General features: G+C 58.6%; 61 protein-coding genes and 2 pseudogenes (1 of these 63 cut by a window edge). 25 read left to right on the top strand and 38 right to left on the bottom strand.

The window, feature by feature from the left end; translation table 11 throughout:
- Positions 1–576 precede the first annotated feature (576 nt).
- The 5 genes from AC1DZ8_RS28680 to AC1DZ8_RS28700 all read right to left on the bottom strand — a co-directional run bounded on the left by AC1DZ8_RS28680 (position 577) and on the right by AC1DZ8_RS28700 (position 5,311).
- Positions 577–1,593: an ABC transporter permease gene (locus AC1DZ8_RS28680; protein WP_477310695.1), complete on the bottom strand. Its 1,017-nt coding sequence runs from the start codon at positions 1,591–1,593 to the stop codon at positions 577–579.
- Positions 1,590–3,167, bottom strand: coding sequence for a sugar ABC transporter ATP-binding protein (locus AC1DZ8_RS28685; protein WP_477310693.1), 1,578 nt, complete (start codon positions 3,165–3,167; stop codon positions 1,590–1,592). The genes AC1DZ8_RS28680 and AC1DZ8_RS28685 overlap by 4 nt, the downstream gene beginning before the upstream one ends.
- A gap of 91 nt (positions 3,168–3,258) precedes the next feature.
- Complete coding sequence (locus AC1DZ8_RS28690; RefSeq protein ID WP_477310691.1) at positions 3,259–4,206, bottom strand: substrate-binding domain-containing protein; 948 nt, start codon at positions 4,204–4,206, stop codon at positions 3,259–3,261.
- A 420-nt stretch (positions 4,207–4,626) separates the two neighbouring features.
- Complete coding sequence (locus AC1DZ8_RS28695; RefSeq protein WP_477310689.1) at positions 4,627–4,848, bottom strand: EAL domain-containing protein; 222 nt, start codon at positions 4,846–4,848, stop codon at positions 4,627–4,629.
- A 226-nt stretch (positions 4,849–5,074) separates the two neighbouring features.
- Complete coding sequence (locus AC1DZ8_RS28700; RefSeq protein ID WP_477310687.1) at positions 5,075–5,311, bottom strand: EAL domain-containing protein; 237 nt, start codon at positions 5,309–5,311, stop codon at positions 5,075–5,077.
- A gap of 318 nt (positions 5,312–5,629) precedes the next feature.
- Between AC1DZ8_RS28700 and AC1DZ8_RS28705 the strand changes: the two genes are divergently transcribed.
- The 3 genes from AC1DZ8_RS28705 to AC1DZ8_RS28715 all read left to right on the top strand — a co-directional run bounded on the left by AC1DZ8_RS28705 (position 5,630) and on the right by AC1DZ8_RS28715 (position 7,026).
- Entirely contained in the window at positions 5,630–5,917 is a 288-nt protein-coding gene (locus AC1DZ8_RS28705; RefSeq protein ID WP_477310685.1) for a DUF982 domain-containing protein, read from the top strand.
- Between the two features lie 507 nt (positions 5,918–6,424).
- Positions 6,425–6,823 (top strand): DUF6894 family protein, encoded by a 399-nt coding sequence (locus AC1DZ8_RS28710; protein ID WP_477310683.1) that lies wholly within the window; start codon positions 6,425–6,427, stop codon positions 6,821–6,823.
- An 8-nt stretch (positions 6,824–6,831) separates the two neighbouring features.
- Positions 6,832–7,026: a hypothetical protein gene (locus AC1DZ8_RS28715; RefSeq protein ID WP_477310681.1), complete on the top strand. Its 195-nt coding sequence runs from the start codon at positions 6,832–6,834 to the stop codon at positions 7,024–7,026.
- A gap of 499 nt (positions 7,027–7,525) precedes the next feature.
- Here the strand turns inward: AC1DZ8_RS28715 and AC1DZ8_RS28720 are convergent, their stop codons facing one another.
- The 6 genes from AC1DZ8_RS28720 to AC1DZ8_RS28745 all read right to left on the bottom strand — a co-directional run bounded on the left by AC1DZ8_RS28720 (position 7,526) and on the right by AC1DZ8_RS28745 (position 9,824).
- Positions 7,526–7,723: a hypothetical protein gene (locus AC1DZ8_RS28720; RefSeq protein WP_477310679.1), complete on the bottom strand. Its 198-nt coding sequence runs from the start codon at positions 7,721–7,723 to the stop codon at positions 7,526–7,528.
- A gap of 26 nt (positions 7,724–7,749) precedes the next feature.
- Positions 7,750–7,983, bottom strand: coding sequence for a hypothetical protein (locus tag AC1DZ8_RS28725; protein ID WP_477401999.1), 234 nt, complete (start codon positions 7,981–7,983; stop codon positions 7,750–7,752).
- Positions 7,980–8,309, bottom strand: coding sequence for a low affinity iron permease family protein (locus tag AC1DZ8_RS28730; protein WP_477310677.1), 330 nt, complete (start codon positions 8,307–8,309; stop codon positions 7,980–7,982). The genes AC1DZ8_RS28725 and AC1DZ8_RS28730 overlap by 4 nt, the downstream gene beginning before the upstream one ends.
- Before the next feature lie 192 nt (positions 8,310–8,501).
- Positions 8,502–8,786, bottom strand: coding sequence for a hypothetical protein (locus AC1DZ8_RS28735; RefSeq protein ID WP_477310675.1), 285 nt, complete (start codon positions 8,784–8,786; stop codon positions 8,502–8,504).
- Positions 8,787–8,965: 179 nt separating this feature from the next.
- Complete coding sequence (locus AC1DZ8_RS28740) at positions 8,966–9,382, bottom strand: hypothetical protein (RefSeq protein ID WP_477310673.1); 417 nt, start codon at positions 9,380–9,382, stop codon at positions 8,966–8,968.
- Between the two features lie 10 nt (positions 9,383–9,392).
- A complete protein-coding gene (locus AC1DZ8_RS28745) occupies positions 9,393–9,824 on the bottom strand; it encodes a hypothetical protein (RefSeq protein ID WP_477310672.1) in 432 nt (143 codons plus the stop codon).
- A 120-nt stretch (positions 9,825–9,944) separates the two neighbouring features.
- On the opposite strand from AC1DZ8_RS28745, the gene AC1DZ8_RS28750 reads away from it, so the two are divergent.
- Positions 9,945–10,208: a hypothetical protein gene (locus AC1DZ8_RS28750; RefSeq protein WP_477310699.1), complete on the top strand. Its 264-nt coding sequence runs from the start codon at positions 9,945–9,947 to the stop codon at positions 10,206–10,208.
- A gap of 32 nt (positions 10,209–10,240) precedes the next feature.
- Positions 10,241–10,363: a MucR family transcriptional regulator gene (locus tag AC1DZ8_RS28755; RefSeq protein ID WP_477310697.1), complete on the top strand. Its 123-nt coding sequence runs from the start codon at positions 10,241–10,243 to the stop codon at positions 10,361–10,363.
- Positions 10,364–10,848: 485 nt separating this feature from the next.
- Here AC1DZ8_RS28755 and AC1DZ8_RS28760 read toward each other — a convergent pair whose 3' ends face one another.
- The 6 genes from AC1DZ8_RS28760 to AC1DZ8_RS28785 all read right to left on the bottom strand — a co-directional run bounded on the left by AC1DZ8_RS28760 (position 10,849) and on the right by AC1DZ8_RS28785 (position 13,385).
- On the bottom strand, positions 10,849–11,070 hold the full coding sequence (locus tag AC1DZ8_RS28760) for a DUF768 domain-containing protein (RefSeq protein WP_477310670.1): 222 nt from the start codon (positions 11,068–11,070) through the stop codon (positions 10,849–10,851).
- 352 nt (positions 11,071–11,422) lie between these two features.
- Complete coding sequence (locus AC1DZ8_RS28765; protein ID WP_477310668.1) at positions 11,423–11,695, bottom strand: DUF6894 family protein; 273 nt, start codon at positions 11,693–11,695, stop codon at positions 11,423–11,425.
- A gap of 170 nt (positions 11,696–11,865) precedes the next feature.
- Positions 11,866–12,219 (bottom strand): response regulator, encoded by a 354-nt coding sequence (locus AC1DZ8_RS28770; RefSeq protein WP_477310666.1) that lies wholly within the window; start codon positions 12,217–12,219, stop codon positions 11,866–11,868.
- Positions 12,220–12,242: 23 nt separating this feature from the next.
- Positions 12,243–12,617: a DNA ligase-like domain-containing protein gene (locus AC1DZ8_RS28775; RefSeq protein ID WP_477402002.1), complete on the bottom strand. Its 375-nt coding sequence runs from the start codon at positions 12,615–12,617 to the stop codon at positions 12,243–12,245.
- 11 nt (positions 12,618–12,628) lie between these two features.
- Positions 12,629–13,126, bottom strand: a complete 498-nt coding sequence (locus AC1DZ8_RS28780) for an ATP-dependent DNA ligase (RefSeq protein WP_477402004.1) — start codon at positions 13,124–13,126, stop codon at positions 12,629–12,631.
- A 34-nt stretch (positions 13,127–13,160) separates the two neighbouring features.
- Positions 13,161–13,385 carry a hypothetical protein gene (locus AC1DZ8_RS28785; protein ID WP_477307022.1) on the bottom strand — a complete coding sequence of 75 codons (225 nt, stop codon included), beginning with the start codon at positions 13,383–13,385 and terminating at the stop codon, positions 13,161–13,163.
- 59 nt (positions 13,386–13,444) lie between these two features.
- On the opposite strand from AC1DZ8_RS28785, the gene AC1DZ8_RS28790 reads away from it, so the two are divergent.
- The 6 genes and pseudogenes from AC1DZ8_RS28790 to AC1DZ8_RS28815 all read left to right on the top strand — a co-directional run bounded on the left by AC1DZ8_RS28790 (position 13,445) and on the right by AC1DZ8_RS28815 (position 17,771).
- Positions 13,445–13,660 (top strand): hypothetical protein, encoded by a 216-nt coding sequence (locus AC1DZ8_RS28790; RefSeq protein ID WP_477307024.1) that lies wholly within the window; start codon positions 13,445–13,447, stop codon positions 13,658–13,660.
- The gene (locus tag AC1DZ8_RS28795) at positions 13,653–13,838 is read left to right on the top strand and encodes a hypothetical protein (RefSeq protein ID WP_477307026.1); all 186 of its coding nucleotides are present in this window, start codon (positions 13,653–13,655) and stop codon (positions 13,836–13,838) included. Before AC1DZ8_RS28790 ends, AC1DZ8_RS28795 begins: the two co-directional genes overlap by 8 nt.
- Before the next feature lie 451 nt (positions 13,839–14,289).
- Positions 14,290–15,036 (top strand): Crp/Fnr family transcriptional regulator, encoded by a 747-nt coding sequence (locus tag AC1DZ8_RS28800; RefSeq protein WP_477402006.1) that lies wholly within the window; start codon positions 14,290–14,292, stop codon positions 15,034–15,036.
- Positions 15,037–15,545: 509 nt separating this feature from the next.
- Positions 15,546–15,761, top strand: a complete 216-nt coding sequence (locus AC1DZ8_RS28805) for a hypothetical protein (protein WP_477311155.1) — start codon at positions 15,546–15,548, stop codon at positions 15,759–15,761.
- 876 nt (positions 15,762–16,637) lie between these two features.
- Positions 16,638–16,874, top strand: a pseudogene (locus AC1DZ8_RS28810) (transglutaminase family protein); the annotation flags it as partial.
- A 66-nt stretch (positions 16,875–16,940) separates the two neighbouring features.
- Positions 16,941–17,771 carry a transglutaminase-like domain-containing protein gene (locus AC1DZ8_RS28815; protein WP_477311153.1) on the top strand — a complete coding sequence of 277 codons (831 nt, stop codon included), beginning with the start codon at positions 16,941–16,943 and terminating at the stop codon, positions 17,769–17,771.
- Here the strand turns inward: AC1DZ8_RS28815 and htpG are convergent.
- From htpG to AC1DZ8_RS28835, 4 genes are all read right to left on the bottom strand, one after another.
- Positions 17,766–19,673: a molecular chaperone HtpG gene (gene htpG / locus AC1DZ8_RS28820; RefSeq protein WP_477402008.1), complete on the bottom strand. Its 1,908-nt coding sequence runs from the start codon at positions 19,671–19,673 to the stop codon at positions 17,766–17,768. The two genes, AC1DZ8_RS28815 and htpG, sit on opposite strands and share 6 nt — an antisense overlap.
- A 291-nt stretch (positions 19,674–19,964) precedes the next feature.
- The gene (locus AC1DZ8_RS28825) at positions 19,965–20,189 is read right to left on the bottom strand and encodes a hypothetical protein (protein ID WP_477310634.1); all 225 of its coding nucleotides are present in this window, start codon (positions 20,187–20,189) and stop codon (positions 19,965–19,967) included.
- A gap of 65 nt (positions 20,190–20,254) precedes the next feature.
- Complete coding sequence (groL, locus tag AC1DZ8_RS28830) at positions 20,255–21,883, bottom strand: chaperonin GroEL (RefSeq protein WP_477310632.1); 1,629 nt, start codon at positions 21,881–21,883, stop codon at positions 20,255–20,257.
- Positions 21,884–21,940: 57 nt separating this feature from the next.
- Positions 21,941–22,255, bottom strand: a complete 315-nt coding sequence (locus AC1DZ8_RS28835; protein WP_477310630.1) for a co-chaperone GroES — start codon at positions 22,253–22,255, stop codon at positions 21,941–21,943.
- A gap of 1,156 nt (positions 22,256–23,411) precedes the next feature.
- Here AC1DZ8_RS28835 and AC1DZ8_RS28840 point away from each other — a divergent pair.
- The 3 genes from AC1DZ8_RS28840 to AC1DZ8_RS28850 all read left to right on the top strand — a co-directional run bounded on the left by AC1DZ8_RS28840 (position 23,412) and on the right by AC1DZ8_RS28850 (position 26,175).
- Positions 23,412–24,290, top strand: coding sequence for an ATP-dependent DNA ligase (locus AC1DZ8_RS28840; RefSeq protein WP_477310628.1), 879 nt, complete (start codon positions 23,412–23,414; stop codon positions 24,288–24,290).
- The gene (locus AC1DZ8_RS28845; protein WP_477310626.1) at positions 24,287–24,487 is read left to right on the top strand and encodes a hypothetical protein; all 201 of its coding nucleotides are present in this window, start codon (positions 24,287–24,289) and stop codon (positions 24,485–24,487) included. The genes AC1DZ8_RS28840 and AC1DZ8_RS28845 overlap by 4 nt, the downstream gene beginning before the upstream one ends.
- Before the next feature lie 743 nt (positions 24,488–25,230).
- Entirely contained in the window at positions 25,231–26,175 is a 945-nt protein-coding gene (locus AC1DZ8_RS28850; protein ID WP_477310624.1) for a DUF72 domain-containing protein, read from the top strand.
- 164 nt (positions 26,176–26,339) lie between these two features.
- Here AC1DZ8_RS28850 and AC1DZ8_RS28855 read toward each other — a convergent pair whose 3' ends face one another.
- Positions 26,340–27,362 (bottom strand): ATP-dependent DNA ligase, encoded by a 1,023-nt coding sequence (locus AC1DZ8_RS28855; protein ID WP_477310622.1) that lies wholly within the window; start codon positions 27,360–27,362, stop codon positions 26,340–26,342.
- On the bottom strand, positions 27,359–30,004 hold the full coding sequence (ligD, locus tag AC1DZ8_RS28860) for a DNA ligase D (RefSeq protein WP_477310620.1): 2,646 nt from the start codon (positions 30,002–30,004) through the stop codon (positions 27,359–27,361). The genes AC1DZ8_RS28855 and ligD overlap by 4 nt, the downstream gene beginning before the upstream one ends.
- Before the next feature lie 381 nt (positions 30,005–30,385).
- Between ligD and AC1DZ8_RS28865 the strand changes: the two genes are divergently transcribed.
- Both AC1DZ8_RS28865 and AC1DZ8_RS28870 read left to right on the top strand, forming a co-directional pair.
- Positions 30,386–30,700 (top strand): plasmid stabilization protein, encoded by a 315-nt coding sequence (locus AC1DZ8_RS28865; protein WP_477310618.1) that lies wholly within the window; start codon positions 30,386–30,388, stop codon positions 30,698–30,700.
- The gene (locus AC1DZ8_RS28870; RefSeq protein WP_477310616.1) at positions 30,690–32,012 is read left to right on the top strand and encodes a phospholipase D-like domain-containing protein; all 1,323 of its coding nucleotides are present in this window, start codon (positions 30,690–30,692) and stop codon (positions 32,010–32,012) included. Before AC1DZ8_RS28865 ends, AC1DZ8_RS28870 begins: the two co-directional genes overlap by 11 nt.
- Before the next feature lie 374 nt (positions 32,013–32,386).
- Here the strand turns inward: AC1DZ8_RS28870 and AC1DZ8_RS28875 are convergent, their stop codons facing one another.
- Positions 32,387–32,911: a hypothetical protein gene (locus tag AC1DZ8_RS28875; protein WP_477402012.1), complete on the bottom strand. Its 525-nt coding sequence runs from the start codon at positions 32,909–32,911 to the stop codon at positions 32,387–32,389.
- A gap of 353 nt (positions 32,912–33,264) precedes the next feature.
- Between AC1DZ8_RS28875 and AC1DZ8_RS28880 the strand changes: the two genes are divergently transcribed.
- The 5 genes from AC1DZ8_RS28880 to AC1DZ8_RS28900 all read left to right on the top strand — a co-directional run bounded on the left by AC1DZ8_RS28880 (position 33,265) and on the right by AC1DZ8_RS28900 (position 37,328).
- Positions 33,265–33,870, top strand: coding sequence for a hypothetical protein (locus AC1DZ8_RS28880; RefSeq protein ID WP_477311211.1), 606 nt, complete (start codon positions 33,265–33,267; stop codon positions 33,868–33,870).
- 150 nt (positions 33,871–34,020) lie between these two features.
- The gene (locus AC1DZ8_RS28885; RefSeq protein WP_477402014.1) at positions 34,021–34,875 is read left to right on the top strand and encodes an alpha/beta fold hydrolase; all 855 of its coding nucleotides are present in this window, start codon (positions 34,021–34,023) and stop codon (positions 34,873–34,875) included.
- Between the two features lie 547 nt (positions 34,876–35,422).
- Positions 35,423–35,722: a DUF1236 domain-containing protein gene (locus AC1DZ8_RS28890; RefSeq protein ID WP_477402016.1), complete on the top strand. Its 300-nt coding sequence runs from the start codon at positions 35,423–35,425 to the stop codon at positions 35,720–35,722.
- A 447-nt stretch (positions 35,723–36,169) separates the two neighbouring features.
- Positions 36,170–36,433: a hypothetical protein gene (locus tag AC1DZ8_RS28895; protein WP_477310912.1), complete on the top strand. Its 264-nt coding sequence runs from the start codon at positions 36,170–36,172 to the stop codon at positions 36,431–36,433.
- A gap of 121 nt (positions 36,434–36,554) precedes the next feature.
- Entirely contained in the window at positions 36,555–37,328 is a 774-nt protein-coding gene (locus AC1DZ8_RS28900) for a nucleoside/nucleotide kinase family protein (RefSeq protein ID WP_477310914.1), read from the top strand.
- 81 nt (positions 37,329–37,409) lie between these two features.
- Here the strand turns inward: AC1DZ8_RS28900 and AC1DZ8_RS28905 are convergent, their stop codons facing one another.
- From AC1DZ8_RS28905 to AC1DZ8_RS28930, 6 genes are all read right to left on the bottom strand, one after another.
- Positions 37,410–37,640, bottom strand: coding sequence for a hypothetical protein (locus AC1DZ8_RS28905; RefSeq protein ID WP_477310916.1), 231 nt, complete (start codon positions 37,638–37,640; stop codon positions 37,410–37,412).
- A complete protein-coding gene (locus AC1DZ8_RS28910; RefSeq protein WP_477310918.1) occupies positions 37,637–37,858 on the bottom strand; it encodes a DUF768 domain-containing protein in 222 nt (73 codons plus the stop codon). The genes AC1DZ8_RS28905 and AC1DZ8_RS28910 overlap by 4 nt, the downstream gene beginning before the upstream one ends.
- A gap of 257 nt (positions 37,859–38,115) precedes the next feature.
- A complete protein-coding gene (locus AC1DZ8_RS28915; protein ID WP_477310920.1) occupies positions 38,116–38,349 on the bottom strand; it encodes a hypothetical protein in 234 nt (77 codons plus the stop codon).
- A complete protein-coding gene (locus AC1DZ8_RS28920; protein WP_477310922.1) occupies positions 38,336–38,581 on the bottom strand; it encodes a hypothetical protein in 246 nt (81 codons plus the stop codon). The genes AC1DZ8_RS28915 and AC1DZ8_RS28920 overlap by 14 nt, the downstream gene beginning before the upstream one ends.
- A 25-nt stretch (positions 38,582–38,606) precedes the next feature.
- Entirely contained in the window at positions 38,607–38,966 is a 360-nt protein-coding gene (locus AC1DZ8_RS28925) for an ATP-dependent DNA ligase (RefSeq protein WP_477402019.1), read from the bottom strand.
- Between the two features lie 940 nt (positions 38,967–39,906).
- Positions 39,907–40,032 (bottom strand): hypothetical protein, encoded by a 126-nt coding sequence (locus AC1DZ8_RS28930; RefSeq protein WP_477310926.1) that lies wholly within the window; start codon positions 40,030–40,032, stop codon positions 39,907–39,909.
- Between the two features lie 439 nt (positions 40,033–40,471).
- On the opposite strand from AC1DZ8_RS28930, the pseudogene AC1DZ8_RS28935 reads away from it, so the two are divergent.
- Positions 40,472–40,644 (top strand): annotated as a pseudogene (locus AC1DZ8_RS28935) (DUF1236 domain-containing protein); the annotation flags it as partial.
- Between the two features lie 131 nt (positions 40,645–40,775).
- Here AC1DZ8_RS28935 and AC1DZ8_RS28940 read toward each other — a convergent pair.
- On the bottom strand, positions 40,776–42,878 hold the full coding sequence (locus AC1DZ8_RS28940; RefSeq protein WP_477310928.1) for a response regulator: 2,103 nt from the start codon (positions 42,876–42,878) through the stop codon (positions 40,776–40,778).
- 9 nt (positions 42,879–42,887) lie between these two features.
- Positions 42,888–48,605, bottom strand: a complete 5,718-nt coding sequence (locus AC1DZ8_RS28945; protein ID WP_477402021.1) for a hybrid sensor histidine kinase/response regulator — start codon at positions 48,603–48,605, stop codon at positions 42,888–42,890.
- A 221-nt stretch (positions 48,606–48,826) separates the two neighbouring features.
- On the opposite strand from AC1DZ8_RS28945, the gene AC1DZ8_RS28950 reads away from it, so the two are divergent.
- On the top strand, positions 48,827–49,030 hold the full coding sequence (locus AC1DZ8_RS28950) for a CsbD family protein (protein ID WP_112564507.1): 204 nt from the start codon (positions 48,827–48,829) through the stop codon (positions 49,028–49,030).
- Positions 49,031–49,142: 112 nt separating this feature from the next.
- On the opposite strand, the gene AC1DZ8_RS28955 is transcribed toward AC1DZ8_RS28950, so the two are convergent.
- Positions 49,143–49,295, bottom strand: coding sequence for a hypothetical protein (locus AC1DZ8_RS28955; protein ID WP_477308151.1), 153 nt, complete (start codon positions 49,293–49,295; stop codon positions 49,143–49,145).
- Between the two features lie 358 nt (positions 49,296–49,653).
- Here AC1DZ8_RS28955 and AC1DZ8_RS28960 point away from each other — a divergent pair, with 358 nt between their 5' ends.
- A complete protein-coding gene (locus AC1DZ8_RS28960; protein ID WP_477308153.1) occupies positions 49,654–49,932 on the top strand; it encodes a hypothetical protein in 279 nt (92 codons plus the stop codon).
- A gap of 50 nt (positions 49,933–49,982) precedes the next feature.
- Here the strand turns inward: AC1DZ8_RS28960 and AC1DZ8_RS28965 are convergent, their stop codons facing one another.
- The 5 genes from AC1DZ8_RS28965 to AC1DZ8_RS28985 all read right to left on the bottom strand — a co-directional run bounded on the left by AC1DZ8_RS28965 (position 49,983) and on the right by AC1DZ8_RS28985 (position 53,132).
- The gene (locus AC1DZ8_RS28965; RefSeq protein ID WP_477308154.1) at positions 49,983–50,246 is read right to left on the bottom strand and encodes a YMGG-like glycine zipper-containing protein; all 264 of its coding nucleotides are present in this window, start codon (positions 50,244–50,246) and stop codon (positions 49,983–49,985) included.
- 276 nt (positions 50,247–50,522) lie between these two features.
- Positions 50,523–51,494 (bottom strand): L,D-transpeptidase family protein, encoded by a 972-nt coding sequence (locus tag AC1DZ8_RS28970; RefSeq protein ID WP_477308156.1) that lies wholly within the window; start codon positions 51,492–51,494, stop codon positions 50,523–50,525.
- A 148-nt stretch (positions 51,495–51,642) separates the two neighbouring features.
- Complete coding sequence (locus AC1DZ8_RS28975; RefSeq protein WP_477308158.1) at positions 51,643–52,371, bottom strand: DUF1236 domain-containing protein; 729 nt, start codon at positions 52,369–52,371, stop codon at positions 51,643–51,645.
- Positions 52,372–52,416: 45 nt separating this feature from the next.
- Positions 52,417–52,782 (bottom strand): inorganic diphosphatase, encoded by a 366-nt coding sequence (locus tag AC1DZ8_RS28980; RefSeq protein ID WP_477308160.1) that lies wholly within the window; start codon positions 52,780–52,782, stop codon positions 52,417–52,419.
- Between the two features lie 32 nt (positions 52,783–52,814).
- A complete protein-coding gene (locus AC1DZ8_RS28985; protein ID WP_477308162.1) occupies positions 52,815–53,132 on the bottom strand; it encodes a plasmid stabilization protein in 318 nt (105 codons plus the stop codon).
- An 828-nt stretch (positions 53,133–53,960) separates the two neighbouring features.
- Here AC1DZ8_RS28985 and AC1DZ8_RS28990 point away from each other — a divergent pair.
- Positions 53,961–54,526, top strand: the 5' portion of a protein-coding gene (locus tag AC1DZ8_RS28990; protein ID WP_477402025.1) for a DUF899 family protein. Its footprint extends 139 nt past the window's final position; 566 of the gene's 705 nt are visible here — the first part of the coding sequence; its start codon is at positions 53,961–53,963; its stop codon lies off the right edge, out of view.

Genomic DNA, 54,526 nt, shown 5'->3' on the forward strand with positions numbered 1-54,526 from the left:
CTCAATGAAACGCCTCAGGTCGCCAGGATCAATTCGCGACTGAAGTCCGAGTTCCCGGACTTCACACCCGAAGTGTTTATCAGCACCTATCCGGTTACCAATCCTGTCGCCATTGCTGCGATCAGAGAAGGCGCCCGTCGCGCGGGTTTGGCGTAGCTTCATTACTGGTCAACTGGACGCGAGATAACTCGCTCGTGCCTAGGTCCTATATCGTTGCCACAAGCGGCGAATGTCCGCTGGTGGCGCGACTACGACCTACGGCATGGCCATCCATGACGTCTCCTTCTGGGCGGAGACAAGTTCATCTCTGCGACCGACTTGAGGCCCACTGCCGACCGGCAGCTAATGGGCCGGCAGCGGACCGACTGCTTTTAGTTTGGCGGCTGGCCATAGCTGACGTTTGTACCGCTGAGATCACACGGCGACTTCCGACCTCAATTCGACTGTTCCGCGCCAGCCGCCAGATCCCGATGCGGTCATTTGCACGCTAGAGACGCGGAGCCCTGCAGGCGTTATTTGCGCCTTACGAAAGCTGCCAAGCCTGAACGGTGACACGCGGACTAGTCCCTGATCCATTCATCTTCGGACCCTTGCCTTAAGCCAGCGGTCAAAGGCAACGGCAAGGATCAGGATCAGACCGATGACGATGCTTTGCGTATAGGAGGAAACGTTGTTGAACTGTAGTCCGTTCTGAAGCACGCCGATTAGTGCTGCGCCCACCACGGTGCCGCCGACGCTGCCAATGCCGCCGAACAACGACGTGCCGCCGATGACGACGGCGGAAATGACGGTTAGCTCGTAGCCCATGCCGGCAACGGCTTCCGATGAGTTGAGCCGGGCCGACAGCACGAAGGCGGCGAGCCCCGCAAAGAAGCCGACGATAACATAGACAGAGATCAGAATGCGGTCGACGCGCAAACCTGAAAGTCGCGCCGCTTCCGCATTGCCGCCGACGGCATAGACGGCGCGACCATAGCGTGTGTAGCGCAGCACGATGTGACAGAGAATGGCCGCGATGGCGAAGATGATTGCAGGAACCGGCACTGGCCCGAACAGCCCGTTGCCGAACCAGCGCATCGAAGCATCGAAGCCAGAGATCGGGCCGCCATTGGAGATTGTAAGCGTCAGGCCGCGGAAGATGGTTAGCCCACCCAGGGTGACGACGAAAGGCGGAACCCTGAGCCGGGTAATCGCAACGCCCTGGATGCCGCCGGCGGCTGCGCCCACGCATACTGCAGCCAACAGCGCCGGAAACCACCCAAAGCCCTGCGTCGCCGAAGTACCGAGAGACAGCGTGTTGGCTGTTCCGCCTTTGGCGACAACCGCCGCGACCATGCCGCAGAGGGCCAGGAGCGAGCCCACCGACAGGTCGATGCCGGCGGTCAGGATGACGAAGGTCATGCCGAGCGCAATTAAGCCGGTAATAGAAATCTGCCGCAGAATGTTGAAGATATTGATCGGGTCGATGAAGCTCGGCTTCATGACCGTGAAGACGACGATCAGCGCGGCGAGAAAAAGCAGCGGCCCAAAACTCATCAACAGGCGTGCAAAATTGATCCCGCTGCTCTGCCCCTGCTCTACCCGACTGCTCATTGCGTCTTCCCCTGCCGCCGATCGAGCGCCATCAGTTCCATCAGTTTTTCCTCATTGGCCTCGACGCCCGGCATCTCGCCGGTGATCCGCCCACGACGCATGGTGACGATCCTGTCGCTGACGGCCAGCACTTCGGGCAATTCCGAGGAGATCATCATAATGGCGATGCCGCGCGCGGCGAGCTGCACCAGGATCTGGTGCACCTCGGCCTTGGCGCCAACATCCACCCCGCGCGTTGGTTCATCGACAATCAACACTTTGGGATCGCGCGCCAGCCAGCGGGCGAGCACGACCTTCTGCTGGTTGCCGCCGGAGAGCCCTTCTATCGCCTGCTCGGCCGAGGCCATGCGGATCGAGAGCATTTTCTTGTAGTCGCCCAGCGCCTCACGCTCGCGGCGTTCGGCAATGAAGCCGAGGCCGTTGCTGAAGCGCTTGAGCGCGGCAATGGAAAAATTTGTCAGTATGCCGAGCGTCGCGAAGATCGCTTGGTGCTTGCGGTCCTCTGGCACCAGCCCGATGCCGAGCGCAATCGCATCGGCTGGCGAAGCCGGCGCAATCTCCTTGCCGTCGAGCGTGATCGTGCCCGCAGCAATGCGGTCGGCGCCGAAGATAGCGCGGGCAAGCTCGGTGCGACCGGAGCCGACGAGGCCGGCGACGCCAAGGATTTCTCCAGCTTTCAGGTCGAGGTCGACGCCTTCCAGCACGATGGCGTGCGGCGCTTCCGGATCGCGCATGGTCCGCAGGCCACGAACGGAGAGCCGAACATCGCCGGCAATCTCGCGCTGGGTCGGTCGCGCATAAAGCTCGGATGCGGCGCGGCCGACCATCTTCTCGATGATTTTCGGCAGTTCTATGGGACCGCCCTCACGGTCGAGATGGCCGGCAAGCCTGCCGTCGCGCAGCACCGTCATGCGGTCGCAGATGGCGGAGGCTTCCTCGAGCCGGTGCGTCACGAACATGATCGCGACGCCGTCCTTGCGCAGCCGGTCCATGATCGACAACAACCTCTGCACTTCGGTCTCGGTCAGCGCGGAGGTTGGCTCGTCCATGATGATGAGGCGGCTCTTCAACGACAGAGCCCGCGCGATCTCGACCAGCTGCTGCTCGGCCACCGACAGTGCCGAGACGACGGTGCTGGGATCGATGGTCAGACCGACGCGGGCGACGATTTCGCGCGATGCTTCCACCATGCGGCGCCAGCTCACCAGACCCAGGAGTCCAATAGGCGCCCGGCCAATGAAAATGTTTTCGCCAACCGTCAAAGTGGGGATCAGGCTCAGTTCCTGATAGATCGTGACGATGCCGAGACGCTTGGAATCGTCCGGATTGGATGGCGCGAATTCGGCGCCGTCGAAAACCAGGCGCCCACCGGAGGGCGGCATCACGCCGGAGAGAATCTTTAGCAGCGTCGATTTGCCGGCGCCATTCTCCCCCAGAAGGCCGAGGATTTCGCCGCGGCGCACATCGAGGGTCACGTCCTTCAACGCCGTAACGCCGGCAAATTGTTTGGTGATGCCTTCGACGGCGAGCAGCAGGTCGCTGCTTGAAGGTGTTATTGCTTCGGCGAGGGACAATTGTGCAACCCCTTGAGATTGGCTCGACCGCTGGCACCGCCGGGCCCGATTTTCATCGGGTCCGGCAGCGCCGCGTCGAAATCGGGATTGGCTATTTGGTTTCCCCGATGCGCTCGGCCTTGTCGAGATTGTCCTTGCCGATGACGATCGGCGTCAGGAGGACGAGCTTTTCCTTCGGCTCAGTCTTGTCCTTGGCATAGGCGACCGCTATACGGACCGCCGTGCGCGACTGCTCGCCCGGGAACTGCTCGACCGTGCCCGCGAGCTTGCCGTCGCGTACTGCGACGATGGCTTCAGGCAGCGCATCGAAGCCGTAGATCTTGACGTCGTTGAAGCCACGAGCTGCGCATGCCTCCACGGCGCCGAGCGCCATGTCGTCATTGGCGCAGATGATCGCGTCAGGCTTGCCGTTGGCGGCAAGACCCGCTTCGGTGACCGACAGGCCTTCGGCTCGGGCGAAGTTGGCGGTCTGCTCGAAGATGATCTGGTATTTGTCCTTCAGGGGATCGAGCACGTTGTGCACGCCCTTGTTGCGGTCGATCGCCGGACCGGCGCCGGGCTGGCCCTGCAGATGGAAGATCTTGGCGCCGTTGGGGAAGGCGTCGACCATAGCCTGCGCCTCGGCCTCGCCGCCCTTCACGTTGTCGGCGCCGACATGGGCAAGAATGCCTTCGACGCCGTCGACGCGGCGATCGATGGTGACGACCGGCACGCCGGCCTGGACGGCCTGTTCGATGGCGGGCGCCAGCGCGTTGACGTCAAGCGGAGAGATGACGATCGCGTTGACCTTCTGAACGATCGCCGCTTCGATGTCGGCTGTCTGCTTGGGCGCGGAATTCTGGCCGTCGCTCTCGGTTAGGTTGACGCCCTGAGCCTTAGCCTCAACCTTGATCTGATTGAGCATGTGGACGAAGAACGGAAACGTCAGGCTGGGCACCGAACCCAGAATAGTCAACTTGTCCTGGGCAAAGGCGCCGGGCGCGACTATCGCCAGCGCGCCTATGGCAACAGACGATAAAAGAAAATCACGTCTATTCATGAACTTACTCTCCTCCCATCGGCCGGTTCGCTGCGGTCTCTTGTTCCTCCGGCGCCGGCGGGCGAAGCCTACCCAACCTCCAAAATTTGCGCAAGGAAATGGTTGCTGCTCGTCTCTCGCGCCGGGGGCACCTCCCGCCTTATCGCTTTGCGCGAAACCAGCTTGAAGATGCTGCCGAGCTTCTCCTTGCCCCCGCTTGTACCAACTGCCTCAGACGATTCTTTACTGCAGGCGCAGGTTCAGGCAGGAGATCAAGGCGAGAACTGACTATGATTTGCCAGGCGCGATGAGCAATTTCTCGATCTCCCGAGCGGAAACCGGTTTGCTGAAATGATAGCCCTGCATTTCATCGTCAATTGTTTTTGAGCAGGAAGGCGATTTGATCGTCGGTTTCTACGCCTTCGGCGATAACCCTCATCTTCAACTTTGACCTAACGAAATCACGGCGCCGGCGACAGCCTGATCGTTTTCGTCTTCGGCGACGTCGTTGATGAACGATTTATCGATCTTCAGCCGGGCAACCGGAAATCTCTTGAGTGCGCTGAGGCTGGAGTAGCCGGTTCCAAAATCGTCGATCGAGATCTGGACGCCGAGATGTTGCAGTTCGTTCATCGTCGCGACCGCCAGGTCGATATCGTGCATGATGAGGCTTTCAGTCAACTCCGCTCAAGGTAACTTGCCTCCAGGCCGCTGCCCCTTTAATGCGTTAACGACGCGGTCGATCAGGTTCTTCTCTCTGAATTGCCGTGCCGACACACGCAAACGGTCATCGGCGGCAGACCCGCATCCTGCCAGGCCTTGTTCTGTCGACAGGCTTCATGCAGAACCCAGTCGCCAATAGGCACGATCAGACCCGTCTCCTCGACCGTCACGTCATCGGTGCTACCATGCCCAGTGTCGGATGGTTCCAGCGTATTAACGCTTCTCCCGCAAAGACGCGCCCCGAGCGAAGATCGACTTGCGGCTGATAGAGCAGCACGAATTCAGAGCGAGCCACGGCGTTTCGCAATTGCTCCTGAAGCACCAATTTTTCATGCGCCCTTGAGTTGAATTCGGGAGTATAAAACTGGAAATTGTCGCGGCCGAGTTCTTTTGCGCGGTACATGGGAGCATCGGCATTGGCCAGCCGATGCTGGCCGTCGTCCTCAGGTGATGCTCTCCGATATGAACCGGCTCTGCGATCGCTGCTCGGATCGTTTGCAAGGTCTCCGAAATGAGATCGATATTCGTCGGTTGATCAACAGAACGATGACAAATTCGTCGCCCCCAAGCCGCACCACGGTATCGGTCGCCCTTACGCATTCAACGCATGAACACACCCACACCCGGCGATTCAATTAGATTAAGCTAAAATAGTTCCCAATCTCGAAACCAAAATTTCCTTTCGACGTTATGGGGCGCAAAACGATCGGGAGGTCGGGCTATGGGCAACTTTCTACCCCTGTCCATCAAGCTGATGGACGGCAAAACCATGACTGTGTCGTCAATCTGCGAGGCCGAGGTGGCGCTTCAAGGTCGATGGCGAAACAAGATGGCGGCACCCTACAAGGACGCGTGCCGGCTCATCGCTGCAGCAAAGGAAGGGAGTTGTAGCCAAGCCATCGCTTTCGCGGCATTCAAGGCCGCCGCTATCGACCAGCATCTATTGCTGCCCGCGGCCAAACCGGGAGGCAATGTCATCGAATTCCCGCGCCGGAAGGGCCCGCACTAAAATGGCAAGGCCTAGACCGAAAACCAGCAGCGATCCGACATCGGACCTTTGCCCCTACGACCTTGACGTCTTCATGAGGAAGCACGGACTGTCCAAGAGGGCGGCCGAAGTGATCATTCACACCAACGGCCCATCGCGCCATCGGTGCGACTATGCGGCGGAAGCCTATCTGCGGTTTAAGCAATTGAAAGACGGCAGGCAGAAGCCGCCTGCTCCGAATATCAAGGCGTAAGCGTCAATGACCAGGCTGTCCGATCTTGGCCCGTTTATCCCAGCTAAGCGGCTCCGCGTCGAGCAGGCCGACGAGCCATGCCGTTGCTACAACTGCCCGAACTGCGGCCAGCCTGTTGACCAACACGACGCTCGACAGGTGTTCTATCATGAAGGCCCTGGGCATGACCGCTTGAGCTTGAAACGGGAGGAAATGTTTTGGAATTCAGGCGTCGGAAAGATTAGCTCAGCGCTAAATGCTCCGGAACCTTTCGTGCAGGCCCAAGTTCGTCACCTATGCCGCGCTATTTTTTCGATTTCTGGGAAGACGGAAACCTAATCTCTGATGATGAGGGAACCGATGTGCCGGATTTCGAAACGGCAAAGGATGAAGCTCTAGTCGACCTTTCGGAGCTAATGAAAGAGATATTGACGGCTGGCGGTTCTCATGAACTGAAGCTCATCTTGCGCGATGAGAGCGGCGAAGAGTTGCTCGAACTTGCGTTAAATTACCAAGAAAAGATCCTGACGAAAATCATTGATGTTGGCCCCCATGATCACCACGGGCCAAAGTCCAACGGCGACGATCGTTTCTACGTTTGCGCTGTTTGCGGCCAAGAGGTCGACCGACGGGATATGCGTCAAGTGATGTGGCACGAGCAGCCGGACCACGAGCCGCTGGATGTTGAACCGTAGGAGCACGCGTGCCGAAATATCATGTTGAGGAAATGGACGGCGATGCCGTCACCGCTAGCCACGTTGTCAACGCGAAAACCCCTCTGAGGGTAGCCCAGGAAGCAACCGAACGCAGCGTCACCTTGCGCACAAACGAGGCGGTGTGGATGCGGGTCATCGAAGAAAAGCGCGCCTATATCTTCGAATATGCCTTTAGCCTTTAGTGCGCACTCAGCGGCCCGACGGATCATTGGGGTGGATTGGATCACCGCCGGGCCTGACCGGCCGAGGGCTTGGTCCGGGCCGGCTACCCCAAATTGTATATATTAGGCTTAGCTCAAAAAAAGCTTTTTCGACGTTACGCTCAATAAGCCAGCGCGAAAAAGGCCCGAATGCAGAAACGGAGGGGCGGAGTGCCGGGGGGCTGGCCCGTCAATTGTCAATGAGCGGCGGGAGGTTTTGGTTGCGGTGCATTCAAATGAAATGCCCGCGCTCGCCGAGGGCGGAAGGCGGCGCAAGCTCTCCCAGCACGGACCGCCAGGGCCGGGAAACGGCGTAATAGCCTCCCCGGAAGGAAGTTTCGGCCATATCAGAGAAACCACGCTATATGCCCGGCACCGGAATGGGCAATGATAAACGACGACGAGACGAAGGTCGGCGTTCTGATATTTGAAACGGCGCAAGGTAACTTCGATTTCGCCGTATTGGTAGACTTCAAGAGGTTTAAATATGAAAGCGCGCTTGGCACAGCGCGCTTTCTGTTAATTTGATCAGCCTTGCAATACGCTCAGCCATGTAAGGCGAACCCCTTCCACGGAGATCGCCAATGGCCAGATCCACCATATAAGCAGCTATCGCAGGATGAGATTCGACCGCTTTCTCGGAGCACCAGGAGCGCTGCACAAGAGCATCATCGTCCATCCGTCCCTCGCGTACCACTGTGAGCACTACCGCTCGCTTCGTGAGGTCCATGAGCCGCTGTTGAAATCGATCGAGAACACGCGTGGCCAACATCCCTGCGGCGATCCAAAACCTTTTTGATTTCGGCACGCTCCGGCACGGTTCTGCATTGCCTCAAGGATGACCTCTTCGCTGACCTCGCCTGCGCTGATGCCCTCCTGTCGGCTGCCGTTGCCGGCTGCCATCCATTTGTCGAGGAAATTGGTTCCGCGTATGCTCACCTAATGCCAGCCTCCTTTTCCAATTCACGGAGCTTCGCCTTAATCTCCTCAGGGTCCCCATGTTCAAGCCCGATGACATCGTTCCTGGTTTCCTTGAGCGCTACAATAATCTCGTCAAGCTTGGCATGGATCGCGGCTGTGTCCCGGTAGCCTTGGATCAGCACCACACCGGTGATGACGATAGCCGCCACCGAGAGGGCATAGGTGACGGCATTTGTCAGACCAAACGGGACCAGCGCCGTGCAAATCACCATGGCTACGGTCATGACGTAAAACCCGGGTGGTCGGGAAAGAAAGTCCGCCCCAAGGAAGAGGAGACGGTTCATTGTTCACTCCGCTTCGTCTGGGGATCGAGCAAATTGTCTTCCTTAGGGCACATACGGTTCACCGCTCTTGCCCATAGTCAGCGTCCTAAATGATCAAATGTTCCAACGGCTGATCGCCGCTTGCCCCTGGTTGCCGGCTCAAAGAAAAAGCCCGCCGGCGCGGCCCCAGCGGGCTTGTCCTTTCAGTTGGGCCTATTTGCCCATCTGCATTGCCATTTTGCAGAAATCTGCGTGAGACTTCGCGACGGCTTCGTCGGCACACTCCTTCATGATTGCCGCGCGGTCGTCCGCACTCATGGCCGTCCACGCAGCTTTCGTATCCGCTTCCGACTTCATGGTCTTCATACCGGCGTCGGTGAAGAACGGAGACATTTTCGCCGGGTCATCGAGCGCAGACGTGCCGGTGGAACTTCCGGCGAGGGCCGAACCCGTCACAAGAGCAAGCGATGCGCCGAGAACAAGCATTTTCGAGTTCATGAAAATTCCTCCTGATGTTAGCTGCTTGAATGCAGCCGTGCTAATGCAATGCCGGCTAGGAAAAAAGGTTTCCAAAAGAACCTGAAATTGTAGCATTCGCTTCCGATGCACCCGTGCCTGCGGCAATCGAGACAGGTCCAGGATTGTCGGCGAGCAGTTTCGCCAAAGCGGCCGTGCTGTCAGCCATTCTTGAGCCGGCGTCCATATTTGTCGCCATTGGCAATGAACTCGGTGTAAGCCGTCTCCAGCTGCTCGACTGCCTGATCTTTTGAACTTTCTCGTCCGCCCACGCTGCAGCCTCGGCCCGTGTCGGGATCGGTGCCGTTGACGAACCAGGCCCAGCTGCCGGGCTGATCACCGCTGACCGTGGGCATGATGCGCCCGGCTCTGTGGTCGCCGTGACGGGCCGAAAAGTCTTGGGGAACCGCGCGTCCGCCGATAACGGTCCGTTCCCACTTGAGGTGCACGCGTGCCCCTCTAGCACGCGCGAAGGCGAAAGCCTCGGAGCGCCGGAAAACATGAGCCAGCTCGACGCCTGCCTGGTCGAGCACCCGGAAGCCGCCATTGGTCTCTTCGACCTCCAACCGTTCTGTCATGACGGTCCTCTCACGCTCGAAACCTCTCTGTGTGCCAGACGATCTTCCCGTCAATTTTGATCGGCTTGTGAATGACCAGGCGCTTGGGCAGATGCTCAGGGTGAACCTCCAGAAGCGTGATCTTGATATTCGGCTTACACCGACTGCAGTCGAACTTCAGGCGCAACGGGTCAACGCCGCCGCCGTAGACCATCATCAGGTCGGCCGAGCGGCAGTAGAAGACGTTGCCACAGGTGCATTCCGCCTTCACAAGCATGTTGTGCCGGGTTGCCTTGCCCAGCGTGTCGATCGGTTCATGCGCCATGAGAACAGAAAAGGAACAAATTCCTTGAACGTCAAGGCGGTTTGTGGAATCTTTTAGGTATGAGTGATGAACCAACACGGCTTTCCGACGGCATGACGGCCGTCCCACATCAGGGTCGACGCGTCGAAAATCATGCATGCGAGCATCCCGGCTGCGGCAAGGACGCTGGCTTCGGCTTTGCCCGACCGCGCCAGCCATCGCACTGGTTCTGTTTCCTGCATCGCGGCGACGGCGAGCGGTTTTTGTAAGAGGCAAGAAATGTCAGTCCACGTGTTGCCAGAACCCAAGTTGCCGAAGCTGATCGTGGTTATGGCATACGACCGCGGCGAGGATGGCGAGTTGTTCACGGCGTTCGGGCCGGCCGACCAGCAGACAGAGGAGCGTGCTATCCGCCTCGCCAAAGGCCTCGCTTCCCAACACATCGGCGTTGTTGCCTGGAGCCGCGAAGCCAATCCTGCTCTTGGCGACTATGGGCCGCCAAGCGTGCTCTTCACCGCCGGTGAAGTCCCCGACATGGAATGATCAAAGGTCGAAGAGGTCAGTAGGCACGCGAGATTCCTCGCGATTACCCCATGACAGCGCCAAAGTACTCCGCTACCCGCTCTGCGCTGGCGAAGGCCGCAGGACTGGGAAAGAGTGGCCCTGCTACGAAGGCAGCGAAGCGGAAGAAGGCTTGAGAGCCGGTCTTGGATTGGTTGCAGCTACCGCAGACTCCCTTGTCCCTCTGAAAGTCGGACGTGGTGCCCAGCGCGCCTGTGATCTGCGCAACTTGGGCAGGCGTAACGTTCATCGCATGCACGATGCAGCTATCACAGACAGCTACTGGCTTTTTGGCGGTGAAACCTAATCCGTTACCAAGAAAAACCCGCCGCTCCATTCACGGCAGCGGCGGGCCAGACGATGCCGGGGGGTCGAATTTACCCGGCGCACCTAGAACTGTTTGGACGCTCAAACGTTCCCCAATCAAGGGGCCGCGCGGGCGGAACATTCGCTATTTCGTTCCGGCCCAGATGATGTGTCACTGGCATTGGGATAAGAGGCCGAGAGTCTCATCGGATGCGAGCCGCTACAACCTCATCGACCACACCACCACCAGTGCCACCACGATCCCGACGAAACAGAAAGCGACCCAGACACTGGTCATGGATTGCAGGGCACGGGTTTAATCAACCAAGCCGGCGTTGCGATGCACGATTGCGTCGAGGATAGTTTCATAGACGCTGCCGGTGTCTTCCTCGATCTCGACGCTGCTGATGCCGATCGCCTTGGCGTCTGCGAATAGCTTTTGGGTCAACTCGGCAACGGAGATGATGTCAGAGCCAACCGTTGCGGGGACGTTGGCGCCAATCCATTTGTACAAAAAATCTGTGCCGCGTGTGCTCAATCAACGGCCCTCGGCTCGAAACGGCATTAGACGCCTTGGCGAAGGATCGTTGTCGGGGAAGCCGATATGCCGGTCTGCCGGCGCGGATTGTAGCGCGCGTTCGATATCAGCCCACGGCCTGGGCTGGGTCATCATCTTCAATAAAGCGGGGTGCAAGCCATCGCCGCGCGCTGCGGCAATTTCATGCAATGACCTAAAGAGCAACATTGGGACGCATCCGTTATCCAGTGAGACTGGAAAAAGCAACGACGCGTTTGAACCGATGTTCCAGAGCAAGATACAAAAAAGCCCGCGAGGCCGAGCCATCGACTTTAGGGCCGGCGCCGGTTCCACTGCGCGCTGCGGGTCGATACTAGACGTGTGAATCCGGAGAGCTGCTGCCTTGGGAACGGTGCTCTGCTTCCACCTCAAAGTTAAGCGAGACCTGCAAGACAACGCCACCGCCCTCATCACGGACCTTGATCATCAACCTATGACGATCGCCATCCGGCAGGCTGTCCTTGATCATTTCAACGAGGGCGCGGATGGCCTCTTCTTTGACCCGATCGAAGGTTTCACAATCGGTGCCCTGATCATCAGCAAAGGCCTCGCCGTTGTCGTCGACATCGAAATAGTACAGAGCCATTATGCCGAAACTCGGCTGAAGGCGTTTGGGTTCCGATCAGGATTCGACGGTAGGGAACAGCTTGCTTTCCAGCGCCGTGGCGCGTTTGATCCTCGTGATTCATTTATGATCACCTGGTTCTTGGATACAGCTTACCAGAAGATCAAATGTTCCAATGCCGGGTCGAAACTTCAGAGGCGGGGGAGCAGCGATTTCACCAGATCTACTATTTCCGTGGTGTCGGCCGGCTTGGTAAGACACAGCCCTAGTAGGAAAACCGGGTCACACTCGTCGTGCAGCAAGCCGCTATGAACGACGAATGGAATCCCTTTATTGTCCAAGCTCTTGGCGACTTCGATGCACTCGCCGTCGCTTAACTGCACGTCAATCACCGCCGCGTCCGGCCGATATTCGGCCAAGAAGTCGGTTGCCTCAGCGCATGATCGGGCAATGGCAACTGTGAATCCGGCATCGACCAGCGCTGACTCTATGTCCAGACTGATCAGCATCTCGTCTTCAAGGACCAGAACGAGAGATCGTCTCATCGCAGCGGATTCCCGGCTTTCATTCAATCTCGCTCTTGAAAACTCTGCACCGACGCATGGCGAAGCTTCGGCTCACCGCGCAGATGCCGGACGCGGGCAGTGATGCCAGGCTTGACCCATTCAACACCGTCATCAGCGACGGCCGAGGGCACGCCGGCCGGCTGTTCGGCACGATCGCGCTCTATGCGCTGCCACAGCCGGTCTTTGATGGCGCGGGTTGTTGCGATTACGGCCTTGCCGACATATTTGCCATCCTTTGCGAACAGCCCCTCGGAAGGCTTGCCGGCCGCTTGCTTGACGCCGATGAGATCCAGGTGGTCGACATCCCAGCATTTGGTTTTGACCCAGGCATCGGATTCACCACTGCGATAGGGACTGTTGCGACGTTTCGAAACCATGCCCTCCAGATTCATCTTGTCGGCCGCGGCGAAGAAGTCCTCGCCCCCGCCCTCGACGTGCTGACTGTACGGATGATGCCGGTGGCGGGTTTCACAAGGTCCCACAGGATGGCCTTGCGCTCGATCGTCTGCAGCGGGCGCAGATCCTTCCCGTCCAGGTGCAGGATGTCGAAGGCGACGAAGGCGAGCAGTTCAGCGTTCCATGTCATGCGGGAATGCATCTGATGGAAGTTCGGCCGGCCGTCCGCCTCCGGCGCGATCATTTCGCCATCAATGATGAATGACTTCGCCGGCAGCTTTTCCGCGGCGTTGACGATCGGCCAGAACCGCTTCGACCAGTCGTGGCCGTTCCTGGTGAAGGTGCGGGCGCCGGCCCAGTCGAGTGTGAGCTGAACGCGGAAGCCGTCAAACTTGATTTCGTGCAGCCAATCTTCGCTGACGGGCGGCTCCAGCACCAGGCGTGGTTCCTGCGGTTTGATAAATCTCAGCCGGTCAGCATCGTTACCCACGCACTCATACTCCACCTGCCCCGATTCAATAAGCTTAAGCTAAAATAGTTCCATGTCGGAAATCGGCGGCCGATTGCAACAAAACGGCAAGCGTGACGTTGCGGATATTCGGGGAAACGGAGGCGAGCGCGTAGCTTTCAGGCACAAATGATTGGGAAATGCCTGCGGCAAAAAGGCGACTAGGCTTGCCTTGCAGCTTGGCGCGAATTGACTCGCTAAGCTGCTGTAAACGGCCTAGCCTGCTTTTGTCGCTGGCCACTGAACGGGCGCCGGCGCTTGAGAGCGTACATCGTACTCCCGCCCTGCGGGAGCTAAACGATGCAAGACAACAACCCCCCACGCACATTCATTTCCTCTCACGACTTCGCCATCCTTTGCGACGCCTTCAAAGCTTCGGTAGCTGAGGGCCTTGTCGCAGAGCGTCACTGGTTTCAGGACGTCAAGGATTTGATCCGCGAGCTGACCGACGAGTGTGAGCCAGAGGAGAGCCTGATCGATCGGATCATCGGGCAACAGAAGGGACACAATGGATAGTACCGAGCACGAGTATGAACTCGTATTTTTCGCCGAGAAGCATGGCCTCACGCTGCAGGCGGCGAAGATCATCCTAACTGCAAATGGACCTTCACGCTTGGCCTGCGATGCCGCTGCCAAGGCGTTTCTGACGGCGGTCGCGGTCCGAAAGAGGCAGTGGGAAAGAGATAAACCCTAAGTCTCGTTGCGATCAGCGGTTGGAACGTCCAGCCCTTTGCCATTCAATCGATATAGCGCCGGCAAACATCGTCCGCCAACACTTCGCGGACTACGGCAGTTGCCTCAGTGGCCGGACCGTTCGAGAACCCCGAAATCGACCGAACGTGCGCCTCGATCGGCCTCATCTCCCTTCGCCGCTAAACCTCGCCTAATCAACTCCCGCACTGCGTCAGACCGGCTCGACATTCTTTTCTCGAACCGCCAAGCGTCCAGGATGGCGAGTTCCTCGGCATTGAGCATGATCTGTAGAAGGGATGTTCGGGACGGCACAGCGTTGCTCTCCGACCTCAATCTGCCACACCGGCGTCTGGACAAGCGTCTTGGGTAACGTCGTAGACGTTGCCTATGTTCCGGGGAGCGGAAAAGGTTGTCGGATCATGACAAAATGCTAATGGTTAGCGATGTCCGATTTGACGACACCGCTGATCCGAAAGCTCGAAAGCCTAGGTCGTCTTTCATCAGATGATCGCGAGAGCGTCGAAGCGATGGTGCTTGTGGGTAAGCAGTTGCAGCCCGGTGAGCAGATTGCGCAGGAAGGGGACGAACCCAGCCGCTGTTGCTTGGTGGTTGAGGGGCTCCTGCGACGCTACAGCGTTTTGAACAACGGCACCCTGCAAACGCTCTCAATCCATGTCCCCGGCGATATACCCGATCTCCAAGGCTTGCATCTAAGGATCATGGATCACACACTTGCGTCGATCGGCAGAAGCAAGATTGCTTTGATTTCACACCGCGACATTCTCGAGGTTGTGCGGAAATCACCTCGCCTGGCGAATCTATTTTGGCGGGAAAGTTTGGTAGACGCGGCGGTCGCGCGCGCCTGGGTCAAGGTATTGGGAGGGCAGGATGTGGTGGGCAGGTTAGCCCACCTCGCCTGTGAGCTTTACGTGCGCATGAAGGTCATGGGACTGGTAAAAGACAATTCCTATCCGTTACCACTAACGCAAGTTCAGATCGGCGAGACAATCGGCGCGAGCGTAGTKCACGTAAATCGCATGTTGAAGAAACTGCGTGCTGACGGCCTTYTGGAGCACAAAGAAGGAYGGCTTGTCATTCTGAACTGGGACGCCTTATGCGAGATGGCAGACTTCGACCCCGGGTACCTAAACCTGCGAGACCCACACTATCTGGATGTAACGCCAGCCGCCGGCGGCTAGCACCGGCCTATTGCGAGGCACGAGGTCGGCCCGCGAGCCAAACAATTTGCGCAGGTCATTGTCACTGCAACTAATTGCATCGACTCCGCGTACCTACGTGCGATCTTTTCTGTCCGGGGGGAGTAGTGAAATCCTATCGCGTGGAGGAAATCGAATTCGGCTCGGTGGTGGCGACATACGTCGTTGAAGCAGCAACTCCATTCGAGGCTGCAGCCATAGCAACTCGCCGTACCGTCACCCTTCGGAGGGGCGAAGATGTTTGGATAAAAGTTATTGAAGTCGATCCAAAGCCCGGCCGCGACCAACGCCGACCCGTCGTATACGAGTACCATGGCGTCGGGAAACGATTGTAGCCCTGGCACCGAGCTCCTGGGCCGAGCAGCAAGGCTATGCGCAGCCCATAAAAACCCCTGCGCCGGTTGCGGCAGTTAGCCTCGCTTGGAAGTCGCAACTAACTTTTGTTGCACCTCGTTAAGCGGCGAAGGGTTCAGATTGGATTAATCAGACGAATGGCAGATGCATTGATTGCGGAGCTCAGGGCGACCGTAAAGGCACTTAAGCAGCTCCTCTCCACCTTGGATAAGGAAAAATTGCAAAGTTTGATGGATGCTCTGCCCACCGATATCGCAGCAGGGAGTGCCGAAATGGTGATCTTGGTACACCTGACGCGCGAGATGGATGCTCGCACAGCCCACGGACAAGTCATCCCCTTTCCGACGCGATAGAACCCCGCCAACCGTTAGCCAGCGGGTATTTCGAATGCCCGACAGCTCTCCCGCTAACAGCCTTCCGTATTGGTTTTCATTTGCCCGGAGGTGACACTCGTGGTGCTGTACGCCAGTATTGGCGAGCCTATGCGCTTGCGGGCGCGGTGTGCGCCGTCGTGCTGGTCATCGAGCTTATGGCAATTCGCCTCTTTGCTTCTCACGAGATCGGGGATTCACAGATTCGAGGTTCGATCTAGAATTGAGGCATGGAAGCGGTCTTCGATGACCTTCCACTGCCCCCGGGGCGCCCCGCCAGGACGTGTGGCGCCCTGTCCGTGCCTTCGCGCTAGACTTTGCCGGCAAGCTCGTTCTGGGCCTCGCTATCGGGCTGGGCGTTGGCCTTGGAATGGCAATCGCAGGTTAGGGCGGATCCGTAGCCAAAGCTTTGAAAAGCAGCAAACACGCTAGCATCGAAATGACGCTGCCTATCAGGCCGTCTGCGGTCAGCCCGGAAAAATAGACGAGATCGAACGCCAGTACAGCCATCGCTAAACAGCCAATCATGATTCGAGACGCAGCCGAATTAACCGTTAGAAAGCGCTAAAGCGACGCGCTGGCTAGTTCCAGTAGCGGTATACTCTGCCCATTCTGATGAGCATCATGAAAATCTCCTCCGCGCGGCGAAACCCCGCATCCTGCCCCATACCGAGCCAACGGTTTCAGGGCAATCGGCCACAAGCATATGCCGTTTCATGGAAGCGAACTCCTCCGTTCGTGGCCACGACCCTACGATAATTCTCCAGCTATAGGTCCTGGGTGCCGGTTGCCTCGTCAGCTGTTGTCACCGGCCTGCTCTCGCTCGACGAACTTGCCATGTATCCTCCCAAGAAATACGGAGGCTCAACGCATGCCTGGTTCCAAGTCTACTTGCCCGGGGCCGGTTGGATCGAGTTTGATCCAACCAACGGCATTGTCGGCAACCGGGATTTGATCAGGGTGGCTGTGGCTCGTCATCCCCGACAATCCATCCCACTGTCTGGAAGCTATTCTGGTAGCGCGTCACGTATTCTGGGCATGAGCGTAGTGAATGTTGCGAACGAAACCACGCCAACAAAAATTAGCGTTGTCTGATGTTCTCAGGAACTGTTTGGCAAACACGGAGTTTGCCCAGTTCCTGAATTAGAACATGGAGCATCGATGCGGATCCGCGCAGGTTTCAGCCTCACCTACGAATGCCCGCAGCCGACACCGATGCTGCTGGTCCTTGAAATCCACCCGTCACGCCGCGTCGATCTGCTCACAGAGCAGATCATAGGTTTCGATCGCCCTATCGAGGCCCGCGGCTACATTGATGCTTTCGGCAACGCATGCACGAGGATAGAAGCGCCAGCAGGGCTGACGACGGTTTCCACAAGTTTCGACATTTACGATACAGGAAAGTCCGATGTCGTCATGCCAGAAGCCATCCAGCACGACATCAAGGAGCTGCCCGATGATGTTCTCAGGTTTCTCTTGGGTAGCCGCTATTGCGACACCGACAGGCTGGGCGACTTCGCTTGGGCGAATTTTGGCAACACGCCATCCGGCTGGGCGCGGGTGCAGGCAATCTGCAATTTCGTGCACGATCACATAGCTTTCGACTACCAAGCCGCCAATCCGCTGCGGACCGCCTATGGCGCCTTCGAAGATCGAACTGGCGTCTGTCGCGATTTCGCGCATCTGGCAATCTCGCTATGCCGCTGCATGAATATCCCGGCGCGCTATTGCACCGGCTATCTCGGTGACATTGGCGTTCCCCCGGTGCCGGATCCCATGGATTTCAGCGCGTGGTTCGAAGCATATCTTAGCGGTCATTGGTTCACGTTTGATGCTCGGCATAACCGCCCTCGAATAGGTAGGATCCTGATGGCGACGGGTTGCGACGCGACTGATGTTGCCCTCTCAACCAGTTTCGGGTCATCGAGACTTGCTGGCTTCGAAGTTGTCACGGAAGAAATCCAGCCGGAGCACTTGTTGGCGACCCTATGACCCCGCAAGGCCATGTCGTGTCAGGCCGCGCGCGATCAGCCGCGCCATACGCTGCGAAAACGCACGAGCGTCCGCAGGTTTGTCGCCGTCGAGCACGCGGGCCTCGTCGTAGAGAAGATGGGCTGCATCGTCCTTAAAGGCCTGCTCGTCTTCGCCGAGGCTGGCGAGCGCCAGCACGCGCTCATGCCTTGGATTAATTTCCAGGATAGGCTTGGCTGCCTTGTCGAGGCGGCCGGCGGCGTCCATCAGCCGCTCGAACTGGCGGTCCGGACCGTGCTCGGGTGCGACAAGGCAGACCGCGCTTTCGGTCAGGCGGTCGGAGGCCTTGACGTCCGAAACGGCGTCGCCGAGAGCCGACTTCACGAAAGCCAGGAAAGCATCTACCTCAGGCGTTGCCGCCGTGTCCCCCTTTTTCGTGTCGTCGAGCAGCGGAATGTCCGATAGTTCCGCCACGCCCTGCGTCACCGATTTGAGGGGCTTGCCCTCGAAGTCCGGCGCTATCGTCACCCAGAAGCTGTCGACAGGATCTGTGAGCAGCAGCACCTCGATGCCACGCGCTTTGAAACCTTCGAGCTGAGGCGAGGCTTCGAGCCGGGCGCGGTCGTCGCCGGCCATGAAGAAGATCGCCTTCTGGCCTTCCTTCATCGCGGCGACATAGTCGGTGAGGCCGCGCCAGCCTTCGCTCGAAGCGGTCGAGCGGAAGCGGGCGAGTTTCAGCAATTGCTCGCGCCGCTCATAGTCCTCATAGAGCCCTTCCTTGAGGACAACGCCGAAATTCTCCCAGATCCTGGAGTAGGCCTCAGCATCGTTTTCCGACAGCTTGCCGAGTTCGCTGAGCACACGATTTGTCAGGCCCTTGCGGACCGAGGCTAGCAGCGGGCTTTCCTGGATCATCTCGCGCGAGACGTTGAGCGGCAGGTCGGCGGAATCGACCAAACCGCGGACGAAACGCAGGTAGCGTGGCAGAAGATCGGCGTCATCGGTGATGAAGACGCGGCGCACATAGAGCTTCAAACGGCCCTTACGGTCCTGGTCGAAAAGATCGAAGGGACGCGAAGCGGGCACGAAGGCTAGGACGCTGTATTCCTGCCTTCCTTCGGCGCGGAAATGAATTGTGGCGGCCGGCTCGTCATACTGGCCCGCAACACTGCGGTAGAAGTCGGTATATTCCTCCGGCTTGATTTCGCTCTTCGGCCTGACCCAGAGTGCCGTGCCGTCGACAATGTCGCGCGCGTCGGCGCCGGGTTTCTCGATGAGCGTTATCGGCACCGGGACATGGCCCGACTGCGACTTGGCCAACTGCTCAAGCCGGTAGGATCCGGTATAGGAGATGGCGTCGTCCATGAGGTTTAGCACGACGCGAGTGCCGCGCATGGGGGCTGCTTCAAGCGGGGCCGGCGCGATCTCATAAGAGCCTTTGCCGTCGGACGACCAGCGCCAGGCCTCGTCGCTTCCCGCCAGGCGACTGATGACATCGACGCGTTCGGCCACCATGAAGGCGGAATAAAAGCCGACGCCGAACTGGCCGATGAACTGCGTATCGTCGGCCGTTCCGGCTGCGCCGACGCGTTCGACGAAGGCGCGCGTGCCCGAGCGCGCGATCGTGCCCAATGCTTCGGCCATATCGTCACGGCTCATGCCGATCCCGTTGTCTTCGACGGTGATCTGCTTGTTATCGGCATCGGCGGAAACGGTGATCCGCAGCTTCGGGTCGTCGGCGAGCAATTCTGGCCGGCTGACCGCTTCGAATCGCAGCTTTTCGCAGGCGTCCGCGGCGTTGGAAATCAGTTCGCGCAGGAAGACGTCCTTATCGGAATAGACGGAGTGCACCATCATGTGCAGCAGCCTCGAAACATCCGCCTCGAACGCTCTGGTTTCTTTCGTGTTCGTGTTTAAGGTCATCTCACGTTTCCTGTTGTTTGCAGCTTCGTCTCCCCACGAGGTCGCGACGGATGATCTTCGTTCAGACGATGTTGCTTGTCCTGGAGGCGCCGCCAGCCAAACCCGCGGGGGCCGACGTAACTGTGCCCGGAACGAGGATATCCTGGCGGAGGACGAAGGCAATTAGGTCGCTCTCGCCTGCGAATTGGAGCGGACCGATCAGCAGAAAGCGCGGCCTTTCGCCAACCGTCCGCGGTCATGTCTCCACCTTTGTGTCATCACATGGCAATGGATCGTCTAACAGTGTCCCGGTCAGCCACCAGAGGATGGCTCGGATGCTGTCGATACCTGCTGCGCTGAGAGGAACATCAGTGTTGACGCCACCGTGCGCCGGTTCCAGCCAGCGGCTACGGCCCTGTCGAGCAGCTCGGCCATGAGCGGCATCAGCACGCTACGGCATTCGCTTTCGTAGGCCATAAACTCCCTTGCCTCATGTGTCGGCGCTGCCAAGGGCGGGAAGCCAAGGTTTGCATCCATGTTTGTCTCCGTTTTCTTTAATTGATGCCCCGCTCCCCGGGGAGCGGCGCGGATTAGTCGAGACGTCAGAAGTCCATACCGGCGCTGGCAGGCATGGCCAGGGCGGCTTCCTTCTTCGGCTTCTCCGCCACCATCGCCTCGGTGGTCACCAGCAAGCCTGCAACGGATGCGGCATCTTGAAGAGCGGTGCGCACCACCTTGGCCGGGTCGATCACGCCTTGACTGTAGAGATCGCCGAATTCGTTGGTTTGCGCGTTCCAACCCCAGCCGAACTCACTCTTCTCACGCAGCTTGCCGACAATGATGGAGCCCTCGGCGCCGGCATTCTCGGCGATCTGGCGAACCGGTGTTTCGATCGCGCGACGCACGATCTCGATGCCGGTCTTCTGGTCCGCATTGTCGGTTTGCACGGCGTCGAGGGCCTTGGCGGCCCTCAGCAGCGCGACGCCGCCACCGGGCAGCACGCCTTCCTCCACGGCCGCCCGAGTGGCATGCAGGGCATCGTCGACTCGGTCCTTGCGCTCCTTGACCTCGACCTCGGTAGACCCGCCGACCCGGATCACCGCGACGCCACCGCCGAGCTTCGCCAAGCGTTCCTGGAGCTTCTCGCGGTCGTAGTCGGAGGTGGTCTCCTCGATCTGCGCCTTGATCTGGGCGACGCGGCCCTGGATCTCTTCCTTGCGGCCAACCCCGTCGACGATGGTGGTGTTCTCCTTCTCGATCACCACCTTTTTGGCGCGGCCAAGCATTTGCAACGTCACATTCTCCAGCTTGATTCCGAGATCTTCCGAGATCGCGGTGCCGCCGGTGAGGATCGCGATGTCTTCCAGCATCGCCTTGCGGCGATCACCGAAGCCCGGCGCCTTGACGGCCGCGACCCGCAGGCCGCCGCGCAACTTGTTCACGACGAGGGTGGCGAGCGCCTCGCCCTCCACGTCCTCGGCGATAATCAGCAGCGGCTTTCCGGACTGCACCACGGCTTCGAGCACGGGAAGCAGCGCCTGCAGGTTAGAAAGCTTCTTCTCGTGGATCAACACATAGGGCTCTTCGAGCTCCACGCGCATCTTGTCCTGGTTCGTGATGAAGTAAGGCGAGAGATAGCCGCGGTCGAACTGCATGCCTTCTACCACTTCGAGTTCTGTCTCGGCGGTCTTGGCCTCCTCAACCGTGATGACGCCCTCGTTGCCAACTTTCTCCATCGCCTCGGCGAGGAAACGACCGATTTCGGAGTCGCCATTGGCCGAAATGGTGCCGACTTGCGCTATCTCGTCGTTCCTGGTCACCTTGCGGGCGTTGGCCTTGAGTTCGGCAACCACAGCCTCCACCGCCTTGTCGATGCCGCGCTTCAGGTCCATCGGGTTCATGCCGGAGGCAACGGCCTTGGCACCTTCCTTGACGATGGCCTGGGCGAGAACGGTCGCAGTCGTGGTGCCGTCGCCGGCGAGATCATTGGTCTTCGAGGCGACCTCGCGCACCATCTGCGCGCCCATGTTTTCGAACTTATCTTCCAGTTCGATCTCCTTGGCGACGGTGACACCGTCCTTGGTGATGCGCGGCGCGCCGAACGACTTGTCGATGACGACATTGCGGCCCTTCGGACCGAGCGTCACCTTCACCGCATTGGCGAGGATGTCGACGCCGCGCAGCATCTTCTCGCGAGCTTCCATATGGAATTTCACTTCTTTGGCAGCCATTGGATCACTCCTTCATCTAGGCAGCATTCGTTGACTGGTTGGATTTCAAAGAAGCCGTCACGCGGCCTTCTTCACTTGTGCGGACTGTTCGATCACGCCCATCACGTCGCTCTCCTTCATGATGAGCAGATCCTGGCCGTCTAGCCTGATCTCGGTGCCGGACCATTTGCCGAACAGGATCCAGTCGCCGACCCTCACGTCGAGATCGGTCAGCTTGCCGCTGTCGTCTCGTGCGCCCTGTCCAACGGCGAGCACTTCGCCTTCCTGCGGCTTTTCCTTGGCTTTGTCGGGGATGATGATGCCTCCTGCCGTCTTTTCATCGGCTTCGATGCGGCGGACCAGGATGCGGTCGTGCAACGGACGAAATGGCATGTCGTTCTCCTCTCAGGACAAACAAAGTTTGAAACTCCTCCACACCGGACCAGCAATATTGGACCAGTGCTGGGCGCGGCGATCTTCGGTTTCGCGCGCATATCGAGCTAGTTTTGCGGTTTTCGGGTTTCAAGGGCCCGGTCAAAAAATTGGCACTCACCGAGTGAGAGTGCCAACAGACTGTTATCATGCAACTAAAGCGGGCCGCCTGCATGGGGTGTCGATGGGGTGGTTTGACGGGAATTCACAAGGCTGGAAGTGGCGGCTACCCGGTCATCGCGTTCGTCAGCGCAGGTGCCGGACATATGTCGCCAAGGAGGGCCTTCCGGCAATGACGGCCTTTCTCCCTCCCTTGGCCCTGACGGGCGAGATTAACTGCCGCTGCATCGCGCGAGTCTACCAATTAGGGATTGTGCTAAAATGATAAACTCCGCGCTGGCCAAACCGTCCGTCCGCTACACCCCTCCACAGCGCAGCGTACTACATTTCATTGGAGCCGATGACACGAAGTTCGCCTTGAGAGAGATTGGTCAACGACGGCCCTCCAGGTGTTGAGACAACACCGGCTCCCTCCAGTGCTTTTCGTATGGATGCGGAATCCTGCGGCCGGTCTCAAAATCGCGGATCGTGGCTTCGCTAAGATTGGACCTAGCGCCAAGCCGCACACGGGAACCAGCGTAGTAGCTCCCGTGCTTCTTGCGACTGCTCTGCGGTCAGGTCTCGCAAACGGCGTCTCCAGCCTAAGGATCACTTTAGGAATCGAGGCTAAGTGGCGTGTCAGCTTTCTACTGCAGCCTGCCGATGATCGGCGGGCCGAGATTAGCCAGCCTTGTTAGCGCGGCTGATAAGCAAGCCTTCGCGCCTCCCTCTCCAGTCCGGCGTGATTGTTGCCATGCTGTTTCATAAGCATTCTCGCTTCCGGCATTGTGAGATGAAACTTTCGGGCGAAGTTGGCGACCTCGCAGGCATCGTCATTCAGCACTGGTCTGCGACGGTCGGGATAGTGTTCGATTTGGTGCGCTGTCATGGCGATTTCCTCCTGTCAGAAAAACCGGTTCCTCGGCCTAAGGTTCCGCCCTTGCTTTTTTAGCTGGAGCTAACGGAACCGAAACAACCGTGCGATATTGAATCAAATTCGATGTTGCGTGGGGTTCCGATGTCGAAACCAACCGGCGGGGACAAGCTGTCGTTCATACCTCCGTTGATGCCGACCCTGGTGGAGAAGCCGCCGGAGGGCGATGGCTGGATTCACGAAGTAAAGTTCGACGGCTACCGATCGCAGATGGTGATCGATGAAGAGGGCACGCGCATCTTCACGCGCAACGGCCATGACTGGACGGCGAAATATCGGGGCCTGGCCGGCGCGGCGAAGCGGCTCGGTGTCGAGAACGCCATTATCGACGGCGAGATTGTCGTCCTCAACAAAGCCGGCCTTTCTGACTATCAGGCGTTGCGTCAGGCAATTACCCGCCGGCAGCACGACCTGTATTTCGTCGCCTTCGATCTGCTCCACCTCAACGGGCATGATCTCCGGGATATGGACCTCGAAGATCGGCGCGAGATCCTGGAAGGTTTGATTTTGTCTGACGACCGCATTCAGTTCAGCCAGGCGCTGCCCGGAGACGCCAAGTCAATCTTCCATTTGATTGACGAAGCCGGCATCGAAGGCATGGTTTCGAAGCGCCGCGACAGCAAATACCGCAGCGGCCGGTCGACTGCCTGGCTGAAGATCAAAAGCTATATGGTGGAGGAATACGACCTGCTCGGGGTCGAGCGCGAGCCTGGCAAACCAGCCTTCGCACTTATGGCCGATCGAAAGACCGGGCAGTATGTCGGCTCGGCCTTCATCAACGCGCGGGGCGCAATTCGAGACCGTCTATGGAAGCGCGTCCAGGAGCACGCTGGGCCGGCGCCAAAGGGCATGAAGCGGCCGGCGACGCAATGGGTCAAGCCGGGGCTTGTCGGACGTGTGAAGCACCTGCGAGGCGAAGAGGACTTACGGCATGCCTCGCTGCAGGACTTTCGGGAAGAATGAGCAAGCGTGGGAGTGATTTTCTCTATCATTGGATGTCAGACCGTTTGCCTGACGCCCCGATTGTCGACCCGGTCTTGCTGGTAATCGATATGGCAGTCGATGCGAAACGGGAGGCGGAAATCCAAGGCATTCCGGGCCAGGAGATCGATGAAGAAATTGGCCCGATATTCGAAGCCATTATGCAGGGGTTGCGATAGGAACTCGGATGGCAGGAGCGGCAGCTAATAGTCACGGGCGCCCAACTTTTGATATTGAAAATCGCGCCGGATGGGTCTTAAAAAATTCGACGTTACCTTTGCTTTTCTTAGGGTGGCTGTGATGGATAACGTAGTTCCAATCCGCAAGGCCTTGGCTTGCATCGAAGTGGTCGAAGCTTGCGGCGAATGGCACGTCCGCGTGGTCGAGGAAGACCAGGAACTAACCCGCTCATTTGAGCTTAAAAGCCACGCGCTCGCCTTCGCGGAGGGCCAGCGGATACGTCTAGGGCTTCCCGCCTGCAAACTGCTTTAGTGGGCATATGTAGCGACCGTCGATTTGACTTCCCTTCATCGCCGGTCTTTGTCCCGCCGCCTTCGCGAGGGCGCCGGGACTTTCTCCCGGTTCTGACACCTGATGCTTAGTTAGGGCCAAGTGACCTTGTGCGGAGGTGCCATTTGTATCCTGGGATGTCAGTCACGTTACCGCGAAGGAAAGCCTAACCGGCGACCTCCAGTGGTTCTGCCAAGAGGCGCGCATCGCGACTTTCAAACATATCTTGATCAGCCGTGAGTGCCGATCTTGCCGGGTTTGGGAGTACCGTGAATGCCATCGCTTTTCGATAGAGGTCGATCCAGACCGATCCCGCGGGATTTCTTGGCCCCGCACCGAACGCACAATCTCAGGTCAGTTGATTAACGGAGCCATCCGGCTGTGCACGCGTTAAGCCGGGAAGGATTATCTCATGGCGACGGAAGCCATCCACCGGAAACTTGGACCCGACGAGCGCCGTCAACGCCGTAAGCTGCGCAGGGAGAAGCAGCGAATTGAAAACGTCGGACGGGCCGTCAAAATGCATACCGCCCGCTTAGCCGGGGCAATCGCAGCACACGGGGACTCCGCGTCATGTTTAAGGGCGTATGCCTATGTCGGCTGCTCGGGGTGGTTTTACTGGAAATGGCGTGGTCGGTTTTACCCGACTGATTTGCCCACAGGCCAATGGTTCAATCACTACGCGAACCAGTTCGACACTGTCGAAATCAATGCATCGTTTTATTCGTGGCCAACCGTCACAAATGTCAAAAGCTGGGTTCGGCAACCGGGTGACCGCAGGTTCGTCTATACAGTGAAGGTCTGCGAGCTGATCACTCACATCAAGAGGTTCAAGGGCACCAAAACCCTCGTGGCGGATTTTGGGATGATTGCCGATATCCTTGGGGAGCGAATGGGCTGTTTTCTGTTCCAGCTCCCGCCTAGCTACCATTTCACAAAAGCGAGACTGACCAGCATTCTAGGCCAACTCGACCCGGCCCGTCGCAATGTGGTCGAGTTTCGTCACGCCAGTTGGTGGAACGAAACTGTCTATTCGGCCTTTCGTGAGACGGGCACAATTTTTTGCTCATGCAGCGGCCCTCGCCTTCCGGACGTCATGGTCCGGACATCAGATGATGTCTACTTACGTCTCCACGGTCCAGAGCACTGGTACCGGCATGATTACTCCGGAGACGAGCTGACCAAATGGGCCGACAAAATCCGAACCAGTGGCGCAAACAGAGCTTGGGTCTATTTCAATAATGACTATGAGGGTTTCGCGCCAAAGAACGCCATGACGATGCGGGGCTTGCTAGGTAGGCAACTGCCACACAATCCGATTCCCACTGCCAGGGATGTATACCAGAACGATATTTAAATGTCCGCTTCGACCCATGCCGGTCAACCGTGCTGGGAGATGCGAGGGGACTGCTCAACTGGCCGCAGGCCGCCGGGGTTAGCCCGAGACTTAGCGTCGTCCCTAGGCAGTTGCGGCGGTGGCCTGAGCTGGGACCGGTTCTCGAGGGGCGCCCCGGAGAGCCGTCATGTTTTCAAGATCTGCTCGAACGTGCACTGCTGCGGGCTCTTGTCAGGGCGCCACCGCATAAGTTTTGTACCATGCCGAAATCGATCGCCGGTGACGTGATCGAAGCGGACTTCCACTACAAGTTCTGGACGAACGGGCTCCCACTGTCCGCTCCTTTCCGTGCTCCACCGGCTCGGGCCGCCGGGGGCTTTCCCAGTAAAGCCTGGAGGTGATCGCAGCGCTTCGAGTTGTAGGGTCAGCTTTGAGCGATCTTCCTGCGCGATCGTCGATGTAAATCCCACGTGGTCAAGTTTGCCCTGGCCGTTGTAGAGTCCAAGCAGCAAGGAGCCGACCTCGCGCGAGTTCGCCAGATAGCGGAACCCGCCGACCACGCAATCGGCCGTGCGCAGGCGCTTGACCTTGACCATGGCGCGCTCGCCGGGCCGATATTCGTCATTGAGTAGCTTGGCGACAACGCCATCCGTTGAACCCTGACCGGATTCGCTCAGCCACTTCGTTGCGGTCGCCAAATTCGTGGTACGGCGCGACAGCTCAAGTCCGCTGTCCCCTTCTGCCCTCACTAAGGCTTCCAGCGCGGCCCGTCGTGCGGACAGCGGTTGATCCATCAAGCTGGCATCGGCACTGGCCAGCAGATCAAAGAGGATCAGTTTGGCCGGGGTCTCGGCCGACAGTTTTCGAATCCTGCTTTCCGCCGGATGCAGTCGCATCTGCAGTGCGTCAAAAGAAAGCGCACCATCGATGTCGATGACGATCTCACCATCGACCACAAACGCATCCGCCTTCAAGTCGCGCAACATCGCGACGACCTCAGGAAAATATCGACCAAGTGGCTTGCCGGATTTCGCCCTTAGTTCCACCTCGCCGCCGGCTTTGAACGCCAGGCAGCGAAACCCGTCCCACTTGGGTTCGTATTGCCACTGGCCGCCGCCGTCGTCAGGGAGGGCGTCCGCCGACTTTGCCTCCATGGGCTCAGTGTCCAACGGAAGGCCAAACGACGGTTTAACAATCTTCGATGTCATGCGGCGAGCTTTGCTGATCCCAGCCGCTTGATGGCGGTGGCGATCGACCGTTCGCCTTCGTCATAGTCGGCCCAGGCGGCGGTCTTTTTCAGAAGGCCCGGCACGGTACGGACCGTGTATTTTTTCGGGTCGAGATCCGCCTTCACTTGCCCCCATGTCAGCGGCATGGAGACGGTTGCGCCTTCCCTTGCCCGCGGTGACAGCGGAGCAACGGCAGTCGCCATGCGGTCGTTTCGGAGGTAGTCGAGAAAGATGCGTGACGTCCGCAGCTTCTTGGCCATGTTGACGAGGTAGAGATCGGGGCCCTCCGCCGCCATCTGCATGCACACAGCCTTGGCGAAGGCCTTGGCCTCGGGCCATGTCGTCTTGCTACGCTGGCCGGCCAAAGGCGTGACGACATGCAGGCCTTTGCCACCCGTCGTCTTGCAAAAACTCACCAGGCCCAAATCTTCGAGGCGATCGCGCATTTCCTTGGCCGCAGCCACCACCTCGGCGAAGGAGACTTCCGGACCAGGATCCAGATCGAAGACGAGCCGGCCGGGCACGTCAGGATGACCGGGCTGGCAGTTCCAGGGATGCAGCTCAAGGCCGCCTATCTGGGCGATTGCTGCCAGGCCCTCAACGCGGTCGATCTGCAGATATGGCTTGTGGTCGCCAAAGACTTTCACCAGTTCCAGCAGATTGGATGTGCCCGGCATCGCATGCCGCTGGAAGAACTGCTCGCCCGCGTAGCCGTCCGGGGCTCGTACCAGCGAACAGGGGCGCCCTTTCAGATGTTTGATCATCCAGGGGCCAACCGCCTCGAAGTATTCTGCAAGATCGAGCTTGGTGACAGCCTTGCCGTCGCCCGCAGTCGGCCAGAGCGGCTTGTCCGGCTTGGAAATGATTACGCCCATGACGACTGGGCTTTTTCCCGTTTTGCCAGTCACCTTGGCGGGGTCGGCAATCTCAGTCTCCTGGGGATCGGCCGGACGCTCGGCCTCGACCTCTTTCGCTGGCTTGTCTTCGCGCAGGCCCTTGAAGGCCGCCTGCCTGATATTGCCGCCGCCGGTCCAGCCGGCGAACTCGATTTCCGCAACCAGTACCGGCTTCGTCCAGAACACGGTCGCATCCTTTTTCGGTGCGCCATCGCCTGTGAACGGCGACTTCGCGGCCTTCATCTCCTTCAGCTTCGGCAACAGCTGCTTGACCTTTGCCTCGCTGTATCCGGTCCCGACACGGCCGATATAGGCGAAATGCTCGCCGCGATTGACGCCAACCAGCAAGGACCGGAACTTGCCATTGGTGGTCGACCAGCCTCCGATGACGACCTCATGGCCAGCGCGGCATTTCGATTTTGCCCAGGTATCGGTCCTTCCTGAGACATAAGTTGCATCAGCCTTTTTCGAGATAATGCCTTCAAGCTCAAGCCGGCAGGCGGACTGCAGCACCGCGTCGCCGCCATTGGTGAAGTGCTCGACATAGCGGATGAGATTTTCAGTCCCGCGATCGACGTCGCCGAGCATCTCGCTCAGCCGTTCCTTGCGCTGAGTGAGAGGCAGCTTTCGCAGATCGACACCATTTGCGAACAGCAAATCAAAGGCGAAGAAAATCAGATCCTTTGTCCGGCGCTCCGACAGCGCGGCTTGCATAGCGGCAAAATCGGGGGCCCCGTTTTCGCCGAGCGCCACGATCTCACCGTCGATGATGGCATTGGGAAGGCTGGCGGCCTCTTTCGCGATAGCGCCGAATTTCTCCGTCCAGTCCAAACCCTTCCGCGTCCTCAGCGTGGCGGCGCCATCTTCGACGCGCATCTGGACGCGATAGCCATCGAACTTGATTTCATGGACCCAGTTCGAGCTGGCCGGCGGCCGGGAAAGCGTCGTGCAGAGCTGGGGCGGGATGAAGTCGGGCGCCTTCAACGCCGAAGCAGGAGCCGTGCGCTTGCGGCGCTGAGACGGCTTGGCGGCTTTGGCGGCGCGCTCTTCTGCAGCATGACCGCGATTGCTGTCCCACACGGCATCTGCATCGGCCACCGTGGTGCCTTGCAGCATGAAGGGCTTCGGTCCGGGGCCTTTGCCCGCGGCAATCTTGTCCATACTTCGTCCGGAGGCGACGGACCGGTCCTGCGCCAGCACCGCGTCGCCATTGCCATCTGTCGCGTATTTGTCGCGATGCTTGATCAAAAGCCAGTTTGTTCGTTTCCCGCCATTGCGGTCATGCTTCATCCGCACCAGGACGAAACTGCCGTGCAGGCGCTTGCCGTCGAGCGTGAACTTCAGATCGCCTTTTTCTAGAGCCTGCTCGGGCGACAGTGCCCCTTCCGGCTCCCAATAGCCCCGATCCCACAACTGTACGGTGCCGCCGCCATACTGGCCCTTGGGGATCGTGCCTTCGAAGTCGCCATAGTCCAACGGATGATCTTCGACCTCGACCGCCAGGCGCTTGTCCTGAGGATCCAGTGATGGACCCTTGGTGACGGCCCACGACTTGAACACACCGCCGAGCTCCAGACGCAGGTCGTAATGCAGACGGGTGGCATCGTGTTTCTGGATCACAAACCGAAGCCGGTTCGAACTCGCGATCGACGTCTCGCCGCTAGGCTCTTTTGTCTTCGAGAAATCCCGTTTGGCCCGATAGGTGGAAAGCTCGCCCTTGGTCATGAAAGTGCCCCGACTGATCACGCAACGCCCGACTCAACGCCGTCAGCGAGTTTTGGTTCGGCTAGAGGAGAAACGACGGAAGCGGCATCCTGCGGCATACACACTGTATGATGGGCCGAGCGACCCAGCCGCGGTGTCTCCAGGTTGCTACTCCCACTTGCCGGTCGGATGCAGGTCCGGATTCGTTGAAACAAAGGCGGCCATTCACTGAGCGACACAAGATGGCAAAGCCAAACGGCGAATCTGCGATCAGCATAGGGGGAATATGAAATACATCAGGATTATCACGGTTGGATCAGACACATTCTTGATTCTCCACGATGGTGGGAACCTCTTTTGAACCACCTCCGTTGTGAACTTACTCAAAATGGAGTGGAGACCATGCCCCGAGGTGAAAAATCCAAATATACGGACAAACAGGAGCGCAAGGCCGACCACATCGCAGAGAGGTATGAAAAGCGCGGCATATCGGAAAAAGAGGCCGAGCGGCGCGCATGGGCTACCGTCAACAAGGATGACGGCGGTGGCAAGAAGGAGGGTGGCTCCGGGCGCGGCAAGCACACCGGCCACCCGGCAGCGCACAAGGGTGGCGAGAAGGGAGGTAAGGCATCGGCCGCACGTTCGGCTGCGGGCCGTTCGGATTTGGCAAAGAAAGCTGCCACAACCCGCAAGCGGAATGCCGAACATGCCCGTTGAGGGCCAGGTTGAGCAACCCAATTCCGACTCGTCAACGAGGTTGCGTAAGTGGCTCGTCTATGTGGCCGTTGCTGTCATCGCCAGCTTGCTCACGCTGCTGATCATAAATCTGACCCCAGAGCCGCGCGTTTTGCGATCAATCGTGCCACATCGCTTCGACGCCTCGGACCCCCAATTCGCTAGGACCATGAGCAGTTTCTCGCAAGGGCAGATGTTCAGCTCGAACGCCGTCCAAACCCTGGTCAACGGAGACGAGATTTTTCCTTCGATGTTGCAAGCGATCCGAGCGGCTCATTCAACCGTCGATATGGAAACCTACATCTACTGGTCTGGTGCTATCGGCTATGAGTTTGCGACGTCGCTTGCGGTCAAAGCCAAAGAAGGCGTTGAGGTCCGCGTCCTGGTCGACTGGGTCGGCAGTCTTCCGTTCGATGAAGACCTGATCCAAATCATGACAAGTGCCGGCGTAACGTTCGAGCGTTATCGACCCGTCCACTGGTATACACTTGACCGGGTAAACAATCGAACCCACCGCAAGTTGCTGATCGTTGACGGACGGATCGCATTCACCGGGGGCGTCGGCATCGCCGACAACTGGAGAGGAAACGCGCGCAACCCGGATGAGTGGCGCGACACGCACTACCGAATTGAAGGACCGGCGGTGTCGGGCTTCCAGGCGGCGTTCGCCAAAAATTGGTTGGAGACAACCGGCGAGACATTGCAGGGTCAGACCTTCTATCCTCCACCCGAATCGGCAGGGGCGCTCGACGTCCAGTTGATCCTGTCTTCGCAGCCCAACGGCTCGGAGGACATGGAACTGATGATGTTGGCAGCGATAGCTGCTGCCAAGGACCACTTGCGTATCGGGATGGCGTATTTCGTGCCGGACGACATCGCCCTCCAGCAGATACTGGACGCTAGGAAACGCGGCGTATCGGTTGATGTCATCGTGCCCAATTCGCTGACCGACGTGCCGCTAACCCGAAAGAGTTCCCGCCACTTCTGGGGCGCATTGCTCAAAGCAGGCGTTCGGATCTTCGAGTTTGAGCCAACAATGTACCATCCCAAACTCTTGATCGTTGACGATGTCTGGGCGAGCTTTGGTTCGGCGAATCTGGACGAGCGTTCCCTACGTCTGAACGACGAAGCCACGCTGAATGTTTACAGCGAAGATTTCGCCAAGACGCAAATTGATTTGTTCAATCAAGATCTTCAGCGATCCAGGCAGATTAGCCTGGAAGAATGGCGATCGCGACCCTTGCACGAAAAGATGACAGACTGGTTCTCGAGCTGGCTAAGGTCGCAACTTTAACTGGGCGACTGCTTGCATGTGTGCATCCAGCTACGATCGAAGCCAACACACCGTCCGAAGCAGCCGCAAGAGCTTCTCGCCGAACGGTCACCTTGCGAAGGGGAGAAAGCCGACTGGATTAGGGTGACGGAAACTGATCCGAGCCAAGGCCGCGACAGTCGCCGTCCTACCGAATTCCAAATATTCGCGGGATCGGGCAGCGGACCTAAGCCTGTTCCGAAAAAGCGCTACCGCCCCGGAACCTTCCGGGCACGCGGATTTCATCGCGGAGATTCCGCCCGCGGAGATTGGCCGCTGTTAGCACCGTATGAGGCCCACTCCTTTGCGCTTCGCTGTGGCCTGCAGGGAGCGTTTCTGAACACGCTCCCTAAAACTTAGCAACCTTCCGCTTTCAGGGATCGCACCATCCGCACAACCACCGGGTCATACGGGACTTTTTCCGATCTGCTGTAATTTATTGTGAAGAGTGCGGCACGGTCGTTGCAGATCGCGATAGCGCGGACATATCGAATCTGGCCACTTTTAATGCCCGAGTAACTGGCCCACCTCGGGGTGACGCGCCGATAGGTCAGCTTCCAACCGACCTTTTCGTCCTCGATCATGCGGTGCTCGATCTCGGCGGGAAAAGTGGCGTTTCCGAGTCTGGCACCCCAGACAGCAAGGAAGGCATCGTTTTCGCCTTGGAAAGCTGCGCCTTGGTCTGAACGCTGTGTCAGAATAAAAACCGGCGGAACATCAAATGTGAAGCCGAATTGCCTGACACCGAATTGCTGCCACTCCTGCGCCTGAAGAAGCGTGCTGCAAAATAGGACCGGAACGAGGCTCAGTGGAAAACGTACCATGGCGGGAAAATGGTAGCCCGGCGATTCCGTTCCATCAGCAACAAATGATATGTCCAAGACACTAGGCCGAACCGGGAATGCGCCTTTGCCGAACAGCGGCCGAGCTTGCGTCCAACCCTATTTGCATGGACCACGATTATTAGTCTGCTGCGGCTCCTGCAGACCCCCTTGTCGTGCTCGAAATCGGACTATTACCTTGGCTTGGCGACAATCCAAGAAAGCACGATCTAACGACCCGCCATTCAACAGGCAAGAGAGAGACGAAAGGGCAAACACGCAAAAGCGTCCGGAAACGCCAGGCACGGGCGCTTAAGGCAGTTGAGCAAGCAGGTGCCAAGTTGCTTCAGAAACTACGGCATCGCCAAGGGCATCCGAGGACGACGGAAGGAAGCCCAACATCATCACCCAATCTGATAGCGGAGTGGCCGTTATCGCCCGCAGCGACGCTCGGCTCGTCCGTGCGCACAAAGGGGATCGAGCGCGAACTGCGGGCGTGCCTGTCGTGGGGAGTGAGGAAATTTGTTAACGCCGAGATCGGGCGTATCATGTTGCAGATGCCGGAATCCGAGGCAGATGAGTTCACGGCTGCCTCAGCAATAGTCTCGAAGACACTGGAGGGGATCGAAGCTTTGGTGGTGCTTCCCCGAGAAGCCGAGGACATCCTTACGATCTCTGCGCGCGAGCGGCATAGGTGGCTCAAAGACGGACGACTGAGAAGCTTTGGCACTCGCACTGTGAAGATGCGCGGGCGGTCGAAGTCCGTCACCTTCCACGTCTTCGATCCCAAGCACATCGAGGACGTCCTTGATCGTGATCTGCAAAGCCTTTGGCGCGAAGAGGACGCGCAGCAAGTTGCAGAGAACAGGCGACGCGGCGCCGGCAAGGCCGCCCTGACGCGGGCGGGAAAGGGCAACGGCAAGAAGGTTCGCGGTTCCAGAAGCAACAGGCAAGACGACGCCCCCTCGCCCGAGTTGAAGGGCTGGGATGCGTTCGACGACGAAGGACTGCTCCGTTAAATCCGTCTTGCAGCCAATTCGCAACGTTGAAAAGATGCCTGTGCGAAATTTCTTCGGAAGCTCACGTGCCTGGAGCACGAATGACCCACCTGGACCAGTTCATGTTTAGAGAGTTCTTCAGCTGACAGCCGCCCATTTTTGAGAATATAGATGTTCGAAAACTTCGTGCTTGAAATGATGGATACCGAGGGTGGGCCGATACGGCTTCGGCATGGCGGATCTGGGCCACCACTCCTCCTGATCCATGGCCATCCCCGCTCGCATATGACTTGGGGCCAAGTCGTAGACTTGCTATCGGCAGATTTCAGGATCGTGTGCCCCGACCTCCCAGGCTTCGGGCGCTCTTACATACCGGCGGATGACCCGGAGAGCAGGTTTTCGTCCAAACGGGCAAAGGCCTCGGCGCTGGTGGAGCTGATGGAAAGGTTAGGCCACCACACGTTCTTCGTCGCGGGGCATGATCGTGGCAGTCTGGTGGCTTTCAGAATGGCGATGGACCATCCCGACCTGGTGCGGAAGCTGATCACCGTGGATGGATTGCCGGTTCTCGAGCATCTGGAACGTGCCGACTGGAAATTTGCTCGCGATTGGTTCCACTGGTTCTTCTTCGCTCAACCCGAGAAGCCGGAACGGGCCATCCTAGCAGACCCAACGGCATGGTATAGCGCGATGCGGCCAGATGAGATGGGGTGCGAAGCCTATGACGAGTTGGTATCGTTGATCCACGATCCCGCTGTCGTCCATGGGATGGTCGAAGACTACCGCGCAGGTATCCGGATCGACTATTGCCATGACCGCGAGGATCGAGATGCCGGCCGGAAGGTGGGCTGTCCGATGCTCTGCCTTTGGTCAATTGACGACGACCTTGAGCAGATTTATGGCGATCCAGTCGCAATCTGGAAGCAGTGGGCCGACGACGTGAGCGGCTTTGGGATTAAGAGTGGGCACCATGTCGCCGAAGAAAATCCGGCCGCTCTCGCAGCAGCTTTCAAGGCCTTTCTCTAAATGAAAAAAGTAACGTAAGCGAGCTCGACGTCCGCCAGGTCCATCAACCGGAAGCCGCCTTCGGTCTCTTCGACCTCCAACCGTTGTCGTGTCGGTCCTCTCACGCTCGAAACCTCTCAGTGTGCCAGACGATCTTCCCATCAATTTTGTTCGGCTTGTGAATGACCAGGCGCTTTGGCAGATGCTTAGGGTGAACTTCCAGAAGCGTGATCTTGATATTTGGCTTGCACCGAGTGCAGTCGACCTTCAGGCGCAACGGTCAACACCGCCGCCGTAGACCATCGTCAGGTCGGCCGAGCGGCAGTAAAAGACGTTGCCACAGGTGCACTCCGCCTTCACAAGCATGTTGTGCCGAGTTGAAAAGGAACAAATTCCTTGAACGACAAGCCGGATTCTGATGACGCGAGCGATGGCGCCAGCGAGATAAGCCCTTAGTCGTAGGCGCTTTGGACTGAAGCCCCACGCCGGGAACAATCTTCTGCCAGGCAAGTTCGATTTCCCGGCGAGCAGGCGTGGTGCCGCCGCCAGGTTCAACGAGGAGAAAATCATGAGAAAGCACCTCACAAGCGCCGCCGCGGCGGCGGTACTGTTGGCCGGCGTTGGCGCTGTCGCAGCGCAGGATGTCATCATCACACCTGAACAGGACACGGTTGTCCGTGAATACGTAAAAAAGCAGCCGCTCGCCTCGGTGAAGATCCCCGGCGTCGAACTCAATATCGGGACGGCTCTGCCTGACACGGTGGAACTTCATGAGGTCCCGAACGTCAAGTATCGGTACGTTGTGGTCGACAACCGCACGGTCCTGGTTGATCCGGGCACCCGGAAAATCATCAAGGTCTACGACTGACCTAACGGCTGTGGCCCGCCGCCAGTTGCGGCGGCGGGCTAGTCCGCGCGGAGACCAAACTCACACTAAGCAAGCGGACAAACTTTTTCCGCCGGAGTTGGAGCGAGGCAAGGGAGGCCGCAATGCCAATTTCAGATGATGAAAACGATCTTATTATCAAACTTGACTGTCCTTATTGCTCACATCCTGTCGTCAAGAAGGGCTCGTGGTTCAAGGTAATATCCAGGTTCAAGTGTGCGGGATGCGGCGCCGAAGTGCACATGGGCTATCCAGACAAACTTGCACTTTTCAAACGGTATCGACGAACGCAAATCAGTTCTGCCTCGGCGAGGCTGACCTAAGGCGCGAAGCGGCGGAATCTCACTCAGGTCATCGACAGCAAATTGGCGGAGCAATCGCAGCGATGCGTGAATATGGCGGGGAAAGAATATGCACGGGCGGGCTAGGGTGAGAGATCAGCTGCTCGCCGAAGCAGATGAATTGCGAGGTCAGATCGATTTGCTGCAGCGGGAAGTGGCCGAAAAGTCGGCTTGTGCTATTGGGATGTTCAAGATGGCCGAGCTTGGCCAAAGGTTGCGTCTGCACAAATGTCGACTGAATCTTCTTGAAGGTTGCATCGCTGGATTATCTCGTCCTGAACTGCCCACAATAGGCAATCGAAATAGACACCCTGTGGCCGTCGAGCTCGATGAGCGAGAATTTTCTAGTTGAAAGGACAACGTCCAATGTCTCCAGCGTCAGACCTTTGCGCGCTTTATATGGACTTCAGTCTTAGTTGCGACGGCCCGCATAGGCGTTAGTTTTCCGGAGCTTCTGGGACTCTTGGGCATTCATGATCATCGAGTTATTTGGGCCACCTGGTGCCGGCAAGACCACACTTCTTCGCAGCCTCTGCCGGGGGATGGCGGAACACGGCATCAACGTGAAGACAGTGAACGGGTATCGCCGGATTGAATGTTGGTCCGCCCAGGATGACGGCCCGGAGACGCGCCATGCCATTGGGCGTATTGGCAGAAAGATTGCCACCTCCGCTCCTGTCTTGCTATCGACCTTGCCAAACGACGGTGTCGCGGCCCGGCTTCTGGCATCACTCCCTCTACGAAGCCGCACATGGTCATGGCGCATGAAGGTAGACATCGCCCTACTGTGCGAAGCGTGGCGGAAAGCGCAGGAGTCAAAAGATTACTTCATTTTCGAAGAGGGCCTGATCCAGGCTTTGTGTGCGCTGGTTTTGCTGGCGCGAACTCGAAGCATTGACGTGGTGCGTGACTGCCTGGCGTTCCTGCCACGGCCGGACCTCCTTATCCAGATCGACGCCCCACAGGAAACGTTGCGCCGCCGTCTTAGGGAGCGGCATGCTCGGCAACCACTTCTTGAGGTCCTCCTGTTCGAACTTGGCGTGGACAGGGGCTTGAAGCAGGCCGATATCTCAAGGGAGATCGGAGAGCGCTTGCGCGAGGACGGATGGCCCTTGCTACAAGTCAACGGTGTCGACCCTCATAATTTCGATAAGGTCATCAAGCGAGTCTTGGCTCCAGTCAGCACGGTATGGGCACTGTGCGTCTCCTGGCGGCTCTGTGTTGCCTTTCTCGACACAGCCATTTAGCGTCACCTCATCGACCATAGTATCACCACTGCCACCACGATCCCGACGAGACAGAATGCAACCCAGACGCTGGTCATGGCTCTAGTGCAACGTTGGACGCGCCAGGTTCCGCCGGACCATGAGATCGATGAGACCCTGACGAATATCATCCCAGCTTTCGACTATTTCGCTTTCACTGATCCCGGCAGCCTCCGAGTCAACGAACAGGCGCGTGGCGAGATCAAGGAGCGACACCTCGTCAACGGAACGGGCGTCGAGAACATCGTTTCTTTCCAGCCACAGATGCAGGAATTGAACAGCTCGCTGGCTCATTCAGGCTGCCCCGGGTCAAAGTGGACAATCGCGTCCACCAACTTTCGATAGAGGCTGGAAACTTCCTCATCTATCTCTTCGCGCTTGATCCCGAGGGCCTTGGCATCGGCGAAAAGCTTGTGGGTGAGTTCGCTCACGGAAACGGCGTCGGCCTTTGCCGTCTCCGAGATGTTGTTGGCGATCCAGCGATCGAGGAAGTTGATGCCGCGTGTGCTCATATCGCCTTAAGCTCTGCAGACGGCATTAAGTTCCGGTCAGGAGTCGATGGTGGGGAACACCTTGCTTTCGAGCGCATGGCGCGGGCTTCAGCAGCGTCTTCCTCCGTCAGGGTAATCTGCTCGGAGACGGACTTTTCATCCTCGACCAGTAACTCGGTAGGGGCGGTGTCGTGCATCAGGCTGTGGGCTGGCTCGCATGGCTGCCTGCTTTGCGTCATCAGCTTCCAACTCGATGAAGGTGGAAACTCGATCAAGGGTCATGGTCCGTTCTCCGGCTTGTTCACCGCGGAGTCGTCCAGCTCCGCCTCGATGTTGTCGCTGACTGTCGGCAGCGGTTCGCCCACCCGCACGCCATCGGAGCCTTGCAGCCAAGCTTCGGAGGACTCCGTCCAATACTCTGGCACGGAACGCTCCTTGCCGTCTTTGCGGGCCTGGGCTCCGTACATCCACGCATATGTGACTCGCTCCTGATCCTTCTTAGCTCCGGCCATTTGCGGTTTTCTCCCAGAAGTCTAGAAGCTTTGCGTGTCTCAGTTTCTCTTCGCCCTTCAGCGTTTTCACCCTACCAACAAGGCCGGGCTTCAGCCATTCGGCGTTGTCCCTCTTGTGACCTTTTGGTACAGGGCCGCCGATTTTGCCTTGCACGCGATCCAACAGCGCTTGTCCTTTTTCGGCCTTGAAGATGACGAACGCCCCGCCCTTGTAGTGGCCTTTCTCGGCCATCAGAACTTGAGCGGCCTTACCGCGCTCACGCTGGGCGCCAATGCTTCCATCTCCTTTTCCTCAAAGCACTTGATCTTGCGCCAAGCGCTCGTTTTGCCGCTTTGGTATGGACTGCCCTTGAGCTTCGAGACCGTCCGGCTTTGTCGACCAGGTGGTAAACAGCGTCACCAGTGCCGGGCATGGCTTCGCTGAATTGAATGCGTCCGCCGGTCGGAACCATTTTGTGAAGAATCTCGCGACGATTCTCTAACGGCATTCGGCGCAGATCATGGCCGTTGAGAAACAGAAGGTCGAACGTGACAAGATAGATGTTCGGTGACGGCCGGCGCAGGCCGATAATGGCTTGCATTGCGTGGAAGTCAGACAGGCCGGCCTTGTCTATCATGATCGCCTCGCCTTCGAGAATGAAGCTGTCGGCGTCGATCGCCGCGGCCTCCTCGGCGAGATATCGATAATCGTGCTGTCCAGTCGAAGCCGTTTTTTGTGTAGAAGCGAATCCCGTCTTCGTCCTTGATCACCTGCGCACGGTAGCCGTCGAACTTGATCTCATGGCTCCAGTCGTCGCCATCCGGCGGAGCATCGAACAGCTCCGGCTCCATAAGGCTGGATGAACTTCAAATGCATGCGCACATACCCACCACCGGCGATTCAATAAGCTTAAGCTAAAATAGTTCCAAACCGGAAATCGACGGCGGATTGCAGTGGCAGATGTGCTTTTTTCGTCCGCCTTGGAACTCGCCTCTTTGATCGAAGTTTATGATTGGCTTGGTTGTCCCCTCACCGAGCTCAGAGTTGGGAAGCCCGTCCATTGCGCCATCAAGAGGCGGGCTTCCTCTCATTGCGGTGGCATGCCTCAATCGCAGTTCGGCCTGTTGGAAGGTGTGGATTAGAGCTGCCTTGGCTTCGTCCAATACGCCCGGAAGTAGGGAAGTCGGCAAGCAAAGCGGTCTTCAGCGATAGAAGGTGGCTGACAGGGTCTTTTTGGCTCAACGACAACGCCACGAGGTTTGACCGCAATAATCCTGCCCTGCAAATGCTCGTCCATAGGCTCGCGCTCTCCTATTTTACGTCATCCCTCCCCTACGGTTGGGTAGGCCGATAGGGTTAGTTGCGCAATTGCTAATATGTAAATACTTTCGGAATGCGGGGAGGAGATCCAACCACCCGCGGTGTGGCCGGTGCGCCTGTACCCCCCAAAACGAGAGCCCCGGGTCGCACCGGCCATTTCCTACAGACGGGGTAGCGTTGAGCCCTGTGTTTGCAGGAGGCTCGCTGGCCTGCAGGCAGCGTTTCTGCACCCACTCCCGGTATAGGTCGGTTCGCGGTTAGGGCGGGTCGGTAGCCAAAGCTTTGAAAAGGAGCAAACACGCGAGCAGCGAAACGACGCTGCCTATCAGGCCGTCTGCGGTCAGCCCGGAAAAATAGACGAGATCGAATGCCAGTGCCGCCATCGCTTTAGCCTTCATCGGAACCAGCAGAACTAACCGTTAGATGGCGCTAATGTTCCGCTGGCCTCCTTCAGCCCGTAGAGTGGCCCGCGCCGCTTATCGAAAGGGAAGCGCGGGCCCGACTGTCTTGCGGGACCAGTCGGCAGCGGGACCCATACCGCTGCACAAAACCAACTAGGCGGCATTTGCGCGGTTCCTTGAGCAAACAAAAAAGCCCGCCGGTTTGGACCAGCGGGCAGGGCGTCAGGAATGCACCCAGCGGCAGAGACACCGCAACTATCAAACCTAGCTGCCTCAAGCTGGTTCCAACGGAGGTGAAAAAGCCCGCCGTTTCTGGAGAAAACGGCGGGCTTCTCGCCAGGACCAATAAGGCCCGCCAGTTAGCCCAGCGGGCAAAGCCTTTCGCTCGGGCAACTCGCGGAACCATCCAGAGCCACGCTAACGACCACTCGCCTCGATGAAGATCCCCGGCGTCGAACTCAAGATCGGGACGGCTTTGCCTGACGCGGTGGAACTTCACGAGGTCCCAAACGTCAAGTATCGGTATGTTGTGGTTGACAACCGCACCGTCCTGGTCAATCCGGGCACCGGAAAATTATCAAGGTTTACGACTGATCGAATAGGCTGTCGCCCGCCGCCAGTCATGGCGGCGGGCGGCGGTTTCAAATGCGCTTTTGGACGGTGAGGTTGATGAATGACGTCGAGATTTAGCCAGCCCTCTGCTAAGCTGATCTCAAAGCCCGCGCTTAAGAAATCCGCGCGGTCTGCACACCATCGTGCTGGCCTATCTTGACCTTTTGGGGCTCAGCATTGGCAATAGCGAGGAAGATGCTTTCGACCAGATCCTTGTCGCGGAAGGGCTTGGCGAGCAAGGGCACGTCCGTTGGTCGATCGGCGATGTCCTCCGCATCTGCATAGCCAGTGATGATCACCGCCGGCCAATCCGAGCGCAGATTGCGAGCGAAGCGTATGACGTCCACTCCAGATACGAGCGGCATGGCAAAGTCGGTCACTATGACGTCGAAATCGGAGGGGGTGCGTTCGATCATGGCCAGCGCCTCCGCTCCTCCCCCCGCGCAGCTCACCTCAAAACCACGCTGGCGAAGCGACTCGGCTGTCAGCTGCCGCAACACGTTACTGTCATCGATCAAAAGGATCGAGGGTTGCCCCGTCGCTGGCAGCGTCTGTCCAAGGTCGCTCTCCGCCGAGGGGCTGGTTGGCTCCGTTGCAGAGCGCGGCAGCCACAGTTGCATGGCTGTTCCACGATCGACGACGCTGTCGATGCGTAGCGTCCCGCCAGATTGCTTCATAAATCCGTACACGGTGCTGAGACCAAGACCCGTTCCCTTCCCGACGGGCTTCGTCGTGAAGAAGGGCTCGATCACCTTTGCGAGAATGTCAGGTGCGATACCCGACCCCGTGTCCTTGACAGTCAAAACGACATAGTCACCTGCCGGAACGTCTTCCGACCGGGTTCCTACTGAACGGTTGTGGGCATGTACTGTTATCGTGCCACCGGCAGGCATGGCGTCGCGCGCATTGAAAACAAGATTCATCAAGGCAAGCTCGAGCTGTCCGGCGTCGACGTGTACAGGCCATACCGCGTCGTCGATTTGCCAATCGAACCGGATCAGCCCTCCCAAAACGGGAGCCACCAGTCCGTTCATAGTGTCGCCAAGGGCGGCGAGGCGGACCGCTTCAGGCTTCAGAGTTTGACGCCGCGAGAAGGCGAGCATTCGAGTGACGAGATCGGCGCCTTGTTTGGCCGAGCGCCGCAGCAGGTCGACAACCTGGCGTCCCTGATCATCCAGTATTCCTCGGCGTTCGAGCAATCCCAATCCACTGAGAATAGCGGCAAGCAGATTGTTGAAATCATGGGCAAGGCCACCCGTCAGCTTGCCGATTGCGTCCAGACGCTGTGATTGCAGCAACTGGTCCTCGAGGCCGCGCCGTTCGGTAACGTCAAGCAATGTCCCTAATATCTCTGGTTCGTCGCCGTCAGCGCCGTTCGACATCACACCTTGGTCAAGGAAGATGCGATACTCGCCATTGGCGCACAACCAGCGGAATTCGCACGTATAGGAGCCAGTCGTTTTCGCTTCCAGCAGTGCTTGCTCCAGCCTTGGACGGTCGTCAGGATGGACCCGGCTAAGGCCGAAGGTCGGATCTGAGGTCAGATCGTCGGGCGAGTAACCGGTAAGGCGCTCGACACCTTTGGTGACAAAGCGCGCTGCGAAGGGCGGCTCTGCTGCCCTCGCATGGAAACAGACCGGCAGCGAACTCAAAATGGCATCCTGCCGTTCCTCTGAGTTGCGCAGGGCCCGTTCGACCTGAAGCTTGTCCTTCTGCGCCTGGAGTGCCTGCGCCAGCAGCCCCTGCTCGGTCGCTGCATTTCGCTGGATCTCTAGGGTCATTTCGTGGAGTTCGACGAAAACCGCGACTTTCGAACGCAGCATGATTGGATCAAATGGCTTAAACACATAGTCGACCGCGCCGGCATCGTAGCCGCGCAGCATGTGAGCCTCCTCCTTGTTGATGGCGGTCAGGAAGATGATCGGCGTGCGCTTGGATTGCTCGCGCTGGCGTATGAGCGCAGCCGTCTCATAGCCATCTATACCAGGCATGAGTACATCCAGCAGGATGACGGCGAAGTCTTCTTTCAGCAGAAAGCGCAGAGCCTCTTCGCCGGATTGGGCGCAGATAACGTCGCCGGTTGTGGCAAGCACTTCGCTGATCGCGAGTAAATTGCGCTCATCATCGTCCACGGCGAGAATACGGGCTCGTGCCGGCCCCTCGTTTGATTTCAAGAGCTCAGGTTTCGGTACTTTGCTTCTCACCAGCTTTTTCATGACCGGCCGTCAGTTCACTGCCATGAGCATTTTTTCCGATGTATCGACGCGTGAGCGGGAACGACCAATCCAGACGCGAAGTAACGCCAGCAGGAGATCAAGATCGACCGGTTTGGCGATGTAGTCCGAAGCACCCGCGTCCAGACATTTTTGCCGGTCGCCCTTCATCGCTTTAGCGGTCACCGAAATCAGCGGGATGTGAGCGATCGCCGGTGTGCCGCGAATGCGCCGCATCGTCTCATAGCCGTCCATCTCCGGCATCATGATGTCGATCAACGCTGCATCGACGTCGGGGGTCTGTTCCAAAAGCGTGATACCATCGCGGCCGCGCTCGGCATGCAGAACCTGGATGTGGTAGGTCTCCAGGACGCTGGTGAGCGAATAGATGTTGCGGATATCGTCGTCGACGATGAGCACCTTTGCCCCCGCCAGATCAGACTTGGCGTTTTCTTCGGTCGCAGGTCCCCTTTCTTCGCGGCCTTCTCCAGGCAGCGTTGCCGACATATGAAGCGCCAGCTGCGCAAAATTCTCGGCCCGTGGCACGTTCGCAAGCGCCGGATTCAGCGCCAGAACCTGTTCGAGCGCATCCGGATGTGGGGCAAAGAACAGCAACTGCGGGATGGCATCGCCGAACTGGCCAGTGACTTCGTCCAGTGCTTGCGCGTTGTCCTTGGCGGAGCGTCCGAAGCCGAGCACGACCGCATCATATGAAGCCATGCCGACGTCGTCCGCATTTGCCGCGAAACGACCGACCGCAGTCACCGAGGTCACACCGTCACGGATCGCTTCGACGAGCGAAAGCCGGCGGTCCGGATCAGGGTCCGCGACCAGCACGCGGCGCTGGGTGCGCAGCTTCTTGGAATGGATGTCCTGAAACACCTTCACCAGTTCATCGGAGGTCACGGGCTTGGTGGAAATACTGGAGGCGCCTTTGCGGGCAAGACCTTCAATGTCCTCTGCACCGGAGATAACGTGGACGGGAATTCCCCTCGTCTTCTGGTCATGGCGCAACAGATCGAAAAGCACCCAGCCGTCGATATCCGAAAGTCCAAGGTCAAGTGTGATTGCGTCAGGGACCAGTTTACGAGCCAATGCCAGGGTGCCCGAACCCGCGTTCGACAGGACCCCTTTCAGTCCTGCAGAGCGGGCGAGACCAAGCAGCAACCCTCCAAAGGTCGGGTCGTCCTCTACGATCAGCACGACCCGATCGGTCGGTGAGATGGAATCGCGGTCGTCGATCAGCTCCGCCGAAGGCACATTGCCGAGAGTCGTTGGGACAGCGACAGCGTCTGTCGGCGCAGGCAAGATCGATTGCGCTGCTGCCACGCGAGGACCGGCGAACGGGATGACCAGAGTAAATGTCGATCCTTTGCCGGGCGTGCTTTCGACCCGCAATTCGCCGCCAAGCAACCGAGCGATCTCCCGGCTGATAGAGAGCCCGAGTCCGGTGCCGCCGTATTTGCGGCTGGTCGTGCCGTCGGCCTGCTGAAACGCTTCGAAAATCAGTTTCTGCTTATCTTCGGGAATGCCGATGCCAGTGTCGGTCACGGCGATTGCCAAGGCCTTCACCGGATGTGCGGAACCCCTGCGGCGCCCGGTCTTCTCGACCCGGAAGGTCAGGCTGACCTCGCCTTCCGACGTAAATTTGAATGCGTTCGAAAGCAGGTTGAGGACAATCTGCTGCAAGCGCTTTTCATCCGTGCGAACCGTCTCGGGTAGGGCTGGATCGACCTTGATAGTAAAGCCGAGTCCCTTGTCGGCCGCCAGCTGACGGAAGGTGCGCTCCATATGCTGACGCAGATGGGTCACCGGCATTTCGTTGATGTCGATGGACACAGTGCCGGATTCGATCTTCGACAGGTCGAGGATATCGTTGATGAGGCTGAGAAGGTCGGTGCCGGCAGAGTTGATGGTGCGCGCGAACTCGACCTGCTTTTCGTTGAGATTGCCCTGCTGGTTGGTGGCAAGCAGGTTGGAGAGTATGAGCAGCGAGTTGAGCGGCGTGCGGAGCTCATGGCTCATATTGGCCAGGAACTCCGACTTGTATTTCGATGTCAGCGCCAACTGCTCGGCTTTCTCCTCCAGTGCGCGGCGTGCCATCTCGATTTCGAGATTCTTGTTTTCCACCTGCTTCTTTTCGTTTTCGAGCAGCTGCGCCTTTTCCTGCAGCTCCTCATTCGTCGTATGCAGCTCTTCCTGCTTCTTGGTCAGTTCGGTCTGACGCGCCTGCAACTCCGAAGTCAGCAGCTGTGACTGCTTGAGCAGACCCTCGGTGCGCATCGTCGCGGCAATGGTGTTGAGAACGATGCCGACGGACTCCATCAGCTGGTTGAGAAACGACTGGTGCGTGTCACGGAACTCGCCGAACGAGGCTAGTTCGATGACGGCCTTGACTTCATCCTCGAACAGTGCGGGAAGGATGATGACATTGGCCGGCGACGCGCTGCCGAGACCAGACGTGACGCGCAGGAATTCCGGCGGCACATTGTCCAGCATGATGGCACGTTTGTCAGCGGCACTTTGCCCGACCAGGCCCTCGCGCAGATCAAGACGCTGCTTGATGGCCGCCTTGCTTTCGGCACCGTAAGACGCCGCCAGCTCGAGATAGGATTCCTCCTCGTCGCGATTGGTGACGTAGAACACTCCGTATTGAGCGTTCACCAGCGGAGCGAGCTCGGACATGATGAGCCGCGACACTGTGGCAAGGTCGCGCTCGCCCTGCAGCATGCGCGAAAACCGGGCGAGATTGGTCTTCAACCAGTCCTGCTCGGCATTCTTCAACGTCTGATCCTTCAGATTGCGGATCATCTCGTTGATGTTGTCTTTGAGCGCGGCGACCTCACCGGAGGCTTCGACGCTGATCGAGCGGGTCAGATCGCCCTTGGTGACCGCGGTCGAGACCTCGGCGATGGCGCGCACCTGGGTGGTCAGATTGGCGGCGAGCTGATTGACGTTGTCGGTCAGGTCGCGCCACAAGCCTGCCGCACCGGGCACACGGGCCTGTCCGCCAAGCTTGCCCTCGATACCCACCTCTCGGGCGACATTGGTCACCTGATCGGCAAAGGTGGCAAGCGTCTCGATCATGCCGTTGATGGTGTCGGCCAGTGAAGCGATTTCGCCCTTCGCGTCCACTGTCAGTTTGCGCTTGAGATTGCCTTGCGCGACCGCTGTAACGACGTCGGCGATGCCACGCACCTGATTGGTCAGGTTCGTCGCCATCAGGTTGACGTTGTCGGTCAGGTCCTTCCAGGTGCCGGCGACGCCTTCGACACGCGCCTGTCCGCCAAGTTTGCCCTCTGTGCCAACCTCGCGCGCCACTCGCGTCACTTCGCCGGCGAAGGAGTTGAGCTGGTCCACCATGGTGTTGATGGTCGACTTCAGCTCGAGGATCTCGCCCTTCACATCGACCGTGATCTTCTTCGACAGGTCGCCGCGTGCAACGGCGGTCGTCACTTCGGCGATGTTGCGCACCTGGCCGGTTAGATTCTCCGCCATAGAGTTGACGTTGTCGGTCAGGTCTTTCCAGGTGCCGGCAACGCCGCGGACCTGCGCCTGCCCGCCGAGCTTGCCTTCGGTGCCGACCTCGCGCGCCACGCGCGTCACCTCCGAAGCGAAGGAATTGAGCTGGTCGACCATTGTATTGATCGTGTCCTTGAGCTCCAAAATCTCTCCACGGACATCGACGGTGATTTTCTTCGAGAGATCGCCGAGCGCCACGGCCGTGGTCACCTCGGCAATGTTGCGCACCTGGCCGGTCAGGTTGGCGGCCATGGCATTGACGTTGTCGGTCAAATCCTTCCACGTGCCGGCGACGCCGCGCACTTGCGCCTGGCCGCCCAGTTTTCCGTCGGAGCCGACCTCACGCGCCACACGCGTCACTTCCGAGGCGAAGGAATTCAACTGGTCGACCATCGTGTTGATGACGTCCTTGATTTGAAGAATTTCGCCAAGAGCATCGACGGTGATTTTCTGCGTCAGGTCGCCGGTCGCGATGGCAGTCGCCACCTTGGAGACGTCGCGCAACTGCACTGTCAGATTGCCAGCCATGGCGTTGACGTTGTCGGTCAGGTCCTTCCAGGTGCCGCCGACGCCTTCGACGTGAGCCTGTCCACCGAGCTTGCCTTCCGAACCCACTTCGCGTGCCACGCGCGTGACTTCGGAGGCGAACGAGTTCAATTGATCGACCATCGTGTTGACGGTGTCTTTAAGCTCCAGGATTTCGCCTTTTACGTCGACCGTGATCTTCTTCGACAGGTCGCCACGAGCCACGGCGGTCGTCACCTCGGCGATGTTGCGCACTTGTCCAGTCAGATTGGCCGCCATTAGATTGACGTTGTCGGTCAAATCCTTCCACGTGCCGCCGACACCCTTCACCTCGGCCTGGCCGCCGAGCTTGCCTTCCGTGCCGACCTCGCGCGCCACGCGCGTCACTTCCGACGCAAAGGAATTCAGCTGATCGACCATCGTGTTGATGGTGTCCTTGAGTTCCAGGATTTCGCCTTGAACGGCGACCGTGATCTTCTTCGACAGGTCGCCCGAGGCGACGGCCGTCGTCACCTCGGCAATGTTGCGGACCTGGCCAGTGAGATTCTCCGCCATTGAGTTGACGTTGTCGGTCAGATCCTTCCAGGTGCCGGCGACGCCGCGCACCTGCGCCTGGCCGCCTAACTTGCCTTCCGTACCGACCTCACGTGCCACACGGGTCACCTCGCCGGCGAAGGAGTTGAGCTGGTCGACCATCGTATTGATGGTTGATTTCAGCTCCAGAATTTCGCCTTTCACGTCGACCGTGATCTTCTTCGACAAATCGCCCAGAGCCACCGCCGTCGTCACCTCGGCGATGTTGCGCACCTGGCCGGTCAGGTTCTCGGCCATCGAATTCACGTTATCGGTCAAATCCTTCCAGGTGCCGCCGACACCTTCGACACGCGCCTGGCCGCCAAGCTTGCCCTCAGTGCCGACCTCGCGTGCCACGCGCGTCACTTCCGAAGCGAAGGAATTGAGCTGGTCAACCATCGTGTTGATGGTGTTCTTCAGTTCGAGAATTTCGCCCTTCACATCGACGGTAATCTTTTTCGACAGGTCGCCCGATGCGACTGCTGTCGTCACCTCTGCGATGTTGCGCACCTGGCCGGTTAGGTTCGTTGCCATGGCGTTGACGTTGTCGGTAAGATCCTTCCACGTGCCGGCCACGCCCTTGACCCGGGCCTGGCCGCCGAGCTTGCCTTCGGTGCCGACCTCGCGCGCCACGCGCGTCACTTCAGAGGCGAAGGAGGCCAATTGGCCAACCATGGTGTTGACGATCTTGCCGATACGCAGGAATTCGCCGCGCAGAGGTCGGCCATCGATTTCGACCATCATAGTTTGCGACAGGTCGCCCTTAGCAACGGCGCCGATGACGCGGGCAACCTCGGCTGTCGGCTGAACCATGTCTTCAATGAGATCGTTGACGGATCGAACGCTGGAGTCCCAACTGCCGGTGGCGTTGCGAACCCGGCCGCGCTCACCGATGCGACCTTCCTTGCCGACCACCCGGCTCAAACGCTCGAATTCGCGCGTCACCTGGTCGTTGAGATCGACAATTTCATTGAAGGTCTCAGCGATCTCGGAATCCACACCTTCGTAGACATTGTCGATACGGATGGAGAAATCACCGCGCCGAAAGGCTTTTAGAGAATTTAGAATGCTTCGACGGTCCAACTGCTTCCTGGATGCCTGCGCGGTCAAAACACCCCTCCCCACCCCTGATGGAATATGCAGAATAAACTTCCCCCTGCGGCCAGATGTTACATCCCGCCGCAAACCCTCAAACGCCGTATTTCCATTTTTGTTCCACAGCGCGCCGCATTGTGCCGGGGCGCATCATGTCGATGGTGCAACATTGTTGTTCTGGAACCTCGCACTGGAAATGGCGTTTCAACTGCTGTGCAACCAAGGAGGCTAAGGCCATGGATTGGAACCGCGTTGAAGGAAACTGGAAGCAGGTGAAGGGTAAGGTTAAGGAGCAGTGGGGCAAGCTCACCGACGACGATCTGGATCGCATCGCCGGCAAACGAGATCAGCTCGAAGGCAAGATCCAGGAGCGCTACGGCATCGAGAAGGATCGGGTCCGGAGAGACGTCGACGACTGGTATTCGATGCAGGGTTGGTAGAACCCTGTCTCGTAGGGGGCGCTTCGGCGCCCCTGAACTTCTGGCCCGCCTATAGCCGGCTCGGCGCGCCTCCGACTGAGCGGTTGCCGTTTCCGTGAAACGGTGAAACGCTCTAGTGCCGGCATGGTGAACGATCGGCTTTGAACAGGTGGTGGCGCACCTCTAACGACATCGCCTCCAGATGCGGCTGCACCAGCGAAAAGTCGTCAAGCGACAGAGACGCAAGCAGACGGTTGCGAATGATCGATTGCTGAAGCTGAGCCATGCTCCAGAGCCTCCGTTTTTGGGGCAAGAGCGCACGCATCTCTCAGCCGCTTGCGCCCGAACAGTCAGCAAAGCGATCGGCCTTTGTCCCGCCAAGCCCAATCCAAGGCAGCGGCGAATGTGACTTCGCTGGGTCGATCAGGGGATTGGGTACGAATTCGTACGCTGCCTGCGGGTGATTTCTTGGTCTACCTCTACCACGCGAACGAACCATTCGCCGCAGGCTTCGACCACTTCAATGCAAGGCGAGACCTCGCCATTCAGCTCCACGGTATCCATCGCAGCCTCCCTACGAAAGCAATGGCAACGTCGGGTTTTATAAGTCCGCCGAAATCGGGATTTCAATAAAAAAAGTTTGTATGGAAACGTACCTACTGAAGACCGTCTGTCCGTTTGCACTGATGCGCAGCCAGTTGCATTTCGTACAGTGGTGGTGCTGCCTACTGGCGATCGGCCATGTCGTCGTTGCCAGCAATGAAGCCGCCGCGACAGCGAAACGTGGCGTTGCGATCGTCCACCACTGCATGACGGCGGTCTGGCCGCTATTTCGTGGCGGCGGTGTTGAATTCGCGGTTTGCCGTATAGTCGATAGCAAAGGTCCCCTCGGCGTCGCGAACGCCTTGCTTAATGCCATTTGATCCTCGGTCTTTGAAAAGGCGCGTGATCATAGGGTTCACGCGCCTTTAAATCAGTAGCCGTCCGGGCACCGAGCCACGTAGACTTTACCGTACCTATCTCGATATCTGCACTGGCCGGCTTCGCTTGCGTGCCCGATGACCGCCCCGGCTATCGCGCCAACTGCGCCGCCAACAACCGCTCCCTTCACCGGGTCGCCGGCCACAGCAGCGCCTACCGCTGCGCCGCCCAACCCGCCGACAGCAGCACCCTGTTCAGTGCGCGAACATGCTGCGAGCGGAACGAGCAGGCTCAAAATGAGAAGCCTCTTTTTCATTTGGTCCTCCTAGGCTGTTATTAGCCGCAGCTTAAATGCGCGACCGGGTTTTTTGCTCCTCGGACACCCGCTACCAGCGACCGAAAATCATGATCATGCACAGCGGCGCCACAGGATGCGCAGGTGCCGCCGGGTGGAATGCGATCTGGCTGAGCGGTTGCGGATCGCCGATTTCAGGCGACTGTAAGCCAACAGTAGCTTTGCATCCTTGGCCTCTGGCAGCCGATCGCCAACTGCGCATGGTCTACTCGGCGGGCTTGACGTCTGCGTCGCCATCTAGTCCTTGAAGCTAACTTTCGTGCCTTTCTGAACCATCGAGGCGAGGTCTTCAGCATCCCAGTTGGTCAGCCTGATGCAGCCATGCGAGAAGGTCGTTCCGATCTTGCCGGGTTCGGGCGTGCCGTGAATGCCATAGCTTTCGATTGAGAGGTCGATCCAGACCGATCCGACGGGGTTGTTCGGCCCAGCAGCGATGGTGAAAGGCCGCTTCGTCTTTACTCCCTTGAAGGCGAAGTCCGGATCGTAGTGGTATGTGGGATTGCGTACGACACGTTTGATCTCTGCCTCACCGCTTGGCGCCGGCTTCTCGTTGCTCCCGATTGAAGCGGGGTAGACTGCGAGCCACTTGCCAGAGGCGTCAAGCACACGCACCAGGCGAGTGCCCTTGTCGACCTCGACGCTGGCGGCGACGCCGGCGGGAGAATCGCCTCGGTCAACATCTGGGACCATCAACGTCGTGCCGGCCTTCTTGAAGCCGACGCCAGGATTGAGCTTTCTGAGCAATTGTTCGCTGATATGGAAGCGCTCGGCAATCTTCTCTGCCGCGCTGTGATAGCCAAGCCTCGACAGACGGGCCATTCTCTCCAGGCGAGCCGGAATGCGCTTGGTGAAAGGTCCGCGCACATCCTTGGGTGTCAGTTCGTAGGCAACCAGAACGGGATTGGCAGAGGTTGTCATCAGTTTATCCCAGGTTTTCCGGGAGAGCTTGCCATCTGATGGGAATCCGTTCGCGGTCTGAAAAGCCACAACCGCCTTTGCGAGGTTCTCTGAAAGGCGGCCGTCGATCGTGCCCGGCGAGAATCGGGCGCGATCCAGAAGAATCTGGGCTTTCAGTACGGCTGGATTGACGCCTTTGGTTGGGCTGACGCCGAATTGGGCCTGATTGACGGCGGTTTGATCCAGCTTGGCCGCCTCTGCCCCGCGGCAAGCGAGGACGAGCGCCACGGCGAAAAGGAGGAGCCTAAACATCGAGTCAACTCCGGAGTCGCACAGGACCTCCCTTATGACGCGGAACGGCCTTTCTGGTTCCGTTCACCGACAGCTGATTCATCGGCAGATCTGATGGAAAGGCTCGCCACGTCGATGGGGCGAGCCTTTCCAGTGCGACGGGCACTGGTCACGTCAGGATAAGCACGATCTTCAACGTGTCCGGATCGACGATGACGATCCGACCATCGGCCAACACGAAATACTCATAGGTTTCGTAGGCTGGTACAATCTTGACGATGCGCGCCGGCAGGCGATGCAGCCGAATCTTGTGCCGGGGAATCTCGATGCCGACCGAAATGTCGAAATCGACATTGGACACCGGCTCGATCCTAGTCTCCTTGATGACCTGCGTGATCTGGGTTTTCTGTTCGACCGTTACATTGGTGATGGAAGCAGTCGACCCCTGATCGGTCTGTGTCGAGGTCTTGCCCTGAGCCTGCTCGTCGGTCTGGACCTTGGCTTTCCCCTGAGCCTGCTGGTCTGTCTGGATCTTGGTCTTGCCCTGGGCCTGCTGATCGGTGGTCGCAGCTGCCTTACCCTGGGCCTGCTCATCCGTCTGGACCTTGGCTTTCCCCTGAGCCTGCTGGTCTGTCTGGATCGTGGTCTTGCCCTGGGCCTGCTCGTCGGTCTGGACCTTTGGTTTGCCCTGAGCCTGCTGATCGGTGGTCGCGCCAGCCTTGGTCTTGCCCTGAGCCTGCTCGCCCATCTTCATCTTCGAGCCTTTTTGACAGTCGGCCGTGCCGGCCGCGCAATTGGCGTCGGCGCCGGGTTTGGTCTCGGCTGGTTGTGTCTGCGCTGCTGCTGCCCCACAGCCGACGCCGAGCGCCAGCATGCTGGTGATCAGAATATGTTTCATAAGGAAGTCTCCTCGAAAGGTGTCCGTCCCTTCGTTGGGTAAACCTCAACCGAAAAGCTTTGTTCCAAGGAGAATCTGCCCAGACGCCGCCACAACCACAGTCCTACCAGCAGCGGCGGTTGCCGCCTGATGGATGACGAGCCCGTCAAGAGGATCGCCGTCTTTAACCAAGGTGGACGGTATGAAACCCCAGTGGTATGGATAAATCATTCCAACCGGCAAAGGGCGGACATAAGTGAACACCTGGGTTGCCGGCTCATAGGCGAATTTCGCCGCTGCACCGAGGTGTCTCAACCACCACCCGGAATGGTGGACCCTGCGAGGTCCGATCAGCCAAAAACGGACTGCACCCAACAATTTCCCATGAATGTGCCATTCAAACGAACTCGCGGAAGGACGGCAGCTGGTCATTGTCGTTGCCCGACAGCTCTGCCATGGACTGGCTATCGCGCGGTGTGGCGTTCGCTGTGCTTCCTTGTAGAGGACGCTTTTTTTGCAGAGGCGGATTTGGCGGACGCCGAGCGCGACGCCGATGCCTTGCCGCCGAGTTCGCCGCCCTTGTGCGCTGCGGGGTGGCCTGTGTGCTTGCCGCGACCCGATCCACCCTCCTTTTTGCCGCCCCCGTCATCCTTGTTGACAGTCGCCCAGGCGCGCCGCTCGGCTTCCTTTTCCGATACGCCACGTTTCTCGTATCCCTCGGCAATGTGGTCGGCCTTTCGCTCCTGTTTATCCGTATATTTGGATTTGTCGCCTCGTGGCATGGTCTTCACTCCTCTTTGAGTTCGTTCACAACGGAGGTGGTTCAACAGTGGTTCCACCGTCGTGGAGATTCAAAGATGTTGCATGATCCGACCGTGCTGATCCTGATGTATTTCATGCTACCGCTATGGCTGATCTAAGGATTCGCCGATTGGCTCTGCCATCGTGCGTCGCACATTGAGGCAACCACCGGAGCCAAGGAATCCTTCATTCATTTGCTGATGTTTGCGGAGGTGGGCATCCCGTTGTTGGCGGCGATGTTTCTGGACATCAACGCGCTGATCATTGCGACGATGCTGGTGGCATTCGTCCTGCATGAGGCAACGGCAATGTGGACGTCAGCTACGCCACCACGGCTCGAACCGTGTCGCCCGTCGAGCAGCACGTGCACAGTTTTCTGGAGATGATCCCACTGATGGGGATTGTCAACGTGGTTTCCCTTCACTGGAGGCAGTTCCACGCGCTGTTCGGTTTCGGAGACGAACCAGCGCGGTTCGAGTTGGCCTGGAGAGCCGAGCCTCTGCCCGTGGCCTAGATTGCCACAATCATGATCCTGGTCCTTTTGTTTGAGGTGCTTCCTTACCTGGAATTTGTCCGCGGCCTCTCAGCCAATGGGTGAAGACTGATCCCCGAAAAGGCGAGCCGCACACAGCCGGCTCCAGAACGCCACGCTAGTCGGAACTGCTTGCCGGAAGCGATCCACCATTCAGCTGGGCGAGCCGTAGCGTGGGCACAACCGATCCTGAGACAGGAGGATCGTTGACTTTCGAGCGCTCCGCCCAAAATTGCGAATGGCCTTAATTCGCTGCGAACTTCTCGGAGGACTTATCATGGATATCGGCACACTCACGCCCGCCGACGTACTGGCCGAAAAAGCCCGGACACCTTTTCCTGGCGCGAGCGAAGAATATGCCAAGGCGCGACAGGAGCTGTTAAAAGACGAGATCGAATTTCGTCGGCATATGACCCGCGTTGCCGAACGGCGCAGAAGCCTGCCTGATGGACCGGTCATCGAGAAGAATTATCGCTTCAAGGATTCGAACGGCGCCGACCTTGGACTGCCTGAGCTTTTCGGCGACAAGGACACACTGGTAACCTATTTCTGGATGTTCGGACCGCAGCGCGCGCGCCCGTGTCCAATGTGCACGAACTGGCTGGGTGCGGTTAACGGAAATGCCGCTGACATCAAGCAGCGCGTCAGCCTGAAAATTCTTGGACGCAGCCCCGTCGAGCGACAGATTGCATTCGCCGAGGAACGCGGTTGGCGCGATTTGGATTTTGTCCAGACAGCTGGTGACGACTACGCCAACGATCTCAGACTGATCAACGCCGACGGCACCGAGAACCCAGCCTTGGTCGTGTTCAAGCGGGAGGGTGAGCAGGTACGGCTGTTTTG

The organism is Mesorhizobium sp. P2_F7 (genome assembly GCF_056403695.1).

Bases quoted from the DNA above. Each gene is read 5' to 3' on its own strand.
- AC1DZ8_RS28840 (WP_477310628.1), top strand. From the start codon at position 23,412: ATGTCGAAACCAACCGGCGGGGACAAGCTGTCGTTCATACCTCCGTTG.
- AC1DZ8_RS28955 (WP_477308151.1), bottom strand. From the start codon at position 49,295: ATGGCTCAGCTTCAGCAATCGATCATTCGCAACCGTCTGCTTGCGTCT.
- AC1DZ8_RS28865 (WP_477310618.1), top strand. From the start codon at position 30,386: ATGCCCCGAGGTGAAAAATCCAAATATACGGACAAACAGGAGCGCAAG.
- AC1DZ8_RS28835 (WP_477310630.1), bottom strand. From the start codon at position 22,255: ATGCCATTTCGTCCGTTGCACGACCGCATCCTGGTCCGCCGCATCGAA.
- AC1DZ8_RS28905 (WP_477310916.1), bottom strand. From the start codon at position 37,640: ATGAGCCAGCGAGCTGTTCAATTCCTGCATCTGTGGCTGGAAAGAAAC.
- AC1DZ8_RS28710 (WP_477310683.1), top strand. From the start codon at position 6,425: ATGCCGCGCTATTTTTTCGATTTCTGGGAAGACGGAAACCTAATCTCT.
- AC1DZ8_RS28795 (WP_477307026.1), top strand. From the start codon at position 13,653: ATGGATAGTACCGAGCACGAGTATGAACTCGTATTTTTCGCCGAGAAG.
- AC1DZ8_RS28765 (WP_477310668.1), bottom strand. From the start codon at position 11,695: ATGGCTCTGTACTATTTCGATGTCGACGACAACGGCGAGGCCTTTGCT.
- AC1DZ8_RS28900 (WP_477310914.1), top strand. From the start codon at position 36,555: ATGATCATCGAGTTATTTGGGCCACCTGGTGCCGGCAAGACCACACTT.
- AC1DZ8_RS28845 (WP_477310626.1), top strand. From the start codon at position 24,287: ATGAGCAAGCGTGGGAGTGATTTTCTCTATCATTGGATGTCAGACCGT.
- AC1DZ8_RS28885 (WP_477402014.1), top strand. From the start codon at position 34,021: ATGTTCGAAAACTTCGTGCTTGAAATGATGGATACCGAGGGTGGGCCG.
- AC1DZ8_RS28695 (WP_477310689.1), bottom strand. From the start codon at position 4,848: ATGCACGATATCGACCTGGCGGTCGCGACGATGAACGAACTGCAACAT.
- AC1DZ8_RS28770 (WP_477310666.1), bottom strand. From the start codon at position 12,219: ATGAGACGATCTCTCGTTCTGGTCCTTGAAGACGAGATGCTGATCAGT.
- groL (WP_477310632.1), bottom strand. From the start codon at position 21,883: ATGGCTGCCAAAGAAGTGAAATTCCATATGGAAGCTCGCGAGAAGATG.
- AC1DZ8_RS28690 (WP_477310691.1), bottom strand. From the start codon at position 4,206: ATGAATAGACGTGATTTTCTTTTATCGTCTGTTGCCATAGGCGCGCTG.
- AC1DZ8_RS28790 (WP_477307024.1), top strand. From the start codon at position 13,445: ATGCAAGACAACAACCCCCCACGCACATTCATTTCCTCTCACGACTTC.
- AC1DZ8_RS28805 (WP_477311155.1), top strand. From the start codon at position 15,546: ATGGCAGATGCATTGATTGCGGAGCTCAGGGCGACCGTAAAGGCACTT.
- AC1DZ8_RS28965 (WP_477308154.1), bottom strand. From the start codon at position 50,246: ATGAAAAAGAGGCTTCTCATTTTGAGCCTGCTCGTTCCGCTCGCAGCA.
- AC1DZ8_RS28870 (WP_477310616.1), top strand. From the start codon at position 30,690: ATGCCCGTTGAGGGCCAGGTTGAGCAACCCAATTCCGACTCGTCAACG.
- AC1DZ8_RS28720 (WP_477310679.1), bottom strand. From the start codon at position 7,723: ATGGACGATGATGCTCTTGTGCAGCGCTCCTGGTGCTCCGAGAAAGCG.
- AC1DZ8_RS28735 (WP_477310675.1), bottom strand. From the start codon at position 8,786: ATGAACTCGAAAATGCTTGTTCTCGGCGCATCGCTTGCTCTTGTGACG.
- AC1DZ8_RS28705 (WP_477310685.1), top strand. From the start codon at position 5,630: ATGGGCAACTTTCTACCCCTGTCCATCAAGCTGATGGACGGCAAAACC.
- AC1DZ8_RS28750 (WP_477310699.1), top strand. From the start codon at position 9,945: ATGTCAGTCCACGTGTTGCCAGAACCCAAGTTGCCGAAGCTGATCGTG.
- AC1DZ8_RS28940 (WP_477310928.1), bottom strand. From the start codon at position 42,878: ATGAAAAAGCTGGTGAGAAGCAAAGTACCGAAACCTGAGCTCTTGAAA.
- AC1DZ8_RS28915 (WP_477310920.1), bottom strand. From the start codon at position 38,349: ATGGCCGGAGCTAAGAAGGATCAGGAGCGAGTCACATATGCGTGGATG.
- AC1DZ8_RS28680 (WP_477310695.1), bottom strand. From the start codon at position 1,593: ATGAGCAGTCGGGTAGAGCAGGGGCAGAGCAGCGGGATCAATTTTGCA.
- ligD (WP_477310620.1), bottom strand. From the start codon at position 30,004: ATGACCAAGGGCGAGCTTTCCACCTATCGGGCCAAACGGGATTTCTCG.
- AC1DZ8_RS28850 (WP_477310624.1), top strand. From the start codon at position 25,231: ATGGCGACGGAAGCCATCCACCGGAAACTTGGACCCGACGAGCGCCGT.
- AC1DZ8_RS28775 (WP_477402002.1), bottom strand. From the start codon at position 12,617: ATGGTTTCGAAACGTCGCAACAGTCCCTATCGCAGTGGTGAATCCGAT.
- AC1DZ8_RS28815 (WP_477311153.1), top strand. From the start codon at position 16,941: ATGCGGATCCGCGCAGGTTTCAGCCTCACCTACGAATGCCCGCAGCCG.
- AC1DZ8_RS28855 (WP_477310622.1), bottom strand. From the start codon at position 27,362: ATGACATCGAAGATTGTTAAACCGTCGTTTGGCCTTCCGTTGGACACT.
- AC1DZ8_RS28985 (WP_477308162.1), bottom strand. From the start codon at position 53,132: ATGCCACGAGGCGACAAATCCAAATATACGGATAAACAGGAGCGAAAG.
- AC1DZ8_RS28975 (WP_477308158.1), bottom strand. From the start codon at position 52,371: ATGAAACATATTCTGATCACCAGCATGCTGGCGCTCGGCGTCGGCTGT.
- AC1DZ8_RS28925 (WP_477402019.1), bottom strand. From the start codon at position 38,966: ATGATAGACAAGGCCGGCCTGTCTGACTTCCACGCAATGCAAGCCATT.
- AC1DZ8_RS28960 (WP_477308153.1), top strand. From the start codon at position 49,654: ATGGAAACGTACCTACTGAAGACCGTCTGTCCGTTTGCACTGATGCGC.
- AC1DZ8_RS28910 (WP_477310918.1), bottom strand. From the start codon at position 37,858: ATGAGCACACGCGGCATCAACTTCCTCGATCGCTGGATCGCCAACAAC.
- AC1DZ8_RS28740 (WP_477310673.1), bottom strand. From the start codon at position 9,382: ATGACAGAACGGTTGGAGGTCGAAGAGACCAATGGCGGCTTCCGGGTG.
- AC1DZ8_RS28950 (WP_112564507.1), top strand. From the start codon at position 48,827: ATGGATTGGAACCGCGTTGAAGGAAACTGGAAGCAGGTGAAGGGTAAG.
- AC1DZ8_RS28920 (WP_477310922.1), bottom strand. From the start codon at position 38,581: ATGGCCGAGAAAGGCCACTACAAGGGCGGGGCGTTCGTCATCTTCAAG.
- AC1DZ8_RS28970 (WP_477308156.1), bottom strand. From the start codon at position 51,494: ATGTTTAGGCTCCTCCTTTTCGCCGTGGCGCTCGTCCTCGCTTGCCGC.
- AC1DZ8_RS28700 (WP_477310687.1), bottom strand. From the start codon at position 5,311: ATGTACCGCGCAAAAGAACTCGGCCGCGACAATTTCCAGTTTTATACT.
- AC1DZ8_RS28930 (WP_477310926.1), bottom strand. From the start codon at position 40,032: ATGGCGGCACTGGCATTCGATCTCGTCTATTTTTCCGGGCTGACCGCA.
- AC1DZ8_RS28980 (WP_477308160.1), bottom strand. From the start codon at position 52,782: ATGACCAGCTGCCGTCCTTCCGCGAGTTCGTTTGAATGGCACATTCAT.
- AC1DZ8_RS28825 (WP_477310634.1), bottom strand. From the start codon at position 20,189: ATGGATGCAAACCTTGGCTTCCCGCCCTTGGCAGCGCCGACACATGAG.
- AC1DZ8_RS28730 (WP_477310677.1), bottom strand. From the start codon at position 8,309: ATGAACCGTCTCCTCTTCCTTGGGGCGGACTTTCTTTCCCGACCACCC.
- AC1DZ8_RS28890 (WP_477402016.1), top strand. From the start codon at position 35,423: ATGAGAAAGCACCTCACAAGCGCCGCCGCGGCGGCGGTACTGTTGGCC.
- AC1DZ8_RS28745 (WP_477310672.1), bottom strand. From the start codon at position 9,824: ATGCATGATTTTCGACGCGTCGACCCTGATGTGGGACGGCCGTCATGC.
- htpG (WP_477402008.1), bottom strand. From the start codon at position 19,673: ATGACCTTAAACACGAACACGAAAGAAACCAGAGCGTTCGAGGCGGAT.